Annotated in this window: 67 protein-coding genes and 1 riboswitch (2 of these 68 running past the window's edge); of the genes, 50 read left to right on the top strand and 17 right to left on the bottom strand. The window is 41.2% G+C overall.

Annotation, left to right across the window (positions count from 1 at the left end):
- Together egtB and egtD are read left to right on the top strand one after the other, a co-directional pair.
- Nucleotides 1-880 carry the 3' portion of an ergothioneine biosynthesis protein EgtB gene (gene egtB, locus HC179_RS18005; protein WP_168865568.1) on the top strand. Its footprint begins 395 nt before the window's first position, so the window shows 880 of its 1,275 coding nt (coding positions 396-1,275); its start codon lies off the left edge, out of view; the stop codon is at nt 878-880.
- Complete coding sequence (gene egtD / locus HC179_RS18000; RefSeq protein ID WP_168865567.1) at nt 877-1,839, top strand: L-histidine N(alpha)-methyltransferase; 963 nt, start codon at nt 877-879, stop codon at nt 1,837-1,839. Before egtB ends, egtD begins: the two co-directional genes overlap by 4 nt.
- 45 nt (nt 1,840-1,884) lie before the next feature.
- Here egtD and HC179_RS17995 read toward each other — a convergent pair whose 3' ends face one another.
- The gene (locus HC179_RS17995; protein ID WP_168865566.1) at nt 1,885-3,741 is read right to left on the bottom strand and encodes a M4 family metallopeptidase; all 1,857 of its coding nucleotides are present in this window, start codon (nt 3,739-3,741) and stop codon (nt 1,885-1,887) included.
- A 359-nt stretch (nt 3,742-4,100) separates the two neighbouring features.
- On the opposite strand from HC179_RS17995, the gene HC179_RS17990 reads away from it, so the two are divergent.
- The gene (locus tag HC179_RS17990; protein ID WP_168865565.1) at nt 4,101-4,643 is read left to right on the top strand and encodes a GNAT family N-acetyltransferase; all 543 of its coding nucleotides are present in this window, start codon (nt 4,101-4,103) and stop codon (nt 4,641-4,643) included.
- Between the two features lie 224 nt (nt 4,644-4,867).
- Here HC179_RS17990 and HC179_RS17985 read toward each other — a convergent pair whose 3' ends face one another.
- Complete coding sequence (locus tag HC179_RS17985) at nt 4,868-5,632, bottom strand: DeoR/GlpR family DNA-binding transcription regulator (protein ID WP_168865642.1); 765 nt, start codon at nt 5,630-5,632, stop codon at nt 4,868-4,870.
- Nucleotides 5,633-5,757: 125 nt separating this feature from the next.
- Between HC179_RS17985 and HC179_RS17980 the strand changes: the two genes are divergently transcribed.
- The 9 genes from HC179_RS17980 to HC179_RS17940 all read left to right on the top strand — a co-directional run bounded on the left by HC179_RS17980 (nt 5,758) and on the right by HC179_RS17940 (nt 12,147).
- Complete coding sequence (locus HC179_RS17980; protein ID WP_168865564.1) at nt 5,758-7,083, top strand: GNAT family N-acetyltransferase; 1,326 nt, start codon at nt 5,758-5,760, stop codon at nt 7,081-7,083.
- Nucleotides 7,080-7,625, top strand: coding sequence for a short-chain dehydrogenase (locus HC179_RS17975; RefSeq protein WP_168865563.1), 546 nt, complete (start codon nt 7,080-7,082; stop codon nt 7,623-7,625). The genes HC179_RS17980 and HC179_RS17975 overlap by 4 nt, the downstream gene beginning before the upstream one ends.
- A gap of 12 nt (nt 7,626-7,637) precedes the next feature.
- Nucleotides 7,638-7,997: a YybH family protein gene (locus HC179_RS17970; protein ID WP_168865562.1), complete on the top strand. Its 360-nt coding sequence runs from the start codon at nt 7,638-7,640 to the stop codon at nt 7,995-7,997.
- Nucleotides 7,998-8,034: 37 nt separating this feature from the next.
- Nucleotides 8,035-8,595 (top strand): GNAT family N-acetyltransferase, encoded by a 561-nt coding sequence (locus HC179_RS17965; protein ID WP_168865561.1) that lies wholly within the window; start codon nt 8,035-8,037, stop codon nt 8,593-8,595.
- An 82-nt stretch (nt 8,596-8,677) separates the two neighbouring features.
- Nucleotides 8,678-9,256, top strand: a complete 579-nt coding sequence (locus HC179_RS17960; RefSeq protein ID WP_168865560.1) for a hypothetical protein — start codon at nt 8,678-8,680, stop codon at nt 9,254-9,256.
- A 23-nt stretch (nt 9,257-9,279) separates the two neighbouring features.
- Nucleotides 9,280-9,858 carry a GNAT family N-acetyltransferase gene (locus tag HC179_RS17955; protein WP_168865559.1) on the top strand — a complete coding sequence of 193 codons (579 nt, stop codon included), beginning with the start codon at nt 9,280-9,282 and terminating at the stop codon, nt 9,856-9,858.
- Nucleotides 9,833-10,189: a VOC family protein gene (locus HC179_RS17950; RefSeq protein WP_168865558.1), complete on the top strand. Its 357-nt coding sequence runs from the start codon at nt 9,833-9,835 to the stop codon at nt 10,187-10,189. Before HC179_RS17955 ends, HC179_RS17950 begins: the two co-directional genes overlap by 26 nt.
- A 39-nt stretch (nt 10,190-10,228) precedes the next feature.
- Entirely contained in the window at nt 10,229-11,770 is a 1,542-nt protein-coding gene (locus tag HC179_RS17945) for a M3 family metallopeptidase (protein ID WP_168865557.1), read from the top strand.
- A complete protein-coding gene (locus HC179_RS17940) occupies nt 11,767-12,147 on the top strand; it encodes a VOC family protein (protein ID WP_168865556.1) in 381 nt (126 codons plus the stop codon). The genes HC179_RS17945 and HC179_RS17940 overlap by 4 nt, the downstream gene beginning before the upstream one ends.
- Nucleotides 12,148-12,448: 301 nt before the next feature.
- Here the strand turns inward: HC179_RS17940 and HC179_RS17935 are convergent, their stop codons facing one another.
- Nucleotides 12,449-12,955, bottom strand: coding sequence for a hypothetical protein (locus HC179_RS17935; protein WP_168865555.1), 507 nt, complete (start codon nt 12,953-12,955; stop codon nt 12,449-12,451).
- 149 nt (nt 12,956-13,104) lie between these two features.
- On the opposite strand from HC179_RS17935, the gene HC179_RS17930 reads away from it, so the two are divergent.
- The gene (locus HC179_RS17930) at nt 13,105-14,148 is read left to right on the top strand and encodes a flavin-containing monooxygenase (RefSeq protein WP_168865554.1); all 1,044 of its coding nucleotides are present in this window, start codon (nt 13,105-13,107) and stop codon (nt 14,146-14,148) included.
- 41 nt (nt 14,149-14,189) lie between these two features.
- Here the strand turns inward: HC179_RS17930 and HC179_RS17925 are convergent, their stop codons facing one another.
- Nucleotides 14,190-15,494 (bottom strand): uracil/xanthine transporter, encoded by a 1,305-nt coding sequence (locus tag HC179_RS17925; RefSeq protein WP_168865553.1) that lies wholly within the window; start codon nt 15,492-15,494, stop codon nt 14,190-14,192.
- A complete protein-coding gene (locus HC179_RS17920; protein ID WP_168865552.1) occupies nt 15,491-15,649 on the bottom strand; it encodes a hypothetical protein in 159 nt (52 codons plus the stop codon). The genes HC179_RS17925 and HC179_RS17920 overlap by 4 nt, the downstream gene beginning before the upstream one ends.
- A gap of 109 nt (nt 15,650-15,758) precedes the next feature.
- Here HC179_RS17920 and HC179_RS17915 point away from each other — a divergent pair, with 109 nt between their 5' ends.
- The 4 genes from HC179_RS17915 (at nt 15,759) to HC179_RS17900 (ending at nt 19,002) form a co-directional block, all read left to right on the top strand.
- Nucleotides 15,759-16,643 (top strand): LysR family transcriptional regulator, encoded by an 885-nt coding sequence (locus HC179_RS17915; protein WP_168865551.1) that lies wholly within the window; start codon nt 15,759-15,761, stop codon nt 16,641-16,643.
- 52 nt (nt 16,644-16,695) lie between these two features.
- Nucleotides 16,696-17,415 carry a YebC/PmpR family DNA-binding transcriptional regulator gene (locus HC179_RS17910; RefSeq protein WP_148988957.1) on the top strand — a complete coding sequence of 240 codons (720 nt, stop codon included), beginning with the start codon at nt 16,696-16,698 and terminating at the stop codon, nt 17,413-17,415.
- A gap of 432 nt (nt 17,416-17,847) precedes the next feature.
- Entirely contained in the window at nt 17,848-18,447 is a 600-nt protein-coding gene (locus HC179_RS17905; RefSeq protein ID WP_168865550.1) for a GNAT family N-acetyltransferase, read from the top strand.
- 21 nt (nt 18,448-18,468) lie between these two features.
- A complete protein-coding gene (locus HC179_RS17900; RefSeq protein WP_168865549.1) occupies nt 18,469-19,002 on the top strand; it encodes a GNAT family N-acetyltransferase in 534 nt (177 codons plus the stop codon).
- A 7-nt stretch (nt 19,003-19,009) separates the two neighbouring features.
- Here HC179_RS17900 and HC179_RS17895 read toward each other — a convergent pair whose 3' ends face one another.
- Both HC179_RS17895 and HC179_RS17890 read right to left on the bottom strand, forming a co-directional pair.
- A complete protein-coding gene (locus tag HC179_RS17895) occupies nt 19,010-19,459 on the bottom strand; it encodes a hypothetical protein (RefSeq protein ID WP_168865548.1) in 450 nt (149 codons plus the stop codon).
- Between the two features lie 71 nt (nt 19,460-19,530).
- The gene (locus HC179_RS17890) at nt 19,531-19,716 is read right to left on the bottom strand and encodes a hypothetical protein (RefSeq protein WP_168865547.1); all 186 of its coding nucleotides are present in this window, start codon (nt 19,714-19,716) and stop codon (nt 19,531-19,533) included.
- 128 nt (nt 19,717-19,844) lie between these two features.
- Between HC179_RS17890 and HC179_RS17885 the strand changes: the two genes are divergently transcribed.
- From HC179_RS17885 to HC179_RS17845, 9 genes are all read left to right on the top strand, one after another.
- Nucleotides 19,845-20,369, top strand: coding sequence for a DinB family protein (locus HC179_RS17885; protein WP_168865546.1), 525 nt, complete (start codon nt 19,845-19,847; stop codon nt 20,367-20,369).
- Between the two features lie 56 nt (nt 20,370-20,425).
- Nucleotides 20,426-21,136: a GNAT family N-acetyltransferase gene (locus HC179_RS17880; protein WP_168865545.1), complete on the top strand. Its 711-nt coding sequence runs from the start codon at nt 20,426-20,428 to the stop codon at nt 21,134-21,136.
- A gap of 139 nt (nt 21,137-21,275) precedes the next feature.
- Entirely contained in the window at nt 21,276-21,920 is a 645-nt protein-coding gene (locus HC179_RS17875; RefSeq protein ID WP_168865544.1) for a peroxiredoxin-like family protein, read from the top strand.
- Between the two features lie 158 nt (nt 21,921-22,078).
- Nucleotides 22,079-22,153: riboswitch (cyclic di-GMP riboswitch) on the top strand.
- Between the two features lie 63 nt (nt 22,154-22,216).
- Nucleotides 22,217-23,449, top strand: coding sequence for a DUF5667 domain-containing protein (locus tag HC179_RS17870; RefSeq protein ID WP_168865543.1), 1,233 nt, complete (start codon nt 22,217-22,219; stop codon nt 23,447-23,449).
- Nucleotides 23,450-23,649: 200 nt separating this feature from the next.
- Entirely contained in the window at nt 23,650-25,638 is a 1,989-nt protein-coding gene (locus HC179_RS17865) for a phospholipase D-like domain-containing protein (protein ID WP_168865542.1), read from the top strand.
- Between the two features lie 123 nt (nt 25,639-25,761).
- Nucleotides 25,762-26,166: a hypothetical protein gene (locus tag HC179_RS17860; RefSeq protein WP_240948573.1), complete on the top strand. Its 405-nt coding sequence runs from the start codon at nt 25,762-25,764 to the stop codon at nt 26,164-26,166.
- 767 nt (nt 26,167-26,933) lie between these two features.
- Nucleotides 26,934-27,344: a GNAT family N-acetyltransferase gene (locus HC179_RS17855; RefSeq protein ID WP_168865541.1), complete on the top strand. Its 411-nt coding sequence runs from the start codon at nt 26,934-26,936 to the stop codon at nt 27,342-27,344.
- A gap of 98 nt (nt 27,345-27,442) precedes the next feature.
- Nucleotides 27,443-27,958: a DUF4269 domain-containing protein gene (locus tag HC179_RS17850; RefSeq protein ID WP_168865640.1), complete on the top strand. Its 516-nt coding sequence runs from the start codon at nt 27,443-27,445 to the stop codon at nt 27,956-27,958.
- Nucleotides 27,959-28,012: 54 nt separating this feature from the next.
- Nucleotides 28,013-28,228, top strand: a complete 216-nt coding sequence (locus tag HC179_RS17845; protein ID WP_168865540.1) for a hypothetical protein — start codon at nt 28,013-28,015, stop codon at nt 28,226-28,228.
- Nucleotides 28,229-28,374: 146 nt separating this feature from the next.
- Here the strand turns inward: HC179_RS17845 and HC179_RS17840 are convergent, their stop codons facing one another.
- Nucleotides 28,375-29,289 carry a hypothetical protein gene (locus tag HC179_RS17840; RefSeq protein WP_168865639.1) on the bottom strand — a complete coding sequence of 305 codons (915 nt, stop codon included), beginning with the start codon at nt 29,287-29,289 and terminating at the stop codon, nt 28,375-28,377.
- 564 nt (nt 29,290-29,853) lie between these two features.
- Between HC179_RS17840 and HC179_RS17835 the strand changes: the two genes are divergently transcribed.
- From HC179_RS17835 to HC179_RS17790, 10 genes are all read left to right on the top strand, one after another.
- A complete protein-coding gene (locus HC179_RS17835) occupies nt 29,854-31,071 on the top strand; it encodes a glycosyltransferase (RefSeq protein WP_168865539.1) in 1,218 nt (405 codons plus the stop codon).
- Between the two features lie 17 nt (nt 31,072-31,088).
- Nucleotides 31,089-32,456 carry a sugar phosphate nucleotidyltransferase gene (locus HC179_RS17830; protein WP_168865538.1) on the top strand — a complete coding sequence of 456 codons (1,368 nt, stop codon included), beginning with the start codon at nt 31,089-31,091 and terminating at the stop codon, nt 32,454-32,456.
- A gap of 512 nt (nt 32,457-32,968) precedes the next feature.
- Complete coding sequence (locus HC179_RS17825; protein WP_168865537.1) at nt 32,969-33,520, top strand: P-loop nucleotide/nucleoside kinase family protein; 552 nt, start codon at nt 32,969-32,971, stop codon at nt 33,518-33,520.
- A 226-nt stretch (nt 33,521-33,746) separates the two neighbouring features.
- Complete coding sequence (locus HC179_RS17820) at nt 33,747-34,508, top strand: SDR family oxidoreductase (protein ID WP_168865536.1); 762 nt, start codon at nt 33,747-33,749, stop codon at nt 34,506-34,508.
- 4 nt (nt 34,509-34,512) lie between these two features.
- Entirely contained in the window at nt 34,513-35,001 is a 489-nt protein-coding gene (locus HC179_RS17815; protein ID WP_168865535.1) for a GNAT family N-acetyltransferase, read from the top strand.
- Nucleotides 35,002-35,199: 198 nt separating this feature from the next.
- On the top strand, nt 35,200-35,439 hold the full coding sequence (locus HC179_RS17810) for a hypothetical protein (protein ID WP_168865534.1): 240 nt from the start codon (nt 35,200-35,202) through the stop codon (nt 35,437-35,439).
- 54 nt (nt 35,440-35,493) lie between these two features.
- The gene (locus HC179_RS17805) at nt 35,494-35,853 is read left to right on the top strand and encodes a hypothetical protein (RefSeq protein WP_168865533.1); all 360 of its coding nucleotides are present in this window, start codon (nt 35,494-35,496) and stop codon (nt 35,851-35,853) included.
- Nucleotides 35,854-35,981: 128 nt separating this feature from the next.
- Complete coding sequence (locus tag HC179_RS17800) at nt 35,982-36,281, top strand: hypothetical protein (RefSeq protein ID WP_168865532.1); 300 nt, start codon at nt 35,982-35,984, stop codon at nt 36,279-36,281.
- A gap of 336 nt (nt 36,282-36,617) precedes the next feature.
- Nucleotides 36,618-36,986, top strand: coding sequence for a hypothetical protein (locus HC179_RS17795; RefSeq protein ID WP_168865531.1), 369 nt, complete (start codon nt 36,618-36,620; stop codon nt 36,984-36,986).
- 157 nt (nt 36,987-37,143) lie between these two features.
- A complete protein-coding gene (locus HC179_RS17790; RefSeq protein WP_168865530.1) occupies nt 37,144-37,449 on the top strand; it encodes a DUF4190 domain-containing protein in 306 nt (101 codons plus the stop codon).
- Between the two features lie 381 nt (nt 37,450-37,830).
- Here HC179_RS17790 and HC179_RS17785 read toward each other — a convergent pair whose 3' ends face one another.
- Nucleotides 37,831-38,106, bottom strand: a complete 276-nt coding sequence (locus HC179_RS17785) for a hypothetical protein (RefSeq protein WP_168865529.1) — start codon at nt 38,104-38,106, stop codon at nt 37,831-37,833.
- Between the two features lie 90 nt (nt 38,107-38,196).
- Nucleotides 38,197-38,547, bottom strand: a complete 351-nt coding sequence (locus tag HC179_RS17780; RefSeq protein ID WP_168865528.1) for a DUF2200 domain-containing protein — start codon at nt 38,545-38,547, stop codon at nt 38,197-38,199.
- Between the two features lie 115 nt (nt 38,548-38,662).
- On the opposite strand from HC179_RS17780, the gene HC179_RS17775 reads away from it, so the two are divergent.
- Nucleotides 38,663-39,487, top strand: a complete 825-nt coding sequence (locus HC179_RS17775) for a manganese catalase (RefSeq protein WP_168865527.1) — start codon at nt 38,663-38,665, stop codon at nt 39,485-39,487.
- A gap of 49 nt (nt 39,488-39,536) precedes the next feature.
- Here HC179_RS17775 and ptsG read toward each other — a convergent pair whose 3' ends face one another.
- Entirely contained in the window at nt 39,537-41,594 is a 2,058-nt protein-coding gene (ptsG, locus tag HC179_RS17770; protein ID WP_168865526.1) for a glucose-specific PTS transporter subunit IIBC, read from the bottom strand.
- 351 nt (nt 41,595-41,945) lie between these two features.
- Between ptsG and HC179_RS17765 the strand changes: the two genes are divergently transcribed.
- The 7 genes from HC179_RS17765 (at nt 41,946) to HC179_RS17735 (ending at nt 46,098) form a co-directional block, all read left to right on the top strand.
- Nucleotides 41,946-42,440 (top strand): DinB family protein, encoded by a 495-nt coding sequence (locus tag HC179_RS17765; protein ID WP_168865525.1) that lies wholly within the window; start codon nt 41,946-41,948, stop codon nt 42,438-42,440.
- A complete protein-coding gene (locus HC179_RS17760; protein ID WP_168865524.1) occupies nt 42,428-43,240 on the top strand; it encodes a GNAT family N-acetyltransferase in 813 nt (270 codons plus the stop codon). The genes HC179_RS17765 and HC179_RS17760 overlap by 13 nt, the downstream gene beginning before the upstream one ends.
- A gap of 19 nt (nt 43,241-43,259) precedes the next feature.
- Nucleotides 43,260-43,586 carry a hypothetical protein gene (locus HC179_RS17755; RefSeq protein ID WP_168865523.1) on the top strand — a complete coding sequence of 109 codons (327 nt, stop codon included), beginning with the start codon at nt 43,260-43,262 and terminating at the stop codon, nt 43,584-43,586.
- 37 nt (nt 43,587-43,623) lie between these two features.
- On the top strand, nt 43,624-44,025 hold the full coding sequence (locus HC179_RS17750; protein ID WP_168865522.1) for a hypothetical protein: 402 nt from the start codon (nt 43,624-43,626) through the stop codon (nt 44,023-44,025).
- A 168-nt stretch (nt 44,026-44,193) separates the two neighbouring features.
- Entirely contained in the window at nt 44,194-45,303 is a 1,110-nt protein-coding gene (locus HC179_RS17745) for an NADH:flavin oxidoreductase (RefSeq protein ID WP_240948572.1), read from the top strand.
- 264 nt (nt 45,304-45,567) lie between these two features.
- Complete coding sequence (locus tag HC179_RS17740) at nt 45,568-45,843, top strand: hypothetical protein (protein ID WP_168865520.1); 276 nt, start codon at nt 45,568-45,570, stop codon at nt 45,841-45,843.
- 45 nt (nt 45,844-45,888) lie between these two features.
- Nucleotides 45,889-46,098 carry an ATPase gene (locus HC179_RS17735; protein WP_168865519.1) on the top strand — a complete coding sequence of 70 codons (210 nt, stop codon included), beginning with the start codon at nt 45,889-45,891 and terminating at the stop codon, nt 46,096-46,098.
- A gap of 156 nt (nt 46,099-46,254) precedes the next feature.
- On the opposite strand, the gene HC179_RS17730 is transcribed toward HC179_RS17735, so the two are convergent.
- Both HC179_RS17730 and gvpU read right to left on the bottom strand, forming a co-directional pair.
- On the bottom strand, nt 46,255-47,439 hold the full coding sequence (locus tag HC179_RS17730) for an MFS transporter (protein WP_168865638.1): 1,185 nt from the start codon (nt 47,437-47,439) through the stop codon (nt 46,255-46,257).
- A 93-nt stretch (nt 47,440-47,532) separates the two neighbouring features.
- Entirely contained in the window at nt 47,533-47,946 is a 414-nt protein-coding gene (gene gvpU, locus HC179_RS17725; RefSeq protein ID WP_168865518.1) for a gas vesicle accessory protein GvpU, read from the bottom strand.
- Nucleotides 47,947-48,146: 200 nt separating this feature from the next.
- Here gvpU and HC179_RS17720 point away from each other — a divergent pair, with 200 nt between their 5' ends.
- Both HC179_RS17720 and HC179_RS17715 read left to right on the top strand, forming a co-directional pair.
- Nucleotides 48,147-49,001: a dimethylarginine dimethylaminohydrolase family protein gene (locus tag HC179_RS17720; RefSeq protein WP_205825378.1), complete on the top strand. Its 855-nt coding sequence runs from the start codon at nt 48,147-48,149 to the stop codon at nt 48,999-49,001.
- 151 nt (nt 49,002-49,152) lie between these two features.
- Nucleotides 49,153-49,779: a hypothetical protein gene (locus HC179_RS17715; RefSeq protein ID WP_168865517.1), complete on the top strand. Its 627-nt coding sequence runs from the start codon at nt 49,153-49,155 to the stop codon at nt 49,777-49,779.
- 129 nt (nt 49,780-49,908) lie between these two features.
- On the opposite strand, the gene HC179_RS17710 is transcribed toward HC179_RS17715, so the two are convergent.
- Entirely contained in the window at nt 49,909-50,466 is a 558-nt protein-coding gene (locus HC179_RS17710; protein WP_168865516.1) for a nitroreductase family protein, read from the bottom strand.
- Between the two features lie 315 nt (nt 50,467-50,781).
- Here HC179_RS17710 and HC179_RS17705 point away from each other — a divergent pair, with 315 nt between their 5' ends.
- The 4 genes from HC179_RS17705 to HC179_RS17690 all read left to right on the top strand — a co-directional run bounded on the left by HC179_RS17705 (nt 50,782) and on the right by HC179_RS17690 (nt 54,386).
- Nucleotides 50,782-52,674 (top strand): alkaline phosphatase D family protein, encoded by a 1,893-nt coding sequence (locus tag HC179_RS17705; RefSeq protein WP_168865515.1) that lies wholly within the window; start codon nt 50,782-50,784, stop codon nt 52,672-52,674.
- A gap of 16 nt (nt 52,675-52,690) precedes the next feature.
- On the top strand, nt 52,691-52,891 hold the full coding sequence (tatA, locus tag HC179_RS17700; protein WP_168865514.1) for a twin-arginine translocase TatA/TatE family subunit: 201 nt from the start codon (nt 52,691-52,693) through the stop codon (nt 52,889-52,891).
- 69 nt (nt 52,892-52,960) lie between these two features.
- A complete protein-coding gene (tatC, locus tag HC179_RS17695) occupies nt 52,961-53,692 on the top strand; it encodes a twin-arginine translocase subunit TatC (RefSeq protein ID WP_346775158.1) in 732 nt (243 codons plus the stop codon).
- Between the two features lie 142 nt (nt 53,693-53,834).
- Complete coding sequence (locus HC179_RS17690; RefSeq protein WP_168865513.1) at nt 53,835-54,386, top strand: histidine phosphatase family protein; 552 nt, start codon at nt 53,835-53,837, stop codon at nt 54,384-54,386.
- Between the two features lie 172 nt (nt 54,387-54,558).
- On the opposite strand, the gene HC179_RS17685 is transcribed toward HC179_RS17690, so the two are convergent.
- The 3 genes from HC179_RS17685 to nagE form a co-directional block, all read right to left on the bottom strand.
- Nucleotides 54,559-54,801 (bottom strand): hypothetical protein, encoded by a 243-nt coding sequence (locus HC179_RS17685; RefSeq protein ID WP_168865512.1) that lies wholly within the window; start codon nt 54,799-54,801, stop codon nt 54,559-54,561.
- 65 nt (nt 54,802-54,866) lie between these two features.
- Entirely contained in the window at nt 54,867-55,499 is a 633-nt protein-coding gene (locus HC179_RS17680) for an HNH endonuclease family protein (protein ID WP_168865511.1), read from the bottom strand.
- Between the two features lie 349 nt (nt 55,500-55,848).
- Nucleotides 55,849-56,255: the final stretch of an N-acetylglucosamine-specific PTS transporter subunit IIBC gene (nagE, locus tag HC179_RS17675; RefSeq protein ID WP_168865510.1), read on the bottom strand. It continues 949 nt past the right edge of the window; the window shows 407 of its 1,356 coding nt (coding positions 950-1,356); its start codon lies off the right edge, out of view; its stop codon occupies nt 55,849-55,851.

Below are 56,255 nucleotides of genomic sequence, written 5' to 3'. Positions count from 1 at the left end.
TGACAAAATCCATAGCCTCATAGAAATTGGCATGCAGCATGAACAGCAGCACCAAGAGCTTATCTTAATGGATGTAAAATACAACTTTTTTGTTAACCCGTTACACCCAGTCTATAAGGAATCCCAATCGACTACACCATTCAAAAAAAGAGAATCAACTTTTCACACTTATGATGGCGGTCTCGTTGAAATCGGGCATAACGGTGATGGTTTTGCTTTTGACAATGAAAGCCCGAATCATAAAGTTTGGCTGGAGCCATTTAAGCTCGCAGATCATCCTGTCACGAACGGTGAGTACCTGGAGTTTATTGAAGCAGGCGGTTATCAGAAGCCTTATTACTGGCTCTCCGACGGCTGGAATACGGTGAAAAAGAACGACTGGCAGGCTCCACTTTATTGGAGCAAGGACGATGAGGGCGAATGGTCCATTTTTACGCTCGCAGGCAAGAAGAAACTCAATCCCCATGAGCCTGTTGTCCATGTCAGCTTCTATGAAGCGGATGCCTTCAGCAGGTGGAAGGGGAAGCGTCTTCCTACAGAATCGGAATGGGAGCATGCAGCAAGGGATCTTGAGATAAAGGGGAATACGATGGACACAGGCAACTATCATCCGGCACCCTTCAATCAAGCAGTCAGTTCCAAAATGTTTGGCGATGTATGGGAGTGGACGGCAAGCGCCTACTCGCCATATCCGGGCAGCAAGCCGCTTGAAGGGGCACTTGGGGAATACAATGCCAAATTCATGTGCAACCAGATGGTGCTGCGCGGGGGATCCTGTGCCACACCGCAGGACCATATCCGAAACACCTACCGCAACTTCTTTCCAGCGGACAAACGCTGGCAGTTCAGCGGATTCCGATTGGCGGAGGATGCACTATGAGATTATTAGAAAATAATATTCAAAGCTACGATTTTTATATAGAAAAAGAAAACATGCGCGAGGAAATCGTAAAGGGGCTCTCTGCTACAGTCAAAACCATTTCCTCTAAATACTTATATGATCATCGGGGTTCAGAGTTATTTGAGATGATAACGGAGCTTGAGGAGTATTATCCGACGCGGACGGAAATGAAGATTTTCAACGAAAAGATACAAGAAATTACAATGGCTGTTGGTGATGTTCACACATTGATTGAGTATGGCAGTGGAAGTAGCAACAAAATTAAGGCGCTGCTACACAATTTCGCGAGTCTTAAAGAATATGTGCCTATTGATATCTCTCGGGACTTTCTTTTCCAATCAAGCCTAGAACTCGCGATGCAATTCCCTCATATCACGATAAAGGCGGTTTGTGGGGACTATACAGGTCCACTTACCCTGCCATTAGAACCGAAAGGCAAAAAGGTGATCTTTTTCCCTGGGTCTACCATCGGAAACTTCGAGCCGGTGGAGGTGCAGAATTTTCTGATGAAGTCCGCGAAGCTTTTAGATGAAGGGGACGGCTTCCTTATTGGTGTTGATATAAAAAAGGACATTGACACATTGGAAAAAGCCTATGATGATGGGAAAGGCATTACGGCTGCATTCAACCTTAACCTTCTGACTAGAATGAATAGGGAGCTTGGGGCAAATTTTAACGAGGAACAATTCGAACACCTTGCCTACTATAACGAGAAAAAAGGCAGGATTGAAATGCACCTAGAAAGTCAATGCGATCAGCAGGTGCTCATTGGAAACTATGAATTCTCCTTCCGAGAAGGTGAAACCATTCACACGGAAAACTCCTACAAATATTCCATTGACCAGTTCCAGACGCTGGCATTGGAGTGCGGTTTTAAGCCAAGCAAGGTGTGGACGGATGATGCGGAGAAGTTCAGTGTTCATTATTTAGAAAAATAAACAAAAAACAGTGCCAAATGTTGTATCGGCACTGTTTTTTTAGAATTAATTTTGTGGTGCTCTCGGATTGTCATTCACAGACCAGCCTTCATAAAGACCGATATCGTCAAATGCTCCCAAGAACGCGTTATACTCGTCACTGCCCTCGCCATAAAGGTCAATCGCAGATTGTAAAATTGCTTCGCGGAACTCTGCAAAGGAAGCGTCATAGTGGAGGTAATCATACGCGCGGTACCAAGTGTCCGCAACCACTGTTCTGCCCATGCCGTACTCTTCCGCTACAAGGTAGGAGGAGTGCTGAAGGATCGTACAGTTGATGTGCACGCCACCATTATCCAAGTTTGCAGGCAGGTAGTAATACTCATCCATGTGAGCCGGGTAGCGACCTTCGCCGTCAATACTGTAAGGCCAGTAAACAACACCTGTCGGGAACTTACCTGGGTCTTCGTTGCTTCGAAGGGCCGTTCTTCCGTTTGCTAACCATTCTTCACCCATGATATCTTCGCCGATATCCCAGTTGCTATCGTCCACTAGTGCTGCAAAAGTATCAGAGTAAGCTTCATTAATGGCACCAGTTTCAAAGCGGTAGCGAAGTCCTCCATTGTAATGCGTGATACCGTGAACCATTTCGTGCGCTGTTACATCAAGAGCAGCAAGCGGAACGAATTGTTTTCCATCGCCATCTCCGTAAGTCATCATTGCAATTCCGTTACTCCAGAAGGCATTGTTGTATTCTTTCCAAAAGTGAACGCGGGAGTTGATTGCCATACCGTTCCCATCTAGAGAGTTGCGACCATGCTCATTTAAGAAGTAATCGTACACGATACGGGAGTTGGAGTGAGCGTCCACTGCAGGACCTTGTCCTACTGTTTCCCATGTGCTGCTGTCTCCACTGTACTCTACATCTTTCCAAGAAGCATTCTTGTTAGAGTATAACCACATTTGATTGGACGTATTTTTCATATTATAAGTGAAGATTCTATCCATATCTGGAGTAGTGTAATCCGCAAGGTAGAATTGCGTTCCCTGGCCGCTGCCAGGAACATTTCCATGTGCAAGATTCAACAGCTTGGTCAATCCAGTCGTACCTAAGCCAGAACCACGCGCCGGCTTTAATTTTCCAGCATTCTCAACGGCTTTCGGATTTGGTCCCTGCTCTACTTTTAAAGCAGAAGATCCTTCTACATTGTTGGTTCCAATGATGTCTTCAAAGAAACCAAATCCAGTCATGGCGTTATATTGGTCTAGCACTTTTCCAGTGTGGGCATCCACATATACAAACCAGTTACCAGCTTCGCCTTCAAAAAATTCAATATTTACTCGGTAAGCAAGATGGTATTCGTCTTCAAGTGGGTAGATTACTAGCTCAGAAGATTCAACCGGGACTTCAGCAGGAGCATCAACTGCTGCTTTTGCCTCTATTACCGCTTTGTCGGCTTGGATGGAAGGTGTGGTGTTGATTTCTAAGGAGTCTAAATTCGTATCGAAGTTTCCATTTACGGTCGTAATTTCATTATCTTTGTTAAAATGCACATTTAATTCATTTCGATCAACCGGAACGCCATTTTTCGTTTGTTGCAGGCGAACGTGTGTCATTCCCAGGTCATCGGTTGTTGCTCTAACTTCCTTGAGGTCCTTCTCAGGATTGTTCATGTGGAAAAAGTCTTTGTGTTTACCAAGGAACTTCTTCGCGTTTTTCGCATCTGCTTTTGGTTGCTTTTCAGAAAGGATTCCAGCTACAAAGGAAGGTGGCCCTTGTTTGCCTTGCGTGTCTACAATTCTTACTTTTCCCTTACTTTTGAATTCTTGTAACGAGCTCGCCGCGTTTGACGATGGTCCGCCGGAGAAAAGACCAGCGAAGATAAGGAATACTACTGCAGCTAAAATAAAGATTTTCTTCAAATAAACCCATCCCTTCTAGATATTTAGTGTTACGAAAATATCGGATTCCGACATTTCGACAAGTTTATCTTAATGGAATGGTGAGATTTGGTAAACAGACTATTCAGACTATTTTTGAGGTCAGTGGAACTTGAATGAGGATAAATCGATAGGATGTGACAGGATTTGCTATGACTTAAGATGCGGTAACGTGTTAAAGTATCTGGGATATTTCCCCTATTTTTTAGAGTGGGGAGTTTTGAGTGATTAGTAAAAAATTGGTTAAATGATAGTTTAGGAGTATGGACAGCGGCAGAAATATGTATATAATAGGAAAATATTACTTGGGATTTCTATTTTAAGAGGGGGGGTTAATAGAGATGGAAAAATGTTTAGAAACAGCTAGGCTATTTTTACGTCGACTGGAGTTGGGGGATGCCGACCGTGTTGAGGAGCTGGCAAGTGACTATGAACTTGCAAAAACCACGCTCAACGTGCCTCATCCATATCCTGAGGGTTCTGCTGCGGACTTCATTCGTAGCATGTGGGCAGCAGAGGAGAAAGAGTTAGTGGCATTTGCGGTAGTGGAAAAAGAGAGTGAAAGTCTAATAGGAATCATTAATATTAAACAGACGATTGCTTATAAACGAGGCGAGCTCGGATATTGGATAGGCCGTCCGTACTGGGGGAAAGGTTATGGGACAGAGGCGGCACGAGCGATGGTTGCATATGGATTTGTAACGCTGGGATTAAACAAGGTGTTTGCCGGTGCATTCGCTGATAACCCGGGTTCTTGGCGCATCATGGAAAAAGTAGGCATGAAGCACGAAGGGACCTGGCGCCAACATGCAATGCGGGACGGGAGGTTTGTGGACCTCGCTTATTATGGGCTGCTGCGGGAGGAGTATGAGAGGGAAGAGTAGTCTATCTACCTGGTAATTAAAGGTGGATTCGGCATAATATATAATTCGGCACGAACTTGGGTGGTTTTGGCACGAACTCTGTGGATTACCGCACGAACTCGGGCCGTTTTGGCACGAAATTTGTGAATTAATGCATCAACTCAGCGAATCGTCGCTCAACATTTATACATTCCATTTAAAAAAGCGACAGTCCCCACCCTGACTGTCGCTTTCTCCCTATAAATCTATACTCCAGCCACCAAAACCTCCACCCCAACAGCCTTGAGCTCATCCACTTTCTCCTTATCTGTCTCCTCATCCGTAATTACCACATCCAACTTTCCAATAGGGTACATGCCGGCAAACATCTCCTGACCTACCTTCGTATGCTCAAACATGGCGACCAGTTTTTTCGAATTATCATAAACCGTCTTATAAAATATTGCCACTTCCGGCGTTGCGGTGCTCAATCCTTTTCTAGAAAGGGCCCCAGCCGTTGCAAAACATAGATCAACTGTAAACTGTCGCACAAATTCATTGGCCAAAGCATCTGTAATATTGCCGGAACTTTTTACATTCCCGCCAATTAAAAATGTCGAGATGTTATCAGACCCGCGCAAAGCGTACGCGACTTCAAGTGAGTTGGTCAGCACGGTGAATGGAATATCCTTTGGTAGATACTTAAGCAGCACATAGTGAATCGAAGCTCCACCGATAAAAACTGTTTGATTTGCTTTTACATAGCCTGCAGCCATTTTTGCAATGGCATTCTGGTGTACCGTGCCGTCCCCATAACGCTCGGCTGGAGGGCGTGGAATAGTCCGAACGGATGCTACCGGGATTGCACCACCGTGTGTGCGTTTCAATAATCCCTGTTCTTCCATAATGGATAGGTCTCGGCGGATGGAATCAATGGACATATTGAATTGATCAGCTAAATCCTTGGCAAGCACTCTTCCGTCCTGTTCTAAAACCTTCAATATTTCTCCCCGTCTTTCATCTGTAAACAAAATCATCACCCCAATGTTTAGTTTCAACTTCTTTCCTATTATTTCATGTTTATTCCATTTTTGTCAATAATAAATTTCGTGTTTATGCATTTTTATTCTGTTTTTTGATTGTAAAAGGATAAAACATGCAAAGAGTCGAAAAGTATAGAAGGAAGATTTTGAAAGAAAAGGTGATAGAAATGTACAAGATTCCGGAAAGCGTACAAAAGGTTTTAGACCTTTATATAGATAAGTGCAATAAAGAGTTACCAGGATTGTTAGATGGATTGTACCTTCATGGATCTATTGCTATAGATGCTTACCTAGAAGGGCAAAGTGACATTGATTTTGTTGCGGTGACTAGCCGGAAGCTGACAAATGACGATGCAGCTATTTTAAAAGAGATCCATTGGAATCTTGCAGAAACATGCAAAAAGCCGCAGCTGGACGGCATTTACGTGCAATTGTCGAACCAAGTTGAAGAAAGCTATTTTTACAACGAAGGAACGTTTGGAAAAGCCGTGCACGATAGCCCTGTTACCTGGTGGCTCCTCAAAAACAATGGGATAACGATTTTGGGACCCAAAGCCAAAGACCTCCCCATTCACGTAACAACAGAAGATCTCACAGACTATGTACGGAAAAACATGAACGAATACTGGGTGACAAGAGTAAAGAGCATGGAAAAGATAAAAGAACAGTTAATGACTTACCCGGTTGAACACATTGAAACCGAAATGGAATGGACAGTGCTTGGGCTGCTGCGCCAATATTACACATTGAGCGAGCGTAGTATCATCTCTAAGTTAGCTGCAGGGGAATATGGACTGAGTCAACTTGAACCGAAATGGCATGACCTCATACGAGAGGCGATTAATATTAGGAAAGGCAATTCAGAAAGAATCTTTGCTACAAATGAAGAAAGAGTGAATGCCACCATCCATTTTGCTAAAGAGCTGATTAGCTCATGTAAGGAAAAAAGAGTGGTTATCCTAGAAGGTTATCGACCAAAACATTTAGAAGAACTATTAAAATATGAGCTTACTGAAAGTCAGTTAACATTCACTTCACATCCCAAAGTGGCTTTATTAACTTGTGAAACAGATAAGGGAAGGCATCCTGTAGTTATTTTAGAAAAAGTGAAGACTGCAGGTTTTTTCGTTCTTTATCAAGGGGAGGAACTTCCAAGCTATACGGACAATCCTAATGCCATTCTATTACGGGCTTACTCGGTTGCTGTTCCTTTTCAAGGAAGGGGTATTGCAGGTAAATCACTAGAGCTGCTACCTGAATATGTGGAACGAAATTTCCCTCGTGTGGATGAGGTGGTTTTGGCAGTAAACGTACGAAATGAAGCGGCACAACGGGTGTATTTGAGAGCGGGATTCAAAGACAGTGGAAGAAGAGTAATGGGGCGAATGGGAGAGCAGTATGTGTATCGAATAAGAGTAAGAGAAGAGGTAATGCAATGAAGCATGCGCTTGTAGTTGGTGGAACAGGGATGCTTTCCGAGGTTTGCATGTGGTTAGGCTCTCAAAACTATCACGTTTCTGTCATTGGAAGAAATACGGAGAAAATGAGCCGCCTTATAGAGCAAGTAGATAAGGGTAAAATAACCTCTCTGCTTGTAGATTATAACCAAGCGAATCTATTAGACATTCATCTAAAACAGACAATTCATGAAAATGGTCCAATTACACTTGTGGTTGCATGGGTTCATACCGGTGGAGAACAAGGGTTAGCGAAAATTATAGAAACTGTTGCGCAGCCAAGTGAATCATGGGAGTTGTACCACGTTCTTGGAAGTAGGGCAAAGCTGTCACAGGTGAAAAGGGATCTCTACATTCCAGGGAATTGCAATTATCTTCAAGTCCAACTGGGCTTCAAGCTAGAAGAGGACCGAGGAAGATGGCTAAACAACCATGAAATTGCTGATGGAGTTATTAAAGCCATTCAACGTAAGGCCCCAACCTCTCTAGTTGGAGTGTTGGAACCAGCGAATTTGCGACCATGAAGGAGAATGCATATGACTTATCAAGAAGCATTAACCCAATACATTCAAGCAACAAATACCCACAATTTCGATAATGTAGAAAAAATACTCCACTCCCATGTGGTCTATTGGTTCACCAATAAAACCTGCACATCCATGGAAGAAATCCGTGCCTTTTTCGAAAACGCTTGGGACACCATCAAAGAGGAAGTTTACTCGGCAAAGGATGTGCATTGGATTGCGGTGGATGAGCACACTGCCACTTGCCTCTATACCTTTCATTACGAAGGGATCTTAAATGGGGAGTTCATTTCGGGCAGCGGACGTGCGACCAATGTTTTTGTTAAAGAAAAGGAAGAATGGAAGTTGATTCACGAGCATTTGAGCCGATAAATAAAAAAACATACAAATCCTTTAGGAGGAAACCAACATGTTCATACATAAAATTGACAAAGAACTATCTTTGAAACTAGCAGAGGAGAAAGATGCGGAGCGACTATTTGAGCTAACTGACAACTCCAGGGAGTATCTGCGCGAGTGGCTGCCATGGCTCGATTTTACAAAAAAAGTGGAGGACTCTAGGAATTTTATAAAAGGAACGAGACAAGGCTATGCGGAAAATAAATCGATGACCACGATGATTCTTTATAAAGGGGAGATTGTTGGTGCGGCAAGCTACAACACCCTTGACTGGACGAACAAAGTGGCATATATCGGGTACTGGCTGGACAAGGATTATCAAGGGAATGGCATTATGACGAGGGTTGCGGGAGCGTTGACGGACTATGCCATCACAGAACTTGGAATGAACCGGGTCGATATCCGTGCGGCGGTGGAAAATATGAAAAGCAGGTCTATTCCAGAAAGACTCGGATTTACGCTGGAAGGGAAGATCCGTCAAGCGGAATGGCTCTATGACCATCAAGTCGACCATGCGGTGTACGGAATGCTAGCGGAAGATTGGAAAAAACGAAAAGCTGGAGGAATGTAAGCTGAAGCGGAAATATTTGTGGTGGGGGTCAGGGGGGATCATTTTGGTCCTGCTCCTGTCTTTTGTTTTTTTGGGGTCGCCTTTGGGGCTTTGGACGAACAAACAGGCATTTGAAGTCTATCTGGAAGAAAAGTATGGGAAGGATTTTGTGATTGAGGAGATCTCGTTTGATTTTTTCAATACGAGAAAATATAACGCTTATGCCTATGCAAAAGACGAACCAGATCTTTTGTTTTATGTGGGGCAGAATCGGTATACAGGGGAGACGGAAGATGGGTACACTTCTGAAATTTGGGGTGCTGCGGCAAAAGAAGAAATAGGTCCATTGATCGAAAAGGCTTTTCCCGATAACTTCAATTACGGAGTGGATATCCTTCCTCATGAAAATTACAAGGAAGTGTACCCAATTCCTGACTACAAAGAATACACAACGGTTCAAGTGGGCATATCCTTAGATCAGATAAGAGTGGACACTTCGAACAACGAGAAGGAAATCGAACGCGCCTTTTTTCTTTTACAAGCACTAAAAGAAAAAGGAGTTCCCCTCCATCATTTTGGCATCAGCTATAAGAACCGGACTCTTCAACTGCAGGAGGAGGATATCCCAAAGATCAATAGCTTGGAGGATTTGGAAGAGTATTTAGTGTTATATCGACGATAAAAGTGTAATGGGGGAAAAGAAATATGTCTTTTCATATATGGGAAGGTGCAGCGGTACACTTGCGACCGATTCAGCCTACTGATTGGGAGAAATTCCACCAAGACGGAATGGATTCTGAGATTGCCAGATTAAATGATGCCATCTATGGGCCAAGAACGCAAGATGGCACCAAGAAATGGACGGAGCGAGAATCAGAAAAAGGTTGGGATGGCCATAACTTTAGGCTTGCGATTCAGAATTCAGACGGTGAGCTTGTTGGTAGTATCAGCACAAATAATTGCGACCCTCAAAATGGCACGTTTAACTACGGCGTCAGTATTTTTCGTGAACACTGGAAGAAAGGGTATGCGAGTGATGCCATTAGGATTGTTCTTCGCTACTTTTTTGGCGAACTAAGGTATCAGAAGGTAAATGCCCACGTATATGCTTTTAACGAGGGTTCCATTAAGCTGCATGAACGTCTTGGATTCGTGGAGGAGGGACGACTGCGGAATATGGTGTACACGGACGGAAAATACCATGATGTGTTGTTGTTCGGTCTGATTTACGAAGAATTTATGGGGAGGAGCGGTTTCCATGAGTGGACTTTTCAAAAGAATTGATACCGTATTTCTAGAGGTTACTGACATGCCTAGGTCCATCAATTGGTACACTGAGGTACTCGGCTTTTCTGTTAGGTGGCATGACGAAGAAAACGGATATGCGGCTATAGAGATAGGGGAGACACCTATGACACTTGTGGGAGCGGGAAGTGTGACACCAGCCTCCCATTGTTTATTGAACTTCTATTCTTCTGATATTAATGCTGCACATCAGAAACTGAGGGAGAACGGTGCTTTGGTAGAGGATGTTATAGATTACGGGGCGGTTCTGTCGTTTGAATTTAAGGATCCGGACGGGCATATTTTAGGGGTATGTTATTTTGAGGAATAAAACAGCTGGTTTTTTTGAGAATGAAGGCGGTGGGAAGTAATGTACTTTGGACTAGACACCTTACGGGATATAACAGACATAGAAGAGTGGAAACAAGCATATACAGCAGCGATAGAGCAGTTGGACCTGTTGTATCAGGAAGAAGGTCGCCTGTATTATTCAACGTATGCGGAAGGAATTCAAAGTGAGAGACTGCGAGAAATAATTAGTATTAAGCATAGTCTCATGGCAAATGTATCAATCGCAATGGAACTGGCCCGCAAGACAAAAACTTTTGAAAAAGATCCAATCTGGAAACGACGATTGGAAGTCTTTTTGTTCAAAATGAGGCAGGAGTCATTGGATAGTCAGGGTGAATTGGTAGCCTTGCAACAGAAGCTTCAATCTGAACTTCTAGAAAGCTCATTTACTGTGGAAGGAAAAGAATATAACCTTGGTTCCGTTCATTCCACTATCATGGAGAATCCGGATCGTGAGCTTCGTAAAAGACTTTTTGAGGAAGCGAAGAAAGTTGGTGCGAGAAACGAAGCCCTGTTTAGAGAGCTTGTTCAAACCCGAAACAAACTAGCAATGGAACTTGGATACCAGAACTATTATCATTTCCGGTGCAGCCTTCAAGAAATGGACATGGATGGCTATATGGTTGAAATGCGAGAGCTATTAAAGAATGCTCGACATCGTTCAGAATACTGGGATAAACGGATTAGAGAAAAATTCGGTTATAAGGATTTACACCATTATGATCAGTATTTTGCGGCATTTAATTATCAGGAAAGCTCAAAGGCAGGTTTGTTTAAAGCAGAACGAATCAAGGAAGTGTTTACTGGGGCCTTGAATAGTTTTGGATTGTCAGTGGATGATTTACCTTTAAGGGTGGAATGTTTGGAGATCCCATATGGTGGCTTCTGTATCAACATTCACCCAACTGATATCAAGCTAGTGATAAATAAGCGTGATGCCTATTCGGTTTATGTATCTGGCCTTCATGAATTAGGACATGCGATTGACGGGGTGTATAGCTCTTATCAGTACCCGGAGCTTTACCGTTTTTATTCTTCCATCGCAGCAGAGGGTGTTGCAGAGTTGTTTCAAACCATTGCGACGGATAAAAAATTTTTGTTAGAACATTTTAAACTGGACGAAACCACGGTGAATCAGTTATTGGAACAAAAAGAACTAATGGATATAAAAATGGTGAAAATGAATTTCTTTTATAGTTTAGTAGAGTACGAACTTTATACTAATCCTGAACGCGATATGCAAGTAATTGCAGACGAGTGTTATAAAGATGTATTTGGTGCAGAGGGAGAGGCATTCCATCCTGCGAGTGAAATGTTTTACATGGAGAACCCGGCATTTTTCCAGGATTATAATTTTGCACTTGCAATCAGGGAGATGATCTTACATACATTCAAGATAAACAGCCCTTATGGGAAGAGAGAGGTTTTCCGGGAGCTTGTGGAAAAATATATGGAACCAAACCAGTTATATACATGGCAGGAGCGGGTGAGTCGACTTTGTGGCGAGGAGTTCACGTTTCGTTATTTGAAGAGAGCTCTTGGAAAGGGGGAAATGAAATGAGCAAGCTGTTTAATAGAATAGATACGGTATTCCTTGAGGTAACTGATATGGAGAAATCGATTGGATGGTACACAGATGTACTCGGTTTTTCGGTCAGGTGGCATGATGTGGAGAACGGCTATGCAGCAATCGAGATGGGGGAGACACCACTGACACTTGTGGGGGCGGAGGAAGTGACACCAGGATCCCATTGTTTATTGAACTTTTATTCTGCGGACATTAATGCTGCACATCAGAAACTGGTGGAGAGTGGTGTTCAGGTAGAAGATGTGATGGATTACGGGACAGTTCTGTCGTTCGAATTTAAGGATCCGGACGGGCATATTCTCGGAGTTTGCTATTTTGAGGAGGAGCCGGTGACGAGGGAGGATAATTAAGTAGTAGAGGATCCTTTCGTCGTGGTCATAGTGGGGACATGAAATCATAAAAATGGATATATTATTTTTACAATGGATATATAGGCCTTTACGATGGATATTGTCTTTTTACAATTGATATATTGGTTTTACAATGGATAAAACGAATTTACAATGGATATTCACTTTTTCACGATTCAATCAGTTGGAGCGGGTCCTGAAAAATAATCTGTTACCTTAAAATCAAACCTAGTTACCCAAAACCACTTCCAAAAAAGACATCAAGATAGAAGCCTTTCCACTTACCTGAAAGGCTTCTTGCTCATTTTACTCTCTTAATCAGAAACTCGACTCTCTCCTCATACCCTTCATCAAGCGAGGACAACTTGGGAATCGCGATCCCGTTCAGTAACTGCTTTCCTCTGTTAAAGATGTAGTAATCCTTGGTTTCTATCATTTTCGAACGGTTGTCAAAGTGGAATTTTGCATCACCTGCAAGGAAGAAATCATCCCCCTCCTGGTACTGCACAACCATCTCCTCATCCCAAATGGGCCTCCTAACTAAAATGACTCCCGCAAAAAAAGTGATGACCTTTATTAAAAGGAACGCAATCACCAACGGAACAAGAAATGCCATAACGGCGGACATGACAAATATTTCAGTAGGTACCTCACCGTACATCTTAAGCAAATCAAGAAAGGAATAAATGCTAAAAATTAAAGCCCCTACATAAAAAAGGATTCTCCCGAAGCGCCAAGGTTTATAATGATTAACCAGTGCAGATAAAGCGTGTCTTGTGACTTCGTATTTGAATTGTATGTGGCGCATGGTATGCTCCTCCGTTTTCGTCATGATTATTATCTTACCACTGTAAAGCTGGAGGGAAACATTTTTTCATAACCCATTTACATTTGTTTCCTATATAATATAATTATATTCAAATGAACATTTGAATGTTTTTGAGGGAGGATGGCAGAATGGAGTCATATGAGGTTGTTATTATTGGGGCAGGTCAAGCGGGACTATCAATGGGTTATTACTTAAAAAAAGAAGGGCTTCCATTTGTTATCCTGGACGGCAGTGAAAAGGTAGGAGATTCTTGGCGAAAAAGGTATCAATCCCTGGTTTTATTCACGCCGCGCAGATACAACTCTCTTCCTGGATTGCCACTGTCAGGGGAGCCAGAGGGATTTCCCGCAAAAGATGAAATAGCCGAATATTTCCTGCAGTATGCAAGTCATTTTAAGCTTCCTGTAAAAAGTAACGTACAAGTTCAATCGCTAACTAAAAAGAATGAAACATTTCATATGATCACCAATCAAGGAGAATTCACTGCAGGAACGGTGATTGTGGCTACAGGCTCCTTTCAAAAACCATACATACCTCAAGTTGTCGAATCACCAGATAATCAGCCTTTTCAGCTTCACTCCTCACGATACAATTCACCACAGGATATTATGGGAGATTCCGTCCTGGTGGTGGGTGGGGGCAATTCAGGTGCTCAAATTGCAGTGGAATTAGCGGGAGAGAAACAGGTCACGATTGCTGTCAGTCATCGTTTTAAATTTTTGCCTCTCAGGATTTTGGGCAGAAGCATTTTTAATTGGCTGGAGACTTTGGGGCTGTTATTTGCAGGGGTAGATACTTCTAAAGGTAAGTGGTTTCGAAAACAACCGGATCCCATTTTTGGAAAAGAGCTAAAAGCATACCTGAACAGAGGAAAAGTAAAACTGAAACCGCGTGTCATCAAGGTTTTTGGAAGCACAGTTACCTTTTCTGATGATACCCACCAGGACTTTGATAGTATCATATGGTCCACAGGATTCATTCCCGCCTATGACTGGATCAATATAGAAGGAGTCCTTGGTGCAGATGGCAAGCCGAATCATAAAAGGGGAATCACGAAAGTCAGAGGGTTGTACTTTTTAGGCCTGCCATGGCAATACACAAGGGGTTCTGGGTTGCTTTATGGAGTGGGAAGAGATGCAGAATATTTGATGGAGAATCTGTCAAAAAAATAGTTTTATAACATTAAAAAAAGCATAGCCAATCCACACTAGGATCAGCTATGCTCCACCACCTTATCCTCAAACTGTCCCCAATTCGTCACCTTCTCCAATACAATCGAAAGCAACACACCCATGATTAATCCATTCGCTAAGAACGGTTGCAAGAGCACTGGCAACGGACCGAACACAGCCGGCGAAGTATTCATCAAGCACACTCCCAATAATACAGGCGCGGCCAAACGGAAAATGGTATCCGAATTAAAAACAGCGCCTCGCAAACTGCCATACGCGGTCCCGAACAACTGGAGGTAAGCCACAAACAGCACCGCATTCCCGACAGTCATTGGCATCGTCACTAAGAACGATGTCAACGGTGGCACCAGCCCGATGGCGGCAAGCATGAGGCCCCCTATGAAAAACGGTTTCCTGTCTAATATCCTCGTACTCTGTAAGAATCCAATCGTCGAGGTAAAAGGCGTATATGGGACGAGCCCGAACAAGGACGCAATCACAGAAAACAATCCGGTAAAAAAGAAAGAATTCCTGAATTGACCAGGCTTGGGGGTCTCTCCATACAGGTCTGCTGCAGCCTGGACGGAGGCAATCGTGTTACTCATATTCAGCACCCCGGCGAAAAATGCAACCGCAATAATACCGTATTCAAGGTTCGGGGCACCAAGGGGGAACAGATCAAATGCAAAAGCCGCAGCTGGCGCCTCCTGCCCACCACCCGGGAACAGCAGGACATACATAATCCATCCAACAACAATCCCAATGAGAATTGCGAAATTCCCGATTACCCTTGGTGCCTTAATTTTCAACATACTTACGAAAATAACAAGAACAACTGAAAGGATGCTGACAGGCACATTCATCACGCCATCCTCTGTCACACCAAGCATCCCTTGGAAAAATACCATCATCAATTGGAAGGTTAATAGGAAAAGGTACACCGTCATGACCATCGGTGTGAAAATCCTAGGCAGTACAGATGTCCATCCAAAGACTGCAAGTAACATTGTAAAGCCACCAGCAAGCAGCAGTCCTGTCGCAACTCCCCCACCAATTTCCGTAAAACTCATCCCTAACGAAGAAGCAGTGAGTCCGAGATTCAGCATCACGCCCCACAATAAACCAGAGTGGCCCTCCAATAGCGGGTAGCGGTGACCCATCCATCCTTGGAAGATGCATGCCAGCCCAGTGAAGAGGAGGGAGGCACTCAGCATCATCCGGCTCGCTTCCGGTGACACATCAAAAGCGGACCCGACCGATAGCGGAACCACAACCGTATTGGCGAAAATGAAAAAGAGCCATTGTATGGAAGAAAACATCGTAAACGATGAGAGTAATTTATTCATAGAAGTTCCTTTCTTAGTTGCATTTGTTGTTCAGCGTGTGCATAAAAATGTTGATTCACATGGACCCTAGTTCCTTCAGAAGTTGATGTTGCATCTATAAGTAAAGCAATTATCACTATTAAGTTAAGTATAATCAGAATCAGAATCGCTCTCATTCTATTCTCCTGCCTCTCTCCAAATATATGGTATCATATGTAAAACCATATGGATGATATTTGTTTTGTTGTGAAATCATATGAAAAACATATAGGAGATGAAATCTGGATGGATATTCGGCAATTGCGCTATTTTACCGTCATTGCAGAAGAGAAGAATATTTCACAAGCTGCTCGGAAATTACATATGTCCCAGCCCCCATTAAGCCAACAGTTAAAGCTGATGGAGGAGGAATTAGGAGTAGGATTAGTTCACCGTGAAGGAAAGAAGCTCCGGCTGACAGAAGCGGGAGAAAAGCTCTATCACCATGCTGTACAAATCACCAAATTGATGGAAGAGGGCATGGAGGAAGTGAAGGAAGTAGGAGTAGGGTTAAAGGGCTCTTTAAAAATAGGGGTGAACACTCTTTCAGAAATGTCGCTATCCAATTTGCTATTCGCATTTAAAGAAAAGTATCCTATGGTAACCTATGAAATCCATCAAAATGAGTCAGGACATCTATTTGAGCTCCTGCGTGAGCGAGCCATAGACTTGGCGGTCATTCGTTTTCCCGTTCAGTCAGATGAATTTGCCCATTTTATGCTTAAGAGGGAACCGTTCTATTTTGTCAGCCGAGAAGCTTGGAGTGAATCATTGACATTAGAAAAGATTGCTGGCCAATCGCTGGTTCTGCCAAGCACCAAGGGGCAAGGGTTGTATGATTATACGCTTCAGTCTTTTGCACAAAGAGGGTATGAACCAAATATTGTGTGTGCAAGTTCAGATTTAACCCTGCTCGCTCGTCTCGTCCAACAAGGTTTTGGAGCAACCTTGATTCCAGAAAGTGCGATGCCCATTTTTTCTGGTGCAAAAGTTCACTCGTATCTGGTGGAGGATGAGGATCTGTCCTCCCAATATGGGGTTGCCTGGATGAAAAAATACTATTTATCGAAGGTGGCAACCAGATTTCTGGAGATGTATAAGGAAATCACTCGAAACCCTCTGGGAAGTTGATGTATAATAGAACAAGTTACATCTTTTAATTTCTGAAAGAGAGTGAATATATATGGGTCGTAAATGGAACAACATTAAGGAAAAAAAGGCGGCAAAGGATCAGAATACGAGTAGAGTCTATTCTAAATTTGCCCTTGAAATTTATGTAGCAGCAAAGCAGGGCGAGCCAGATCCAGAATCCAACATGGCGTTAAAATTCGTGCTTGAACGTGCGAAAACATATAACGTACCACGTAACATCATCGACCGCGCAATCGACAAAGCAAAAGGTGGCGGGGAAGAAAGCTATAACGAGCTTCGTTACGAAGGGTTCGGACCAAACGGATCGATGGTAATTGTGGACACGTTGACAAACAACGTAAACCGTACAGCTTCCGAGGTACGTGCAGCATTCGGAAAAAATGGCGGAAATATGGGTGTAAGTGGATCTGTTGCTTACATGTTCGACGCAACAGCAGTCTTTGCATTCGAAGGGAAAACGTCCGACGAAGTGCTTGAAGTATTGATGGAAGCAGACCTTGACGTACGCGACATCATGGAAGAAGAGGAAACAGTGATTGTCTACGCAGAGCCAGATCAATTCCATGCCGTGCAAACAGCGCTGAAGGGTGCAGGAGTAGAAGAATTCTCCGTGGCCGAGTTGACGATGCTAGCACAAAACGAAGTAGAGCTTCCAGGAGATGCGCAAGAGCAGTTCGAAAAGCTGATCGATGCATTGGAAGACTGCGACGACGTGCAACGTGTGTACCATAATGTAGATTTAGGTGAATAAGTTAATTTTGGGGGCAGGCTTCTATCTTTAGGGATGGGGGCCTGTTTTTGTAAAATAGCATTCTCAAAAGTTAATTTGAGATTTTTGCGTGGAACCGTTGAGGCGCAAGAGGTTAGTTTTTTCTTGAACAAACGATTGTTTAAAAATTGCTATGCTAGTATAAGAGGGCCATTCTCTTGCTAGGAGGTGGTATTTTTATGAAATTGTGCAGCGCTGTATGCTTGAATGGGAATTAGTCGAAAAACGAGGGGAATTAGTCAAAAAAATGATCGAATTAGTCAAAAAACCTTCTCAAATAATCGAAAAAACAGTTCAATTTATCAAGAATCCATCTATTACCACAACAAAACCCATATCACACAAAAAAATGAAACTAAAACCCTATCAAAAACGTAAATTACTTAATTACCTAACGCAAAGGAGCCTTTACTTATGACAACTTCTACCCCAACCACCATCCAAGGAACCAAAATCCAACTGAAAAAGCTTATTATTTCAGATTTGCCGCTACTTTACCACCTGATGTACGGCGACCCCAACCCAGAATATAAAAAGTGGGACGCCCCATACTTCCCACTCGAAATGATCGACGAGGAAACATACATCTCCAAAATGACCCAACAACTAAACGAAGGCCGAGACTCTATTTTTCTGATTCAAACCAATACAGGTGAGCCCCAAACCATCGGCAGTGTCACATACTACTGGGAGCACGAACCGTCCAATTGGCTTGAAATGGGTATCATCATCTACCTTCCCGAATTTTGGAACGGCGGCTACGGAACCGAGGCCATCAAACTATGGACTGACTACCTTTTCCAAACAAAACCGCAAATCCCGAGAGTCGGATACACAACGTGGTCCGGCAACCATCGCATGGTGAAAGTTGGCACCAAACTAAACTTCACGCAGGAAGCCCGCATCCGTAACGTTCGTACCTATCAAGGTAAACTGTACGATTCCATCCGCATGGGGATGTTGCGCGAGGAGTGGGAGCAATCCAAACAAAGGTCCAAACCCCAAAATACCTAAAACGGAGGAAACTAACCAACCATGCAAACATACATCGAACTTACCAAAGAAACCGAACATCACCTTGTACAATTGCTAACAACAGAAACCTGGCCTTATCATGGAACTGAAAATCCAGCAGAGGAAGCCATCCAAGCTTCCATTCAACAAGGCAACTACACAAATGAAGGCACAAAGACCTTCCTCATTCAAGCCGAAAACCAAACCGTCATTGGCATGTTCCGACTTTTTGACCTGGAGGACCCAACCTGCCTTTTCGACCTAAGACTTAAACAACATGCCAGAGGTCAAAAGCGGGGCGCACATGCAGTAAAATGGCTCACTACATTTGCATTCACGAACTACCCGCACCTCGTCCGAATAGAAGGCCACACCCGGCATGATAACCTGGCGATGCGCAAAACCTTCCACAATAGTGGGTACGTCAAAGAAGCCTACCACCGAAGTGCCTGGCCTCAGAACGATAAGCTATTTGATTCCGTTGGCTATGCTATCATCCGCACAGATTGGGAGGAGAATATAACAACGCCAATTGAAGACCAAATTCCGTTCTAACAATACTTTAATCTTTTAGACAACGAGGCGTGTTCTCTTCCGACAGCAACCGAATGGCATATCCAATATTGGAAACATCCAAATAAATATTACTGTCCTCGCCGAGGTAAACAGCCCGAACCTGCATCTTGCACCATAGCATGCCGAAGATAGCGTTGATCTGCCCAGGCACACCAGAAATACTATCAAGAAGTTGAATCACCTGATTTTCCCTGTAACGAACACCAACCCGCTTCATTACTTTTCGAACCGCGCGAATGTCTCGTTCGCGCTCTTCGACAGATGTACCGACAACCATTCGAATAAAATTGAATTTCTTCCCCGCAAGCGTCTGGAAATAGCCGTTAACATTCACACTTTCCTCAGCTAGTCCATTTAGAATACGGCTCAGATCCGGATCACTCACGGTAAAGGTGAATTGTGTCCTAATATTGAAATTTAGACATGCGTTTTCCATCCCGATTCACTCCCATAAAAGAATCATTCCTATAGGATATGAAAATTGGCTTGGCATGCTTGGACTTTTCCCTATGCAGCCTTTCTGTCTTTCCACCATTTAAACAAAGAGAAGACAAGGACAATGATAATTGTAGAAACAATGACAATGAACTTATTAGGCTGCGCTGTTCCCCCCGATACACTCTGGGCATACGCAAATGGAGGTAAAACTAGTAATGAAACCCCTAATATAAAAAGACTGATCGCTTTTTTCATAGCATAAATCTCCCCTTTTTTATTATATCGAGTTCCTTGTCCACTCTTTTAGCAGATGTTGTAAAATTAATGAATAAGATATTTTTTTGCTTAATAGATTATATGAAAAACAAATGGAGGTATGTACCATGAAATTTTATATGAAGGAAGCAATGGAGATACTTGAACGAACACCCAAAACACTAGAGCATTTATTAGTGGGTCTTTCACCAAGCTGGTTGACCTGCAACGAGGGGGAAGGGACCTGGAATGCTAAAGAAGTCATCGACCATTTGATTGAAGGGGAAAAAGTAAACTGGATTCCGCGTCTCCGGTTTATTTTGCAAGAGGGCGAAAGCAAGCCATTTCCGGAGTTTGATAGGTTCGCACATTTACATGCATATGCGGTTGGGACAGTAGAGCAGAAACTGCAAGAATTTAAAAAGCTTCGGAAAGAAAACCTACAAACACTAACACAACTTTTTGACCCGACTAAACATATGGAGCTAAAAGGTATCCACCCAGCCCTCGGGGAAGTGAAAGTGCGAGAATTGATTTCCACATGGGTAGTTCATGATCTTACTCATATTACCCAGCTAACCCGTGTCATCGCGAAAAGATATAAAGAGGATGTAGGGCCGTGGAAGGAATATTTAGGGATAATACGAAACTAACAAACGGAAGGCGTCACTGTTAAGTGGATGCTTCCGTTAAGCAATGGGGGATCAAATTGAACATTTTTAACATCATCAAAAACAAACAGGAATATTGGCTTGTAGATCAAATTAAAAGAGAAGATGTACCAACAGAATCGTACATAAGGGAATTAGTAGATATCTTAGAAGAATGGAAACGTCTAGAGATTGGTTTTTTGTCGCTACTAATGGATGAACAATTTGAAAGCTGGCTGCTTGAGAAAAAGTTCAGCAAGATCTCAAGTATCGTGGAGTACACAAGGAAACTGGAGGGTTTGACTGTAACGAACGACCAAATAACCTGGCATTCCCTTGCAGAAGATTTAATCGATGACCTTCAATATGCGGAACTATATGAGCTTTGCCGTTCGGGAAGTGCTAACAAGAATACAAAGCAACCAATAGCCCAGGTAATGCGTTCATTAAAGAGTGAATTGGGACCTGAATGGCACAAGCATTGTTATTATTTTATAAAAGATGGAGCTTTTGCTGGAATAAGTATCTCTCATATTGAAATGGGAACGGAAGATGAAGGAAGATTATTTTATTTCGGAGTAGTGCCAGCCTTAAGAGGTCAGGGAATTGGACAGCGTATTCACCAAATCAGTATGGAGTTACTCAAAAAATTCCACGCCACTTATTATGTCGGCAGCACCGATGTGAACAATACCAACATGATAAAGATTTTTGAGAAAAATGGTTGCGAGCTTCGTGATAGGAAAGGTATCTATAAGTTAGTCAGGTGAATTATATCATATGAGAGTATATGAAATGTGCAAATCTAAGCGGTATGAACGTGATTTCTGCCTTCAAGCAAATTAGAGGTAAAGAAAACATTTTTTTGTTAAGGTTATTTTGAAAAGATTATAAGGAGGTAAGATAAGGATGTCTACATTGCTCGAAGAAATTAAAGCTTATAAAGAGGTATTTAAACAAAAGGCTCCCGAGGAAAAGCAGCGTTTAATGGCGCAAGCAACAAAAGAATTAGAGGAGTCCGGAGTGGCACAGGGGCTAAAAGAGGGAGAGAGAGTACCGGATTTTACCCTTCCTGACGCAACTGGCAAATTGGTGTCCTTTAAGGAAGAGCTGAAAAAAGGACCAGTTATCCTAACATTCTATCGTGGCGGATGGTGCCCATACTGCAATCTTGAATTAAAAGCCTATCAGCGAGAATTAGACTCTATCAAAAACGCTGGAGCAACTTTAATCGCAATCAGTCCTCAGACACCGGATGCTTCCCTGTCTACAAAGGAAAAGAATGAACTTGAATTCTTGGTTCTTAGTGATGAAGGCAATCAAGTAGCTAAACAATTTAACTTGGTTTTTAAAATGCCGGATTATTTAGTAGAGATATATAAAGGTTCAGGCCTAATCGTTCCGGACCATAATGGAAATGATGATTGGGAACTACCAAAACCAGCTACATTTGTTATTGATCAGTCAGGTAACATTGTATTTGCAGATGTGGATTCTGACTATACAAAACGTGTAGAACCAGGTAAAGTTATTGATATCTTAAAGAATATCTAAAAAATAATACGCAATAATGGCTTGAGTGACTATACTCAGGCCATTTTTTTATGAAATATTATGGACCAAGCAGCCTTTTACTAGCATATACGAATAACGTTTGAAGAAAGCCCCTTAATAAAAATATTCTAACACCGATATAAAAGGCGTGGAATCAAACTCGATAAAGGCAAACCTGTAGTAATATAGGGACGCAAAGCTATAGGGACTCAAGGAGTCAGCCAGCTGCCGAAAATGAATAATTTGTCATTCTATTTTCTATCGTCTGATTCTAAAAAAATTTAGGAGGAACTTTCATGAAAAGAAGAGTGATTATTCCAGTTTTATTTTCAAGTTTTCTAGCATTCGGAACTACTGCTTCAGCAGCAACGGAGGATGTGGAGGGAGGTATTACCCCAGATCACGTCTTGTATTCGGTAGATCAAATCCTGGAGGAGCTGCAGCTGTTCATTACAGTGAAAGATACAAAGGAATTAGAGCTATTGTTGAACTTTGCTAAAGAACGTATGGCAGAAGCAAAGGAAATGAATGCAGAAGAGAAAGAAGAGTTCATAAATGAAACAGTGAAGGACTACATAGATAAACTTGAGTTAGCGGAAGAGATTCTATCAGAACTGTTCTTGAATGAAGAGATGGAAGAGGAAGAGTTGAATGAGCTTCACCATGAAATGGAAGAAGCTACAGAAGTTGATGAGGAATTAGAAGAAAAATTGGAAGACGAAACAAAGGAAGAATTAAAAGAAAGAACAGCAATCATTAAACAGCTGCCGACTATTGTAAAAGGCCTATCCGAAGAGAAAGTTACCGAACTAAGGGAACAGGGACTAGGCTTCGGTCAAATTGCACAAGTGTTTCTCCTCGCTGAAAAATCAGGAAAAACAGTAGAGGAAGTGGCGGCTTTATTTGCTGACGAAAATAAAGGCTTTGGGGAAATAGCAAAAGAATTGGGCTTCGACCCTTCGGAATTGAAAAAAGAAATAAAGAAAAAAGAGAAAGATTCAGAAGAAGATAGCGAAGATCATTCTCCAAAAGAAGATAGCGAAGAGAACGAAGAAACAGAAAATGAAGATATAGAAGAGGACAGTCAAACAGAAAATAAAGATGCGGAAGAGGACAGTGAAGAAAAAGCAACTGTTCCTAGCGTAAAAGAAAATAACAAAGCTGTAGACAAGAAAAAAGATAAAGAAGAGAATCGCAAGCGTGAGAAAGCGGAAGAGAAAGAAGAAGAGCGCAAGCGTGAGAAGGCAGAGGAAGAAAAAGAGCGCAAGCGTGAGATAGCAGAGGAAGAAGAAGAGCGTAAGCGTGAGAAGGCAGAGCAAGAAGAAGAACACAAGCGTGAGAGAGCGGAAGAGGAAGAAGAGCGCAAACGTGAGGAAGCGGAAGAGAAAGAAAAGCGCAAGCGTGAGAAATCTAAGGAAGATGACGAAGACGAAGACGAAAACGAAGATGAAGATGATGAAGACGACGACGACGACGACGATGACGATGATGAAGATGAAGACGATGACGATGACGATGACGAAGACTAAAGAAAAAGCTATAGAAGAATAGATTAAGGTAATCGTAATACTTCGTATCTATTTGTTGAGGCATTGATAGATGATCAATGCCTCTTGTCTTTTATTCTAGAATATTTACAGATAAATAATACTATCTTAACAAATATACGGTAAATCTCCTCTATACTAGTATAGTATTTATTTTAAATTTAAAAAAGGAGTTGTTAAGAATGAAAAGGTCTTTAAACCTATCATTGGTTTTTGCCCTCATATTCTCGTTTTTTGTCCCTATTTTTGAAAAGGAAGAGAACGTATATGCTACAACCACTAACAGCGTAGTGATAAATGAAATTGCTTGGATGGGAACGTCCTACAGTTACACCGATGAATGGATGGAATTACATAACAACACAAATGAGCCTATTGACTTAACAGGCTGGTCTTTAAATGCACAAGATGGGTCTCCTTCTATTAACTTAACGGGACAAATCCCTGCAAACGGATTCTTTTTGTTGGAAAAGACAGATGATGATTCTGTAGTAGGGGTAGCGGCTGACCTATTATTCAGCGGTTCACTTGGAAATAGCAATGAGATACTAGAGTTACGAGATGCTAATGGTGTTTTAGTAGATTCTGTCGATGCTTGGTATGGGGGGGATAACACATCCAAGGCTACGATGGAAAGAATAGACCCGAATGGTTCAGGAACGGTTGCTGGAAGTTGGGGAACGGCCACAGCAGTGTATGATGGGGGATATGGAACCCCTTCTAACAGCTCGACAGTAACTAGTGGTGGATCTAACGGGGGGACAACTGGTGGTAATATTTGCGGAGATACAACCGAGCATTTAAACAACGTATCAAGTGAACTATTTGCCATTAATGTCTACTTCAATAAATGTGCAATGACTGATTATGCCACAACAGGCAATGCTGCTAACTATAACGTAAACCTTGAAGATCGTTTAATTGAAAGGTTAAACCAAGCGACAACCAGTATTGATTTTGCTACTTATGAAATCAATTTACCGCGAGTGGTGGATACATTAATCAATAAAGCAGCACAAGGGGTAGAGGTACGCGTGCTTGCGGATGCGAAGGATGCTACAGACCCTCACTATGCGGAACGTTTTACTACCATGAGATTATATATAGAGGAAATGGTTAGGGGAAAAGATAATATCGTTGGTACAAATGACGATATTCACGTTTTCTCTGACTCTGCCATGTTAGCAGTAGAAGATACAACATTGAGAGAGAATCACGGATTACCTCCTGTTCCAAACGATTTCGCCTATGGCACGTACACCATTGGAAGCACAAGTCAAACTGGCTACTTATTTGTTGACGCTGAACAAAAGACAGATGGCACTTATTACTCCCCAAGTGTCCAAATGCACAATAAATTTGCTGTAGTAGATGATAAATGGGTATTTACAGGCAGTTGGAATTTCACGATCACTGGATTATATGGTTCGGAAGAGAATATGGCAAACGGTGTGTTGGGTGGAAATCAACAGCACGTAGTTGAACTTCATGCCCCTGAAGTTGCCAATGCCTATGAAACAGAGTTTAACGAAATGTGGGGAAGCAATACATTGACTCCTGATCCTATGGTCTCTAATTTTGGAACAGGAAAAACAGACAATACTCAACACTTGTTTAATGTCGGCGGAAAAACGGTAGAAGTTTATTTTTCTACCGGAGATGATGCACTTGGCCGTATGAGAGAATTAGTCAAAAATGAAGCAGACATCAACACCTATTTCACTATTTTCGCTTGGAGTGACCAAGGACTTGTAGACGAACTGAAAAATAAATATGAAGGTTCTTACAATGACTTAGAAGGAACGTTAACTGGATTCGATGTGAAAGGATTATTCGATTCTAGCTTCTGGAATCAATGGTGGAGTGCTAGTGTAGATATGACAGGCCGTACTGCTAGTCAAACAAGTGTGGATAATCCGAACACTCGTTGGGCTAATCCAGCACCAGTATATCAAGGTAATGAAGACCGAAAGCTTCACAGCAAAACGATGCTAATCGATGCAGATACAACAAGTGATCCAACGGTAGTAGTCGGTTCCACCAACTGGAGTAACAACGGAAATGATGTCAATGATGAAAACATGCTAATCATTCATGATACTGCAATAGTTAATCAATTTGTCCAAGAATTTAATGCACGTTACCTGAATGCGGGTGGAAGTTTAAACTAATAAATATTTTTCTAGAGCACGACCATGAAACGATGGTTGTGCTTTTTTATGTGCGCATCGTGAAACTTTTTTGCTAAACCTCCGTATAATTACTAAACATCCCCAGCAAATTACAGGAGGTTAATGATGAGAAAATTTTTATGGTATTTTGTCTGGACTGTGGTTATCGGGTTTATATACTATGCAGGCTCTAGGTATGAGCTATATTTACTGAATAAAGCGCAAATGAACTATAATTTTTGGCCGCAAGTGATATTTGCAACGTTATTCCCAATCTTGATCGGAATACTCCTGCGCTTGCCCAAATTATTAAAAGAGATAAAACAGGAAAAAACATGGTCAGTGAATTGGATGAAACTACTTGCGGTTGGAATTCCTACTCTTTATGTATCTTTTATTCCTGTTCTTTTACTATCTAACCTAATTATGTACATTCCGTTTGTGATGGACATCATACATTTAGATCTTTCCACCTTAGCTGGGTTGGTTTTTGGATACGTGTTGTTGGATAGTTTGAAAGAGGATTAATTAGATTTTTATATTTATGAAGACCTCACAAACTGGAAAAACGGATGGATGAAGTCTTCATCGGTGTTATGAAGACTTCACAGGAAAGAAAAACGGGTGGGTGAGGTCTTCATCGGTGTTATGAAGACTTCACAGGCAAGAAAAACAGCGAGGCTAGGTCTTCATCAGTGTTATGAAGACTTCACAGGCAAGAAAAACAGCGAGGCCAGGTCTTCATCGGTGTTATGAAGACTTCACAGGCAAGAAAAACGGGTGGGAGAGGTCTTCATCGGTGTTATGAAGACTTCACAGGCAAGAAAAACGGGTGGGTGAGGTCTTCATCGGTGTTATGAAGACTTCACAGGCAAGAAAAACGGGTGGGCCAGCTCTTCATCAGTGTTATGAAGACCTCTCAGGCAAGAAAAACAGCGAGGCCAGGTCTTCATCGGTGTTATGAAGACTTCACAGGCAAGAAAAACAGATGGGTGAAGTCTTCATCGGTGTTATGAAGACCTCACAGGCAAGAAAAACAGCGAGGCCAGGTCTTCATCAGTGTTATGAAGACCTCTCAGGCAAGAAAAACGGAGTGGAGAGGTCTTCATCGGTCCTCTAGCAGGAAAAAATGAAGAGGAAATGTCTTCATCAGGATTTTAGAAATTTAAGAAGGTGTTTGCTGCATAAAGTTGAATGAACAATGTATACGGTTAAAGCAAGCATTGGAGGTTTATGATATTGGTTAAGAGGTGGAAGAACTCTTCAAAAAAATAATTTTGAGGAGGAAAAACGGAATGGAAATTAAGTTTAGAATAGATAAAAATATTAATCTTGTACAATTAGAGAAGCTATATAACAATGTAGGGTGGTATGCATATACCAAGGATTTAGAGGTCCTTCAACAAGCAATCTATCAGTCATTGGAAGTTATTTCTGCATGGAATGGGAACGAATTAGTGGGATTGATTCGTGTAGTTGGGGACGGGTTAACCATTATCTATATTCAAGACATTCTGGTATTGAATACTTATCATAATCAAGGAATTGCTACTCAATTAGTGCAAGAGATTCTAGAGAAATACAAACATGTTCGGCAAAAAGTTCTATTAACAGATGAAGCCCCTGATGTAAGGCATTTTTATGAGAAAAACGGCTTCGAATCATGTGACAAGGGAACCTTAGTGGCGTTTGCCAAGTTTCATTAAATATTTACAAAATCTTTCTGGCGCTATTCAAGAAATATGGATAGCGCTAGATTTTTATGATTCAGGAGAGTGGTTACTTGAATAATCTTTTCGAGCAAATGAAGACAGGTAATATACAGCAAATGAAGGCATATGCAGCTATTAATGAATTAAAGATCTTAGAAGATTTGAACAATTATAACCCAGTCCTATGTGGAACCTTCCCTATTAATATTGATATCAAGGGATCTGATTTAGACATTATCATGGAAGTAACGGAATTAGATTCTTTTGCAAGCAAATTACATGCTCTTTACGCTGATAAAGAAAATTTCTCTTTGATAAGAAAAACAATCCGTGGGAAAGAAGTCGTGAAAGCAAACTTTACTTTTCATGATTTCGAGTTTGAATTGTTCGGTCAAGCTCAGCCTGTCCATAAGCAGTTTGCATACCTGCATATGAAAATTGAATATGAATTGTTGCGAAGAAATCCAGAGTTAAGAGAAAAAGTGATTAGCCTAAAAAAGCTAGGATATAAAACGGAACCGGTATTTTGTAAGCTCTTGGACATCAGTGGAGATCCCTATGAAGGCCTTATCTTGTACGGTGTGGAAGAAGGAATTGTGCAGGTATAGGGATGTAAGTGTTTTTAGAAGAAATCTGCCAAACTTAATGGAAAAGGTGAAAACATGTTAGATAAAATCAAAACAGTACCGGAGAAAAAGTCATTCTTTATAGGATTAACCTTAGTGCTAATCACTCCATTATTATTTCTATTATCAGATTCATTTCCTGAAATACCCAATTGGATAGTGATTTCTATAGGAGCTTTCATCAGCTTTTTTTCTATTGCATTTATTTTGAATGCAGCGGATAAAAGACATTCACGTTTGGGTAAGAGGTAATCAGGAGTAACAAGGAGGGAGCTTATTTGGCAGAGTAAAAGATTATTCTATTGAACCCTATGCAATCCCAAAGAAGAAATAACAAAATCGGTTCAATATGCCTTAGAGAAAATGGAGAACCGCCACTCTGCATCCGTTTATTCTACTTAAAGATTAACTTTATTCCGCTGCCCATTATTAATAATTCTGTTGTTAGGTACAGAGGGAATATGGAGGGTGGTATCCATACTGTTGGCGGTTAGTTCAATCACAGGGCGGTTCTGCGGGATAGATGACACATCCCAAATCATTCCATTAAAATAGTTGAATTGACCGCTAACCTTCAAAACTTTTGTTGTAATGGATGTAGGCTGAATTTGGAGATCTTTAAATTGATTCCCACTAATTTCATTTGGAACTGTTGAGCTGCTGGACATGGTGATCATTTCAATACAATCATCAAGTGACACGCTAAGAAATCGGTTCGCATTGATCCAGGCAAACCCAGAAGATGGACGGCTGGCAACCAATTTTATACCAATTCTCATTCCGGCAATTTTGATATTTTCAAAATTAACAAAAGAAATTTCATGTCCTGCACCGCCGGAAAATAGTGATAAGCCGATACCTTTGTGACTACTGTGCCAGTTGACAATATTTATATCTCTTATTTGTGTTCGATGCCATGTATTGTAATATTTATATTTACCATTTAAATAAATAACCTCTGAATTAAAAGCCGGGTCATCTATTGCAATATAAGCCCCTTCCAGAGAGGCGTTTTTTTGTATTTCCAATACCCTGAAATTCCCCTTTACAATAAATCGCGTTCCATAATCAAACAGTAATTTGACGCCTTGCATAATAATGATGGGTTTTGTAATTAAATAATCTTTATTCCCCAACTTAACAGTCTTTCCTTTTTTGGTTCTCGCATAGTCAATGGCAGCTTGAATTTTTATGGAGTCATTCGCACCACTGAAATTTTCTACATAGATGTCTTCATTCATCATTTGTCCCTCTTTCCCTTTGTATAGCATCACACCAAGAAGATACAAAGCAATTAAAACACTAAGTGTAATGCTTGTACTATCTTATTCTTGAAAACTACAAAGAGTGAAAAAAATAGATATATGCTGATACTCATTTTTAAACGGCATTGTTCCTGTATATTCTGCCTCGAGCATAATTTTATTGGATTCACTTGAATCCCTAGTCATGACTTTTTTGAGGTTGTATTTTAAATAGTAGATAACATTTAAATGTCGGCTTGAGAAAAAAAGTTTTGTAAAACTATTTCTAATGAACAGGAAATCTGTTACTATACTTGTAAGTTGTTGTTCTTAATAATGAACTATAAATGGTGGGTTTTATACAGTTTGTTATAGGTAAAAGTAGATGATTTAAAGGAGCTGGGGAAGATTCCATGAAAAAACACTTGTTCATTATAGAAAACGAAACTTTGTCATCTTCTTCATACCTCATGGTTAAGAGGTTATGTGAAACGGTTTGTCGTACTATCAAGCCTGGATTGACTAGTTGAACTCCCAAAGAATAGGGGTTTCTTCCTCGATAATAAAATCCTTTTTGTAATTTTTAAAGTCGTAATAACATGTGAATGCCAGGTAATATTAGGAGGGATATAAATGGACGTGATGTATATTACTGCGAGACCACCGTACCCGCCACATAAAGGGGACCAGTTAATTGCTTGGGAGCAAATCAAACAATTGAAAGCAAATGGTTGCCATGTTCACCTGCTTACCTTCGTAAAGTCAAAGAAAGAAGGGGAGTTCATTAGGGAAAAACTTGCTCCTCACTGTAAAGAAGTCATCTTATTTACTGTCCATCCACTACAAAATCTGCTCCGATCATTAAAAACAATTTTTAACTTTAAACCAATTCAAGTCAACCTATATTTTCACCCCAAAATAAAAGAAAGCATGATGGATATTTATAAAAGGATTAACCCAGCAATTATTCACATGCAGACTGCTAGGATTGCCGAATATTTTATCCATACCAATGCCCCGAAATGTATCGATATGATTGATGCTTTGTCACTCAATATGGAACGTCGTGCTAAAAATGAGAGTGCTTGGCTAAAGCCATTATTTCTGCTGGAGTCACGACTGATGAAACGATATGAGAAAGTGATATTAGAAAAATTTGAACAGGCAATGATTGTATCTGAAAGTGATAAAAAAACCTTAAATAACAACAAAATTATCGTAAATCCAAATGGAACTTTCATCACAAAACAGCATCTGTCCCACTATCCTACCATCACAAAGGAAAAAATCATCCTCTTTCACGGAAACATGCAATACTATCCAAATGTCGAAGCTGTGGTTGATTTTGTTAAAGATGTTTGGCCACACATTCATCGTGCCTACCCGGAGTACAAATTTTATATTGTAGGAAAGGATCCAGTTAAGAAAGTGACAGCTTTGCATGGTAAAGAAAATGTAGTTGTTACTGGGTTTGTTGAAGATATATGCAGTCAGTTACTACAGGCGCAGATAGGTATTTATCCAATGAAATCAGGTACAGGAATGCAAAATAAAATTTTGGAGGCGATGGCGTGCGGACTTCCGACCATCGCTTCCCCAATAGCTTTGCAAGGGATTGCTGGAAGGCGGGGAGATGAGCTGATTTGTACAGGAAATGTTAAAGAAATGCTTGCAGCTGTTAAAGACCTCATTGAAAGCCCCGAATTACAAAAACACTATGCTAGTAAAGGCCAAGCTTTTGTCCATAACCATTACTCGTGGGAAGAGAACTGTTTAAGACTAATGAGAACCTGGAAGGGTACCGTTGTTCAAGGAAACCCTGAAATATCGGAAAAAGTGCTCGTTCAATAGGGAAAGAGGGTGTTTACATGCGTGTAGTATTGTTATCAGGAGGATCAGGGAAGCGGCTTTGGCCGCTTTCCAACGATGCAAGGTCCAAACAATTTCTTAAAGTCCTTAAAAATGAAAATGGAATTATGGAATCAATGGTCCAACGTGTCTGGCGGCAACTTAGAAAATTTAATCTGACTGATAAAGCGATTGTCGCAACGAGCAGTTCACAAGTGGAAATGCTCTATAACCAGCTTGGTTCTAATATTCCTGTGGTGGTCGAACCAGAGCGGAAGGATACGTTTCCTGCAATCGCATTAACAGCCGTATATCTTTATTCGGTGGAAGGATGCGATTTAGATGAAGTCATAGGAGTGCTGCCTGTTGATCCATTTGTCGAAGATTACTTTTTTGAAAACATACAGGAGCTCGAAAGTGGTCTGCAAAAGAGTGGGGCAGATCTAGCCCTTCTAGGTGTAACGCCAACCTACCCGTCTGAAAAGTATGGGTATATTGTTCCTGGAAGTAAAACTCATGGAGATTTTATTAAGGTAAGCAAGTTTTGTGAAAAACCGAATGAGACAACAGCAAAGAAGCTGATTCATCAACAGGCACTTTGGAATTGTGGAGTATTTAGTTTTCGACTGGAATATATTATTCAACTGCTCAAACGTAAAAATATCCCTACCCAGTACGATGCCCTTCAAAAGTATTATAGTCAGCTCCAACCCAACAGCTTTGATTATGAAGTAGTCGAGAAGGCGAGCAACATCATAGCAATTCCGTATTCAGGCTACTGGAAAGATCTTGGTACATGGAATACCTTGACTGATGAAATGGAAACCCCGGTAATTGGAAGTGGAGTCATTAGTAACGAGGTAAAGAACTCTTGTATCGTAAATGAATTGGAAATCCCAATCATATTGATTGGAGTGGAGGATATTGTGGTAGCTGCAAGCCCGGATGGGATGCTTGTGACGGATAAAAAGAGCAGTCACAAAATCAAGGAGTATGTTTCCCATTTTCAGGAGGGTCCAATGTATGAAGAATATTGGTGGGGATGGAGCAGAGTACTTGAGTATAGCAAAAAGGAAGAAGGGGCAGAAACCCTTACGGAAAAAATCCATTTGTCCGCTGGAGGGAATCTGTATGATCAGGGGAAAGGGAACCAGGAAGTGTGGACGGTAACCGAAGGCGAAGGAACACTGGTCCTGAATGATGAATTCACGAAAGTAAGCATTGGAAGCAGCGTAACGATTCCAGCTGGAATAAACTATTCCTGGAAGGCGAGCAGTGATATGAAATTCATTGTCATTAGGAGCGGAGAACATCTAATGAAGCACCGAGGGAAAAAACGCAGGTTGGACGCGCCTTTGAAAAGATTAATGTATTCAAAGTATTCATAGACAGGGAAAAGATTTGAAAAAGTAGAATTTATTGTGACCACCGTACTCCCTGTGGCAAAAGTGGCGTTATCAATGGAATTATTTTGGAAAGAGGACTTCAATGTATGGCAACATCAAGTGGTAGATTACGTCTTTAATCGAAATAACGAATGTAAGCCCCCCCTTAAAAAGTCTGGAACCTCTAAGCGAGTAAATCGTATATCATATAAAGGGGTGGTCGCCATGATGAGGAAGTACCTCAATCCATTGAAAATTAGAAATGCGATTGTATGGATGTTGTTTGTTGCGGTTTTTTTCGGTTTTATAGGTGAATTTTTAGAAAGCGTTTGGTTGCTTTCTTTAACTATTATTCTTCTTTTAATATTTATTGTCGTATCTTTCATTTTCTGGAGATGCCCGAATTGTAAGAGGCGGCTTCCGCTAAGGTATGAGAAAGAAATCGAGCTATCCTATGCTTATGTATGTCCAAGGTGCGAGAAACGCTTTTTTGATGACGGGACGATGGAGTAGACATGATGAGGAACGTATATGTCATTTCTGGACCGTGCGGTGTTGGAAAATCGACCATTACAAAGGGACTTGCAAGGAAGCTATCGAAGACGGTACTGGTTGAGGGTGACTTGATTAGTGCTATGTTTGTGGGAGAAGTACAGCCGCCTTGGGATGAAAAGTTATCCATCGTCTGGCAGAACTTGAGCAACCTGACGAAGACCTATCTGCAGAATGGCTATGATGTAGTGATTGATTATGTGGTAGAGGAAGAATTGGAATGGTTTTGCCAGGAACTGGGCCAGACAGGATTGGAATTTACGCTTCATTATTATGTTCTGCGTGCTGACCCTGACGTGCTGGTAAAGAGGATAACCAAACGCGGAGACACCGAACTGATACCTCGCTCCTTGGAACTTCTTCAACAACTGGAAAATAAAAAAGAAAACGCTCCTCACCTCTATGACACTACTTATAAGGCTCCTAACGTTATCATAGATGAAATCCTTGACAGATCCTTTTCAAATTCTTACCATAAAGGAAAGAGATGTACGGAAGGGGAATCAAAAGCCTAACAATGTGGAATAACCTTTAATGAAAACGGAGCAATTGGATAGGGTCAGCAGTTCCGACTAAGGAATTAGTCTGTCCGTCCATCATTTCATTAAAGGGATACACATGTTGTGGAGATCGATTGCCCCACTAGAAACAGGTGCCTTTGGTGCACCTGTTTTTTTTATGGGAGAAAACATCTCTTTCGACCACACCTGAATATCCCCTAACACTAGGAGGGTGAATTTTATGAATAGAATCGCAGTCGTTACTGGCGCAAGCCGTTTACAAGGAATTGGAGCAGCGGTGTGCAGGGAGTTGGCAAGAGCGGGGCATCCTGTGTTTTTTACGTATTGGACACCTTATGATAAAGAAATGCCATGGGGCTCTGAAGCTGGTGAACCACAACTTTTAAAAGAAGAGTTGGAAGGATTCGGTGTTCCAGTGGGCTTGATGGAGCTTGACCTTACAAGTGTGGAAGCTGCTGATGTGTTGTTTCAACAAGTGAGAGAGGACCTTGGTGAGCCTAGTATTCTGGTAAATAACGCAGCCTACTCAACCAACGATGACTATAGCACGATAACAGCAGAAGCTCTGGATAGGCATTATCTCGTTAACATTCGGGCTACCACTCTATTAAGCAGCAGGTTTGCTCAGCGGTTCACCTTTGGGAGCGGCGGGCGGATTGTTAATCTCACATCGGGTCAATCCCGAGGACCGATGCCAGGCGAGCTTTCTTATGCAACGACTAAAGGGGCAATTGATGCTATGACCATTACGTTAGCGGCCGAGGTTGGCAAGCTTGGAATCACGGTCAATGCCATTAATCCAGGACCGACCGATACGGGGTGGATGACAGAGGAATTAAAGTCAGGTCTTTCTGGTATGTTCCCTTCCGGACGGGTAGGGTTGCCAAGTGACGTGGCGCGGACCATAAAGTTTCTTGTCAGTGAAGAAGCAGAATGGGTGACAGGACAGATTATTCACTCAGAAGGTGGGTTTAGGAGGTAAAGTTATGGGAGAGATGAGTGTTCGACTAGAGTTGGTGGGAAGTTCGGATCGATTGAGATTTCTGCCTTATTTGGTAATGGCGGATGAGAGCGAGAGCGTGGTGAAAGAGTATATTACAAATGGTCAAATGTTCGCGATTGTTGGTGGCGGTGGTTCGGTGGTAGGGGTAGCCTTGTTTGTGGAAGAGTCCGAGGATGTAATGGAGCTGAAAAATATAGCGTTAGATCCTGAGTTTCGCGGGCTTGGGCTAGGGAAACAGGTTATTAATCAAGCCTTTGAGATTTTTAAAAAGCAAGGTTTCCGCAAAATGATTGTTGGGACCTCCAACTCCAGTATCGCCAATCTTGCATTCTACCAGAAAGCAGGATTTAGGATGTCAGAAATAAGGAAGGGTTTCTTTTTGAAATATCCGGAACCAATCTTTGAGAATGGCATTCAGGCGGTGGATATGGTGATGTTTGAGCGGGTGTTGGATGAGAGTGTGGCTAAGTAAATTCTATATGCCTGTATTATATGGATGACAGTCAATGAGATTGGCACGTAAAATGCTCCAGACATCTGGAGCATTTTTTGTAAGTAAAAATGACAAATATCATACTTTAACATAATTTTCAAAAAATAATTGAGTATTTCTACCTATTTTGAAATAATTGGAGATAGAATGCTGTAGTAGCAAAAAGGAGGTAGGCTGATGTCCTGGAAGAGCTTTTTCATCATCACCATAATTCTCTACATCGTTTTATCCTTACCTAGTATTTTCAGCTTTGGATATGTAATCGATTGGGTACCAGAAGCAACTACTTTTCAAATGGTAAAGGGCTATGTGGTAGAAGGTTTGACTACGAATTTTCTTTTTAAGCTGCTTATCGCTGTCTTAGTGGGGGTGGTCGCAAGCTTGTATAGAAACAAAAGAAGCTTGGTTAAATCATAATATAGATGAAACCATTCAGGCAAACCGTCCGTCTAATCCGTGGAGGTGATATTGGTGAAAAAAGCTTTATTAATAACTATCCTTTCCTTGATCTTAGCCGGTTGTACTTCAACAGAGGACTCGGTCATCACAGAAACCACCGAAGAAGCATCCTGGGCATATGAATTTGTAAAAGTGAAGGAATCTTCCTATTTGATAACACGAGAAGAAGCGGATGAAAGCGCTAAGGGGGACTTGATTGGAGAAGTCCAACGAAATATTGTTGATTTGGATACAGCACAAAATTTAGAAGAACGTCATCTTGATAGCAATTCCCTCCCTCCTGGAACAGCCCTCTACAAACACACCAAGAACACCAACATTATCCTATATGAGTTAAGCGGTAAATATTTTATCGCGGAGAGAAGAGATTGAATGCAGGGAGTGTTCCAGCTGGCTGATTGGGTCTTTGCGGCCTTCTCGAGTATGTATGTTACTTTGCCGTCAATATACTAGACAAGGGATGGGGAAGGAACTTTAGTCATTTAGGGATGTGACAAAAAATGAAGAAAATTATTAAATACCATAGGTTGGTGCTTTTGTTAATTACTTTTACTTTGGTTGCAATTCTAAGTAACCCTAGCGAACGAGAGTACCTGGAGATGACAGGGGAGTCATTTTATGAAACCCTACCTGACGGGTTGGAAGTGGAAATCGAGCGCGTGAACTTTTTTCTCTTTTCCACCTACACGCCGATTGTCGGAAATGAGTACGGCATCACCCATCTCGGGGTCTACGGAAGTTTCTTTCAAATATCAGACGGACAATTTGACTATCCTGGGTGGCTGGAGTTGTTTAATTGAGACTTGGTACCAAGGTAGCACTCTTGGCGAGAGGGGGTAGTTTGTTAGGTTCTTTATTAATTGAGATAAGTACCAATAAAGAGGGGGGATGAACATTAAGAAATTCATTCTGTTGCTGGTTCTGGTGCTATTGATAACTTTGGGCAGGACTTATAGTGAGCCCTTCTCTACGCCCGAAACGAACATGCCAGAAGAAAAACGGTAATAGACAACCACCCCCTAAAAACCCCTTAGTATCGAACACCTCCAATAAAAGGATCAGCATGGAACTTTTTCCTAATCTGTTTCGTTTTATTACTGGAGGGATAACTCATGAATAGTACGGAGGTGTGAGGCTTGTATACCTATTCATCTTTTGAAATAGCTGGCTCGTTTGCGCTGTTAAGGCCAATTTTATATACGATATTAGCTGTATCCATCTTTTTGTTTATATTCATTGTAGTCCCAAAATTTAAAGCTACGATACAATCAACTTTTCTGGTGATGATAGTTTCCTTATTAAATATCTTAGTTGCCGGCTTGGTTATGTTCTTTAGTGCCATAGTGGCTGATGAACTTAACCTAGATGGGGATTCTGTTGGTATGATTCTGTTTATGTCCATTTTTGCGATCAGCGCATTAAATATGTTGCTTTACCTTATGAGAAATAGAAGCAAACAGAAAAAACAGACAACCAGATTCAACGTTTGGATCATGCAAAAATAAATGATGTATTTAGGCATGGAGATATCTGGATTAGGGAAAAGGATACTAAGGTACTAGAAAAGTAGTAGCGTGTTGTAGCTGAGGAGAGCTATAATGCAGAAAGAGTTTAAAAAATTATCTTCTAACATTCACTGAATTAGAATGGTAGGTGTAAAAAATGAATGAATCTGTTCCGCATTCCGAAACGGAAAAAATCAACAGTAATGCAGTGTTATCCTTAATTTTAGGAATTATTTCTATCATAAGTTGTGTCATTAGCTTTTTGAGCATGCTTTTTGCGGTTCCAGGGTTTGTCCTTGGTGTGATAAGTCTTAATGAGATTCACAAAACGGATCAATCAGGACGAGGATATGCCAAGGCGGGCATCGTATGTAGCCTCATTGGAATAATTCTGCCGCTTATCGTTATTCTCATTAGTTTGTTATTTTTTGAATCGACAGACTTCATCATGGAAGTCATATAAGGATAAAAAGGACAGCCCTTGTTTGGTAAGGGGGCTGTCCTTTTATTCATTCTAATATAGTGATTTTTAAACCAACGTTTGATTAAGAAAATATCGAAGCTATGGGGCTGTAGGGAGAAAACAATTTTTATGAAATTAACTTTTGAAAAAGGTGTAGTGATATAATTCATAAATCTGCCATCATTCATTACTAATCGACAAATTTCCCGGGAAACCTTTTTTCTAAAATAGATCTTTTTAAACAAACGTTTGTTAAATAAAATCTGAACCCCTTGAGTAGCAAGAGGTTCAGCGGAAAAATCGAAATTAACTTTTGAAAAAAGTATTCTAGGAAATCTTCATTTTCGTAATTAGGGAAAATGCACATCCATTTGTCGAAATTTATGGTGCTTGAAAACCATATATTGCTACAAAGAGTAATAGTGCCCACCCGCAAACACTAAGTGAATTTGCCGCAATCAGCCAACCCTTTGGCCACCCTTTTACTCTAAATAGAGTGACAAGTAATCCTGCAACACCAAAAGCAATGGGAATAAAGAGCGTTACTCTGTTGAACAAATCAACCATTGCTGAACCCCAAGAAGTAAGAAAGGCAACCAAAGGAATGGCTGACAAAAGAAACAAAAGAGAACCAAATATGGTGGCACGCATTTGCATAAACTCCCCCCTCATTCAATAAATTTATGCTGCTGGTAAAACAAAAACACCATTTTTTCACAGGGAATGGTGGGTCCTGGTACCTATCCCCTAAGCCCGCAATATCTTATCCATCGATTTCCCCTTAGCTAACTCATCAATCAGCTTATCTAAATAGCGGATTTCTCTCATGGTTGGTTCTTCAACTTCCTCTACTCGGACACCGCAAACGACCCCTTTAATCATGCTCCGTGCCGTGTTCATTTGGGGAGCTTCGGCAAAGAAGGTCTCAAAGTCTGTTTTATTTTCGATTAACGCTTCTAATTCCTCTTGGCTGTAGCCTGTTAACCAACGAATGATCTCATCAACTTCTGCTTTCGTCCGTCCTTTTTTCTCTGCCTTCGTAACGTAATGTGGGTAGACACTTGCAAAACTGGTCGTATAGATGCGGTGCTTTTTCATGATATATCCTCCCATAGAAATTCTTTCCTTTATTGTACCATGGAAAATTTAGAATGATGTACAAACCATTGTCAGTATATATTACATGTGATGCATAAAGAAGGGTGGAGATGTTTTGTTTTTTCATATGAAGGAATTACAATATGAAGCCAAGCCTGAAAAGCCAGATCCCATATTTGCGACAAGGCTGCAAGAAATATTGGGTGGGCAGTTCGGAGAGATTTCGGTTGCTGTTCAATATTTATTTCAAGGCTGGGGAACAAGGAGTCATGGGAAGTACAGGGATTTATTGATGGATACAGGAACGGAGGAACTCGCCCATGTTGAGATGCTTGCAACCATGATTGCGAGACTGCTTGATAATGCACCGGTGAAAGCTCAAGAAGAAGCGGCACAGAATCCTGTAATGGCAGCAATCATGGGAGGGATGAACCCGCAATACGCCATTGTTTCAGGTCTTTCAGCAATGCCAGTCAACAGCGTTGGTGTACCATGGAACGCTGGCTACGTAATTGCCAGTGGTAATCTGCTTGCCGATTTTAGGGCAAATTTAAACGCTGAAACACAAGGGCGTTTGCAGGCAGTCAGATTATATGAACAAACGACGGATTCAGGAGTAAGAGACATGCTGTCATTCCTGATTGCCAGGGATAGAATGCATCAAAATCAATGGTTGGCAGCGATTTACGAACTAGAAGCGCAGGAAGGAGTAATCGTACCAAGCACATTCCCTACCTCAAAGGAAAAATCGGAAGTCTCTCATACATTTATTGCATTATCAGAGGGAGAAGAGAGTAGCAAAGGCAATTGGGCGAGTGGCCCTGCCCCAGACGGATTAGCTAATTTTGAATACTTAAGCATGTCAGGGGCGTGGGGAGGAAAACCAAAGCTAAATCCTGCTCCTCCAGCCTTGCATAACACTCCGCCATCTGTAAAATAAAGAAGGAACGTTTCGATAACATGAGTGTGATCGAAACGTTCCTTTCTTTTTAACCTTTAGAAATCTCCACTATTCCCTCTTCCTTCAACCCAACCTCACCATGCTTGTTCAGCTTCACTTTTTCATCATCCTTCAGGTTGGTAAACACAATTGGTGTCATCAAGGAAGGTGCATTTTTACTAATGAAGTCCATATCGAATTTCAAAAGTTCTTGCCCCTTCGTAACAGTATCCCCTTGCGTAACGAGTGCTTCAAACCCTTCCCCTTTAAGATTCACTGTATCAATTCCTACGTGGATCAAAATTTCGTGTCCTACGTTCGATTCAATTCCAATCGCATGTTTGGTCGGGAACAGATTTACAATTTTACCGTCAACAGGGGAGACCACAAGTCCTTCTGAAGGTTCAATGGCAAAGCCGTCACCCATCATTTTTCCAGAGAAGACTTGATCTGGCACGTCATCAAGCGGTTTGATTTCCCCTTTGATAGGAGCGATAAATCCACCTTCTGTTGACTTGGTCTGCATCGCATCTGGATTGATTTCTTCAATTTGCTGCTCAACTTCCTTGTTTGTGTCTGTTTTAGCAGGACGAGGTGATTTACCGTCCATAATATCCTTAATCTGTGATTTTAACGTATCCGATTTAGGTCCGAAAATAGCTTGGATATTGTTGCCGACTTCTAGAACACCAGAGGCACCAAGTTTTTTCAAGCGAGCTTTGTCCACCATGGAAATCTCGTTTACCGATACGCGAAGCCTCGTAATACACGCATCCAAATGCGAGATGTTTTCTTTGCCACCCATCGCCTCTAGTACATCATGAGGAAGGTCGCCGGCAGTTGTCGGAGAGGCTCCATCTTCCTCCTCATCCACTTCCTCACGACCAGGAGTTGCAAGATTAAATTTTGTTATAGCAAAGCGGAATCCGAAATAGTAAATGACTGAAAATACAAGACCTACTGGAATAACTAGCCACCAAGCGGTTCTGTTTGGCACAATTCCGAACAGCAAGTAGTCGATGACCCCACCTGAGAACGTCATCCCAATTTTTACATCTAATATATGCATCACCATGAATGAAAGACCAGCGAATACGGTGTGAATCGCGAATAACACAGGTGCAACAAACAGGAACGAAAACTCAATGGGTTCTGTAATACCCGTTAAAAAAGAGGTAAGCGCAGCAGATGCCATGATTCCACCGACGACCTTCTTCTTTTCAGGTCGCGCCGTATGATATATAGCAAGTGCCGCGGCAGGTAATCCAAACATCATAAACGGGAACTTACCTGTCATAAACGTTCCGGCAGTAGGCTCGACACCATCTCGCAGCTGAGCAAAGAACATCGCCTGGTCCCCGCGGACAATATCACCAGCCTGATTGGTATAGGATCCAAACTCAAACCAAAACGGGGAGTAGAAAATATGATGCAGACCGAACGGAATTAGGGCCCTTTCAATTACACCAAAAATAAAGGCGGACAACGTTAAGTTTGTGTTGATCATACTTTCCGAAAGTGTGTTCAACCCACCTTGAATCGGCGGCCAAACAAAGGACATGACAATACCTAGCACAACGGCAGAGGCAGCTGTAACAATCGGAACGAATCGCTTGCCGGCAAAGAATCCAAGGTAAGAGGGCAACTCGATATTGTAATACTTATTGTACATGAAGGCCCCGAGGATACCGACAATTACCCCACCGAACACACCGCTCTGAAGCGTATTGATTCCCAGTACATTCGCATATGCTGGATCATCAAGCATCCCGTCATCTACGCCAAGCACCACACCCATCGTCGCATTCATGATAAGGTAACCAATAATTGCGGCAAGTGCTGCAACTCCCTCACCACCGGCAAGTCCAACTGCAACTCCAACGGCAAAGAGCACAGGGAGGTTACTAAAAACAATTCCTCCAGCAGCATCCATGACGCTCGCCACTAACTGGATCCAATCTGCTCCAAGGAACGGCATCAACTCCAGCAAATTTTCCTCTTTCAATGCAGCCCCAAGCGCAAGCAAGATCCCAGCCGCCGGTAGGAGTGCAACCGGAAGCATCAACGCTTTCCCGACCTTCTGCAACACACCAAATAATTTTTTCAAGGATAATACCTCCAATATATGTAGATTTCAAAGTGCTTTTAATTTCCCCTAAACAGGGATTTTTAAACAGCGGGTTGATGGGACTAATAGACCACAAACTTGTTTTGGCACGAACTTGGGTGGTTTTGGCACGAACTCGGATGGTTTTGGCACGAACTCGGATGGTTTTGGCACGAACTCCACGATGGCCCACTTCCTATGGTTAAAAATCTGTCATCTTAACGTATCTTCATATAGTTGACAATGCATCTGCTAACACTACTGTAGAAATTATTACCATCTTCCTACCTGTGTGGTACTATACAATTAAAGACGGAATATTCCTTCATTTAAAAGTAGGGAGATGGGAAAATGGAGTTATTTCAAAGTCAGTACGATTGGATTAAACGAACAAGGGAAACATTATTTCAGTATTGTGAAGGCATGGCACATGCCGATTATGTAAAAGAAATAGAGAGCTTCGGCGGGGACTCCATCCGAAGTCTTCACGTACATATTGGCACTTGCTATCATTTTTGGCTCGGTACCCATGGTCTTGGAAAATCAATCGAAAAAACAGAACCGAAAGACATCAAAACTGTTCAAGATATGAGAGCGCTTTTCCGGAAAACGGACGAGATAGTTGAGGAGTTTTTACTGAAGTATCAAGGTAACTGGGATCATACCATCCCATACACCTTTAAAAACGGTGAAACATCTGACTTCAGCACACTCTGGCTTTTTACGCACACCACCACTCATGAATTCCACCATAAAGGACAGATTGTTAAAATTGGTCGCCAGCTGGGATATACTCCGCCAGATACGGATCTCATCGCGCCGGAGGTAAAAGCATGTCAATCTTAACGAAATATCAATTGGAAATTGTGGAACAGTCTGAGATTGATGCCCTAGAAGATAGATTGCTCAGAGTTAGAGGCCAAAACGATAATGCCATGGGCGTGGAGCTGCAGCGGTTTGGGAATGCCGTGGCGTTTTCTGTTAAAAATATCCCGGGTCCATCGTTCAATACGGTGAAGGGAATTAGCGGAGAGAATGTAGAAGGTTTGGATGACATAGTAGAATTTTATTCAAATAGAGGCATTTCTCCTAGGTTTGAAGTGACACCAGGCAATGCTTCTATCGACCTTTTCCGAAAGCTCAATACAATGGGGTTTTTTCAGAGTGGCTTCCACACGGCTCTCTATCGTCCCTTATCTATTGAAGAAATATCGGACATGAGGGTAGACAGTGCTATTCATATTAAGGAAATCAGTCTCGCGAATTTTGATATCTTTGGTGAGTTATATACGAAAGGTTTCGGGATGCCCGCTGCATTCAAGGACTATGTGACCGCCAATAACAAGGTACTTGCAGAGAGCGACAATTGGACTTTTTATTTGGCTAGTGTAGGTGGTGAGCCAGCCGGTATCGCTGTCTTGTTAATTAAAAATGACGTGGCCACATTGGCTGCGTCGGCAACTGTACCTGAATTTAGAAATAAAGGTGTTCAAACAGCACTCATTCAAAAGCGCATGCAACAGGCTGCTGATGCAGGGTGCCGATATTTGGTTGGGCAAGCGGCTTTTGGTAGTGTGAGCCAAAAGAACATGGAACGAGCTGGATTGAAGATTGCCTATACAAATGCGGTTTGGGAGAAATTTTGACGGTAAAAGGGGTAAACGAATGAATACATTTATGTGGGGAATCCCCGTTATCATTACAGCTTGTTATTTAATAATAATGAGTATGGGTATCCGAAGGCTTAATAATGAAAAATACAAAATTGAAAAGAGAGCTTTATTGATTTTTACCTTTACAATTTTTATATCGACAATAATATTCTTTGTGCCAGGATCAGGTGCTCATAAAAATTTTGCTTTGGCTGGTCTTACCGTAGCAGGGTTTTTAGGAATTTTCTTAGCTTGGATAAGAGTAATTAAGTATATCAATCAACGACTATATGAAAAATCAGTAGGAGTATTGGAGAAATTCTTAAAAATAATAATTTGATTAGTTATGCTGCCTACAAATTCGCAGGGGGTCCCATATGAAGTATTCCGAACAAACTTTTATTGACCTACATAATGAGTTTATCCGTTGTTGGGATGAAGCCATGGCCAATGGTAAAACGGAAAAATTGGAAGCCTTTTACGATAAGGATTCTTATCACGTTGTGATATTTACTTCAGATGATGTAAAGCCGATGGAATTTGATTATGATCAATCAATTGCAGGTTTGAAGGAATCTGTAAAAGCTTTAATTGGAACAGAGAAAAGGTTTGATAATCGGGTGGTGCGAATGCAAGACCACGTTCGTGCGAGTGTATTTTACGAAATGGTTGTTATTCAAGGAAACGATGAAGTTACTCGTATTTTTACAATAGAAGGTTGGACACTAATAGACAATCAATGGAATGTTACAAGAGAGGTTAATAAAGTAATTAAGTAGAAGTGGGTTCAGGTTCCTGTCCCCACTCCCCCACTCCCCCACCATACATAATTTTTGTGTTCTAACGTCATCCTATTTTATGAAAAACTTATCATGTGCAAAAATCTTGAATTAAAGATTTTTTTCCATTAGCATGATAGCTAAGTTTAATTAGAAAGGATGATTATTTTGACATATAAGAATTTATTTTCTGAAACTAAAATTACGGGTAAAACATTTCATAATAGATTCATTGTTGCGCCAATGACAAGAATTAGTGCAGAGCAAGATGGTCGTGCCAATGAAACCATGAGCAAATATTATGAACGATACGCAAAAGGTGGATTTAGTGCAATTATCTCAGAAGGGATTTATCTGGACGAGAAATACAGTCAGGGCTATGACGACCAACCCGGACTTGTAAGAGAAGAACATGTACAAGCGTGGAAAAAAATAGTTGATCTTGTTCACAGCCATGATTCATTGATGATTGCTCAACTTATGCACGCCGGTGGTCAAAGTCAAGGTAATGCTTACACAAATGAAACAATAGCACCTTCTGACATTCCTCCTAAGGGTGAACAATTAGGTTTCTATGGTGGATCAGGTCCATTCCAGACACCGAGAGCAATGTCGGTACAAGATATCGAACAAGTAAAAGATGCATTTGTTCAAGGTGCCATGCGAGCGCATGAGGCTGGATTTGACGGAGTGGAGATCCATGGAGCGAATGGGTATTTATTGGATCAATTTTTGACAGATTATATGAATCATCGAGTCGACCAATATGGTGGTTCAAAAGAAAATCGCCTTCGAATTGTATTAGAAATCATTGAAGATATTCGAAAAGCAGTAGGCTCTGAGTTTATGGTTGGAATTCGTATCTCTCAAATCAAGGTAGCCGATCCAAATCATAAATGGGCTGAAGGAGAATACGAGGCAGAATACATTTTCTCTCAATTAGGAGAGAGTTCTTTAGACTATATTCATGTTACCGATGGAGATGCGACAGCACCTGCATTCGGGCAGAATACTAGAACGTTGGCTCAGGCTGCCAAAGAGTTTGGTAAACTTCCTGTTATTGCTAACGGGAAATTAGGTGATCCCGAAAAAGCGGAAAAAATAATAGAAGGACATCAGGCTGATTTAGTTTCCTTAGGGACAAGCGCCTTAGCTAATCCGGACCTTCCTAATAGAGTGAGAAAAGGAAGGGGTCTAAATGAGTTTGAATTCGAAAAAATTCTACTCCCTCAAGCAAAAGTAAAAGATTTAGAACTTCAAATGGAAATCATACAATAATATAGCAGAATGTAAAAAAAAAGGCCGAAGCGAAAAATTGCTTCAGGCCTTTTTACATGTAATAGGTTGTACGCATTCAAAAATTACAAAGAACGCAAAAATATTGCTAGAATTTTCCTCAACCTCCTACCTTCGACAACCTGTGGTGTAATTAAATAAAGTCATAAAAATGAATCATATTTTGTATTAATCCGTATCTTAGTTATAGAAAAAATGTTGAATTAGAAAAAAAGACTGAAAGAGTTCATTGGAGGATGAGTTTAAATGGAGTTCTTGCTATTCTTCGGGATTCATTTCTTTATCATGGGTTCGGCAGTAATGCTATTTAGTGTGATTGTTAGTTTTGTAGCAAAGAAAATACCTTTTTTTGTAACGGTCTTAGGGTGTATGTTATTAGGGGGCTTGTATGCAGTTGTGATCAGTTTTACTGAGATTTTATGGTTTGCGGCCGTGTTTAACGGTGTGCTTTCAGCTATAGCCGTAGGGTTAGTGAAATTAGGTGAGTATTTCGGGAAGGTGGCGGAAAAGATTGATGGCTGATATTGATGAATCCGCTAAACCGATCACTAAAAGGGGAGAGAATAATTGAAAAAGCCATTTTGGATGCCACTTTCAATCGCTTTAGGGTCTATGGTATTACTGTATTTCTGGGGGTTTTTAGCTGATATTAATTTTCTTATATTTAAAGTATCCCCTACATATTTTGAGATAGCACTTCTTCCCATAGGTGTTGGACTGATTTTTGGGGTTATTAGTGAGCGGATCATTAAGCTTAGAACTAAAAGTAAAATATAAGAATATGCGGTGGATTACTCATTCACTAGACGATCAAGACCTCTACCCCCGTAAAAAATGGAAGTAGAGGTCCTTGCTCTAGCAACAAACTGCACGAAGCTACACTTTTCGCACATCCATGCAAAATTGCGTCACCGTGCCTGTCCCCATTAGCCACTACCAAAGCGTGCTTTTCTTTGGTTTTACATTTTGGATGAAAATAAAAACAAGTACGCCTATGATGACTGCCATAGCACTGGATATATAGAGGCTTGTTAGTAGGTGGTGTTTCATGACCACAGACATAATTGGCGGACCTGCAGCAACCCCGATGAATCGAGAGGAACTATAAAGGGAGGAGATTGTCCCCTTTTCTTCCTTCTCAACATTTTCGGTAATTAAAGCATCAAGGGTGGGCAGCATAGCTCCAATGCTAATGCCAATAAAACTGGATATGGATAGCAACAAGAATATCTTTTCATTTTGATAGCCAACAAAAACGATGGATATGGCGATAACGCCAAGTGTGATCATCAGAATCTTTCTCATCAATTCAATATCTCCCTTGATCACTTTTCCAGTAATATAGGAAGAGGCGCACAGGGTGAACAAAGGGACCGCTAAATATAAGCCCTTTTTCACTCCGTGCAGGTCATGCGTTTTTTCCAGTATATCTGATAAATAAAATAATAGGCCAAATAGGATCAGCATGGCGTAAATTCCAATGATGAAAGTAGTATATAGCCATTTTCCTTCTTTTTGAAAAATCCTTTTTGTGTTTCGTATAAAGATGTTTAGTGCGAGTGGTTTATCTTTTTTCCTCGGAACTTTGATGAAAATAAGTACAAGCAGGATGGAAATCAGACTGAAAAAGGAAATAGAAAAGAAGGGAAGATACCATAGAACAGCAGCCAATAGCGATCCTAAAATAGGGCTAAGAACCTTTCCAAATGTATTGGAGGTTTCAATGATTCCCAAACAAGAGCTGGTTTTTTCATCATCGTCCTGATACAAGTCGCCAACTAGCGGCAAAATGATGGGAGTCGCCCCGGCTGCACCAACACCTTGGATAATTCGACCGATGATAATCCATGTGTAGGGATCGTCAATCTTCCAAGAAGCAAATCCCGAAATCAATCCTCCGATAAGTGCCAGCAATAAACTTGGCAAAATGATCATTTTCCTGCCGAACCGGTCAGATAAATAACCTGCAATAGGTATTAAGAAGATCGATGCAACAGAATAGGAAGTGATGATCATACTGGACTGGAAGGAGGAGATATCCAATTCTTTTTCGAGCAATGGCAAAACTGGAATAAGCATAGAATTGCCAAGTGTCATAATAAGAGGGATGGAAGCCATGCTAATTATGCACCAAGCACTGACTTGTCCGATTTTCTTGTTTGTCACCTCTACCCCTCCATCGTCATGTCTACGATTAATAAGTTCAACTGCTTAAAGCTTAAAAGAAAATCCATCAATGGAATCAATTCTTCCACGCCACCAAGTATGACTTTTGAAAGGAGATTGCGCGTTCGCAGAAATATACACAGCATCTTTCAAATGAATAAACGTAGCAATCAAATCCTGCTTTTTCTTTTCCTCTTCTTCTTGTCGCTCACTGATATAGGCTTCTTTAAGATCAGTGAATTTTTTATGTAGAACGCGCGACAGGGTACTATTTTCTACACCATCTGCAGATTGAATGATTCCCTCGTAATAAGTGTGGGGACCAACGAGCGTTCCTGCTACTACTGTTCCATTAATGTTTAACGTGATTCCAATTTCCACACCATCTTTATCTGTTAAATCAAGCAGCATTTGCATCACTGCATCATCGGTGGATACGTTTTCCTCTTTTTTTGCCAAGTTAACCCCTCACTTTTTGTTTCTTTATCCATTTTGTCACGCACACATAGTTAGTATAGGTAAAGAGGAAGAGGTTATTCTGGAAGTTTGTGCAAGTGGAGTTGCTCTTTTCTAAGTAAAATTAAAATCGTTTTTCTTGCCAATTAAAAATCCTTTACTAGGTAACAATAAAAACATTATTTAGTTAAAGGGGGATTAACATGTCTTTCATTTTCAATGAATCGATGCGGCCACATGCAAGCAGTGAGTATGATGTGCTGCGCAAGGTGATTCTGTGCAAACCTGAATATATGACCATCCGAGAGGTTATTAATGAAACACAGGAAAAGTTTAAGAATGAAGGCATTCATATTGAAATTGCCATGACGCAGCATAAGAAATTCGTTGAAACATTGGAGGAGCATGGAGTGGAAATTATCCTCCTGCCTGCAATGAAAATGTTCCCTGAGCAGGTTTTCACCCGAGATATTGGCTTCACGCTTGGTAATATCCTATTTGTTGCGGAAATGGCTAATAAAATAAGACAAGGGGAAGAAGATGTCTTAAAAAGCATGTTGGAGCAACAAGAAATTTCTTATTTAAATTTAAAGGGGGACATGATTGAAGGCGGAGATGTCATCATCAATGGCGAAACGGTGTATGTTGGTTTGAGCAACCGAACGAACGAGGAAGCAATTGAACATCTTCAAAGCATCCTGCCGCATTATGATGTAGTAAAGATGCCTTTTAAAGAAAAATACTTACACCTGGATTGTGTGTTCAACATCATTTCACCGACAGAAGCACTTTACTATCCAGAAGCTTTTACACAGCAAGAGATAGACATGCTCTCTTCTCGGTTTGAATTAATCGAAGTAACAGAAGAGGAACAGTTCACCCTTGGCACAAACGTACTCAACATTGGCAATAAGAAAATTTTTAGTCTGCCAGTTAACCCAAAAGTGAACAAAGAGCTCAAAAAGCGAGGATTTGAAGTGATTGAAGTTGATATTATGGAAATCATTAAATCAGGCGGATCCTTTCGTTGTTGCACGCTGCCCATACTTCGTGGGTAGAGGGGAGCTGGTGTTGCAGGGACAGGCACCTTGACCCACTTTTAATAGTAGCTCTCTGCGATACCCGCATCCAAAAATGGAAAATGAATTCTTCGTATAGTACGTGATAGTTATTCTCCTATCCACTATAATGAAAAGAGGAGGTGATAACATGGAAAAACAAATTCTTGAGCTGCTTATCGGCCTGGATACAGAAGTTAAAGGTATGAGAGGAGATGTAAATGATTTAAAATCGGAAACAACCAGCTTAAGGTCAGAGATGACAGGCATGAAGACCGAAATGAGAAGTATTAAAACTGAAATGGGTAACATGAAATCTGAAATAGGAAGCATGAAGACTGAAATGGGTAACATGAAATCTGAAATAGGAAATATGAAGACCGAAATGGGAGGCATGAAATCAGAAATAGGAAGCATGAAGACCGAAATGGGAGGCATGAAATTAGAAATAAGAAATATGAAGACCGAAATGGGAGGCATGAAATCAGAAATAGGAAGCATGAAGACCGAAATGGGAAGCATAAAGACTGAAGTAGGAAGCATAAAGACTGAAGTAGGAAGCATGAAAATTGGAATAGGAAGCATAAAGTTTGAAATAGTTAACATGAAGACAGAAATGCACGAACGTTTCAATACTGTTGAAGCAAAACTCGACGGTATTGGTGGACAGTTTGAATTAACAAATGAACTAAGAATGAACGATTTCGACTTCATTGACAACAAGGTAAATAGACTTGAAAAAGAAATCTTCATCATGAAAAGTAAAAGTAAAAGGTAGGGTGGCTCCTGCATAACCCCTATAAATTCCTCTAAGTGTTTACTTCCACCTTGAATACCTCACGAAAAAAACAATACTCAAAGTGAAAAGACGCTTCCCTCTCAGAAGGTAAGCGTCTTTTCCATTACCCTATTCATTCTTAAACGCTGTCAATTTGCTCTCAGCGGACTTTCGTTCCCGTTTTGGTGGCACTTGTTCGAAATACCCCAAATGCAAGAATCCTGCCACTTTTTCTCCAGGCTCTACACCCAAGATTCTATGAACTTTTGGATCGTATATATGAGGATTAGTTTTCCAGACAACGCCAAGCTTTTTCTCCCAGGCAAGCAGCTGGAAGTTCTGAATTAGTGAGCTGACCGCCCCGAAGTTCTCCTCCCATTGCTTTTGTCTCGGGTCTTCTTCCATTACAATGATTAGGAAGGCAGAGGGTTGACTGAAATAATTCCTTCTGTTTTCCTGCATCTCGGGCGGGAATGTTTTTACCAGCTTCTCTACAAATCCCTGCTTTTCACTTGAGGACACAAAAATAAACCTCCATGGCTCCCGTAGTCCATGGTTAGGTGCCCAGACAGCATCGTCCAGTAATTCTAGAACGGTTTCCTGAGTTACTTCTTTGTCTGTATATCCAGCTTTTATAGAACGTCGCTCGCGAATGGTTTGAGCTAAAGTTGATTTGTTCGTTTCCATGAGATTCATCCCCTCTTGAAGTTAATATATGAGTGTGATTATCATTCTCAATTACAGTATAGTCTATATCCTCTATTTATTCTATAACTATGACGTGGAAAGAAAAGATGTGTAGGTAAAAACTAAGATCCCTTTCTTCCTGAGTAACAAGGAAATAATTAACACTTTCACGTATAAACGAATCATGGTGCCTGTCCCTCTAACCCACCCCACCTTGTAATATTCTTTTAATTCTCCTGTAACAGATAATTCAAACCAGGTTTACTTTTACCCTTTACTCTGTTAACGAACACAACTTAGAAGGAGGAAACAGCATTGAAGAATGGCAGAAGGGAATTTGAAGCATACGATTCGTCTAAGAGAACTTTTTTGAAGTATTTTTTAGCAGGTTCAGCAGTGGTGGCATTGGAAACGACAGGGATTAGCAAATTGACTTCTTTTGTCTCCAATAAGGCGCTAGCAGCAGAAGGTGTGACGCCGTATAAAGGACTTCAAACTGTCGGGGAAGGATTTCCTCAATCCGTTGCTTCAGGTGACCCAACATCTAGTGGAATGATGTTGTGGACAAGAGTGGATCCTTCCTTAGAGGATGGGCTTTCAACAGAAGAAATTACCAGCAATATCATCTACTATTTAGAAAATACAACTGCCAACAATGATGAGTCTCTGGCAGAGGCAATTGAACAAGGGAAATTTGTCATGTTTGAGGTAAGTACAACAAAGGATTTTTCTAGTGTAGTGCTTAAAGGCTTCTCTCCTATCTGGAAGGATCACGATAATGTGGTTCGGATAGATTTGGATGGGCAACTTAAACCGGATCAAACATACTACTACCGTTTTATTACGAAAAAAGGCTATGTAAGTAAGACAGGGGCATGTAGGACCCTTCCTTTAGATAATAGTCAGGTTGCTTCTGCAAAGATAGGCTATGTTTCTTGCCAGGATTACACGAATGGATATTTTAATGCACTTGGTCATATGGCAGAAGAGGAAATGTTGTTCTTTTTGCATCTTGGAGATTACATCTATGAATCTGTTGGAGATGCGGCCTACCAAGGAAATTTGAAAGATAGACAAATTAAGCTTCCAAGTGGACAAGCGAAAGCTTTTACCAAAGAGGATTACCGCAAGCTTTATCAAACGTATCGTGGAGATAAAGACCTGCAAAAATTGCATGAGCGTCATGGCATGGTGGCTACTTGGGATGATCATGAGTTTGCCAATGACACGTATTATCCGGCAGTAGCACCGGACGATAATCCCGAGTCCGACCCGGCTAGGAGACTTATTGCCAATCAAGTCTGGTTTGAATACATGCCGGCACGTGTTCCTTATGACGGAACGAAGTCTTTTGAAGAGTCCATTAAAATATATCGAACTGTTACAATTGGTAACCTTGCAACGATTCTCTTAACAGATGAGCGTCTTTATCGAGATGCACACCCGTGCGGACAAGGTACATTAGATCGCTACATTTCAGGAGGATGTGAAGGCATTAACAATTCTGACCGATCCATGCTCGGAAGCACCCAGCGCGAATGGTTCTTGAATGAATTAAAGAATGCAGGCGGAACCTGGAAAATTTGGGGGAATGAAGTGCAAATCACCCAGTTGAAATTACTAAATCGCTACATGAATTTAGATGCATGGGATGGGTTTGCTTATGAAAGAGATGTTATTGCACAAACGGTCATGAACAATAAAATTGATAACTTTATAGCGCTCACAGGGGACTTCCATACTTTTGAAGCCTCTTACCTTCAATATAAATATGACAAAACGAGTGAAAAATACGGCGTAGAGTTAATGGTAGGTTCTGTAACGTCAAGCAACTTAAGAGAAACGCTCCGTAATGCATTAAACCAAGCACCAGACACGTCGGGACCAATTCCAATCGACGCTGCCTCAGAACTTATCGACATTGTAAAAGGCCGATTAAGCGGAGCAGCAACGATTACAGCTGAACTTTTATTTAAAGAAATTCAACAAATCGTCAAATTAGAGAATCCTTGGATTGAACTGTTTGACAGTACAACACACGGTTATGCATTGCTGGAATTGACTAACACCAAAGCTACTTGGACTGCTTATTCTGTGGACAACATTGAAACACCTAATGCTTCTAAATCACTTTTATGGCAATGTGAAGTACCAAACGGAGAAGCGAAAATCAATGTGACACAAGGACAAGGTTTAATCCAAAACTAATAAGGAGGACGAGCACATGCTACAAAACATTGGTATTCCTGGACTTATCATTATACTCGTAATTACCTTGCTTATTTTCGGACCGACCAAGCTTCCTGAGATCGGGCGCTCATTCGGCGTCACCCTGCGTGAATTTAAAAAGGGGACAAAAGATTTAATGAAGGATGACAACGAATCAGTAGATGCAGACAAAAAGGTAGAAGAGAAGACGTTGTAAATAAATGAGTGGGCTATCTCTTTCTATGGATAGCCCCTCTTTTTTAAAACAGACAAAGGAGGATGTTTTGTGGAACAGACTTTTTTTCTCACTCATATGGCAGAATTAAGAAAAAGGCTGCTTATGATCCTTTTTATATACGTTTCTATCTTTCTGGTCAGCTTTTTCCAAGTGGGAAAAGTTTACAAGTGGATTATGAAGGGTGTGGAAGTAGAATTAACGGTGCTCGGTCCATCCGAAATAATTTGGGTTTATTTTATGCTTGCCAGTATTTGCGCATTAGCAGCGGTCATTCCATTTGCGGCATATCAATTATGGGTTTTCATCAAGCCGGCTCTTAAGCATGACGAACGAAAGTCAACTGCCCTCTTTATACCTGTATTATTTCTCTTGTTTGTGGCAGGCTTATCATTTGGCTATTTTGTTGTGTTCCCAAAGGTCTTCGGTTTCGTAGTCGCTCTATCAGAAGGTATGTTCCAAACCATGTTCACCGCGGAAAAATACTTTCGCTTTTTGTTCCAGATTACCCTTCCCTTAGGACTAATATTTGAAATGCCGGCCATTGTCTGGTTTTTAACAAAGCTCGGCATCTTGACGCCGATGATGATGACAAAATATCGTAAATACGTGTACCTGGCAATGGTCATTATCTCCGCAATGATAACACCGCCAGACTTACTATCCCAAGTGTTTGTTCTTATTCCTTTAGTACTTTTATATGAATCTAGTATATTGTTATGTGGTTGGGTGTATAAATCAAAGGGAAGGGTACATCGACCCGAAAAAACAACAATCAGTTAGTATGCTGTGGCGTGAAAAATAAGAGGGACGATTCGTTTACTTCTTTGACAAGGGAGCAAAAGGATCGTCTTTTTTTATGAAAAATGAAACAAATTTCCATTCTGTTCGTAATGATAAATAGCAAAAGAAAGGGGACCCATTCATGTCAAAAAACATCTACATAATCAGGCATTGCGAAGCCAAAGGGCAACCTCCAGAATCACCCCTTACAGAAAAGGGAGGGAAGCAAGCGCAAGAGTTAGCAAGGTATTTCTCCAACACATCAATAGACCGCATCATCTCTAGCCCTTTTTTACGCGCTATCCAAACAATAGAACCGCTTGCTAAAGACAGGGAAATAAAAATAGAAAAAGAGGATCGCTTAGCAGAACGCACACTTAGTTCCGTAGATTTACCAGACTGGCTTGAAAAGTTGAAAGCAACCTATGAAGATTTAGACCTGAAATTCGAAGGCGGCGAATCAAGTAGAGAGGCAATGGATAGAATTGGCCAAGTTGTAGAAGAAGCTTATGAAACGGACGAGGAAAATATCGTTATCGTGACACATGGCAATATCATGTCCCTGCTAATTAGGCATTATCAACCTAGATTTGGATTTGAAGACTGGAAGAACCTTAGGAATCCGGATGTGTATAGGCTGAGCTGGGTTGAGGGGACAGGTACGGTGACCCGATGCGTCAATCCTTTTCTGTAGAAAGGTTGATGTAAATTGGATGTTTTGTTGGGTTTCACTCCACCTCTCCATTTATTCAATAAACGCTTCCAATTAGTCAATAAAATGCTTGAAGTATACGAAAAACCACTAAAAGTATTTAATTGAAAGGTAGAAGGGATATTGGTGGTGGGGTGGCCACCTGCCTTTCTTCTTATCCCCGCTCCAACACCTTCACAAGCATCCCATGAACCACTTCATGGTCCCGCAAATCATGCAGGCGATAGCCTTCACCAGGCAACGTGTACCACTCTTCGGCACCTACATAAGTAATCGCAAGCGACAGAACTCCATCTTCATCACAAGTAGTTCGCAGTTCAAGTTCGCCGCTGATGACACCAACTTCTGTAGTCATGACGCCGTGTGATGCAGTAAAAATAGAAGATAGCTTTTCCATAGGTAGGACTCCTCTCTTATATATAGAGGCTGCAAAGCACATAACCTGCAGCCTCGATAGATTTTTTAGTAGGAACAGCTGTTAAGCATCGTTTGCAATGCTGATTTTTCTGATGATTGAAGACTCAAGTCCCAGCGGTATTTCGTATTAATCCACCACTTTGCATATGCGCAGCGGGCTCCGGTACGAGGTGGTTGCCATGTAGATGGATCCTGGTCCCCTTTGGAGCGATTAACGCTTGCTGTTACGGCAATTAGCTGTGGTCCATTTAGGTCATTGGCAAAAGCACGTCGCTGGTCGGTTGTCCAGCTATTAGCGCCGGAACGCCAAGCCTCTGCCAACGGAACAACGTGATCAATGTCGATTTCAGATGGTGAGTATACTATAACGCCATCAAAATAACTATACCATTTTCCAGAGGAGACAGGACAGTTACCGCTGTAATAGTCGGCATCTCGTTGAAGGACAATTTGGCGAGTATCGCAGCCATTACCTTGGCTGCTCCAATGCGGGAAATGATCCCTTGAGTATCCTGTCATGGAGCCTTCCGATTTTACAGTCAACGAGTTTAATTGCGTTTGAGCTTGAGACTTGGACGGTGTTCCAGGGGGAAGTGCCGATACAGATTGCGGATCAAGCTGTAAAGCAGAGAACGACAAAATAAAGGCAAAAACAACCAACATGGACTTCTTCAGCATAGAAATGCCTCCTACTATAAAATTTTTATATTAAATACTCGTGGATGGACGAGAATCTAATAGACTATGTATCTACCAGAAATAATAATAATATAAAAAAGTGTCCTAATAAGTTAAAATATTGTAAATGTTAAGAAAAGGTACTGTTCTCCTGCTCCCTATGAACCATGAAGGGGGGATAAGCGACGAGGGGACAGGTCCGTTGACCCGGAATGAGGGGGGATTGGTCGGCTGAAACCATTTTGCTCTCAAATAGTAGAGTTGTAAATGTCGCCAAAGGCTGGTACATCTTTTTTCTAAACATCATTTCAAATCTTAATAGAAAAAAACCAGCCATATTAGACTGGTTCTATTCTTTCATCTTATCCCCGACAAATTGGACATCGGTTCCAACAATTATTTGCAGATTTGTTTGATTTACTTTTATGACCCCTTTGGCACCATGTTGCTTTAATGAATTTTCCTGCACTTTACTCATATCCCTGATTGTCAATCTGAGTCTGGTCGTGCAGTAGTCAACAGCAGCAATATTTTCCCTACCACCTATATCATCAATAAATTTACGAGCCATTACAGAATATTTATCTTCACCTGTTCCTTTTTCTTCTATAATATCCTCTTCATCTTCCCGACCTGGTGTTTTTAAATTAAAGGTCCTAATAAGAAAATAGAAAACAAAGAAATATACTGCGCCATAAGCTAAACCGATGATTAAAAGTAAAAACGGCTGCTGTGCTATCCCCCAATTTAGGAAAA

It is taken from the genome of Bacillus sp. RO1 (assembly GCF_012524115.1).
Taxonomy (GTDB): Bacteria; Bacillota; Bacilli; order Bacillales; family Bacillaceae_I; genus Sutcliffiella_A.
Note: the sequence above shows the minus strand (reverse complement) of the source record. Positions and strands in the feature narration are given on the sequence as shown.

Excerpts from the sequence above, each read along its gene's own strand:
- HC179_RS17850 (WP_168865640.1), top strand. The coding sequence starts at position 27,443 with ATGAAGACAGGTAATATACAGCAAATGAAGGCATATGCAGCTATTAAT.
- HC179_RS17860 (WP_240948573.1), top strand. The coding sequence starts at position 25,762 with ATGATGAGAAAATTTTTATGGTATTTTGTCTGGACTGTGGTTATCGGG.
- HC179_RS17895 (WP_168865548.1), bottom strand. The coding sequence starts at position 19,459 with ATGGAAAACGCATGTCTAAATTTCAATATTAGGACACAATTCACCTTT.
- HC179_RS17935 (WP_168865555.1), bottom strand. The coding sequence starts at position 12,955 with ATGCGCCACATACAATTCAAATACGAAGTCACAAGACACGCTTTATCT.
- HC179_RS17875 (WP_168865544.1), top strand. The coding sequence starts at position 21,276 with ATGTCTACATTGCTCGAAGAAATTAAAGCTTATAAAGAGGTATTTAAA.
- HC179_RS17965 (WP_168865561.1), top strand. The coding sequence starts at position 8,035 with ATGTTCATACATAAAATTGACAAAGAACTATCTTTGAAACTAGCAGAG.
- HC179_RS17785 (WP_168865529.1), bottom strand. The coding sequence starts at position 38,106 with ATGCAAATGCGTGCCACCATATTTGGTTCTCTTTTGTTTCTTTTGTCA.
- HC179_RS17765 (WP_168865525.1), top strand. The coding sequence starts at position 41,946 with ATGGAGTTATTTCAAAGTCAGTACGATTGGATTAAACGAACAAGGGAA.
- HC179_RS17870 (WP_168865543.1), top strand. The coding sequence starts at position 22,217 with ATGAAAAGAAGAGTGATTATTCCAGTTTTATTTTCAAGTTTTCTAGCA.
- HC179_RS17750 (WP_168865522.1), top strand. The coding sequence starts at position 43,624 with ATGAAGTATTCCGAACAAACTTTTATTGACCTACATAATGAGTTTATC.
- HC179_RS17760 (WP_168865524.1), top strand. The coding sequence starts at position 42,428 with ATGTCAATCTTAACGAAATATCAATTGGAAATTGTGGAACAGTCTGAG.
- HC179_RS17810 (WP_168865534.1), top strand. The coding sequence starts at position 35,200 with ATGTCCTGGAAGAGCTTTTTCATCATCACCATAATTCTCTACATCGTT.
- HC179_RS17920 (WP_168865552.1), bottom strand. The coding sequence starts at position 15,649 with ATGAGAGCGATTCTGATTCTGATTATACTTAACTTAATAGTGATAATT.
- HC179_RS17730 (WP_168865638.1), bottom strand. The coding sequence starts at position 47,439 with ATGGCTTCCATCCCTCTTATTATGACACTTGGCAATTCTATGCTTATT.
- tatA (WP_168865514.1), top strand. The coding sequence starts at position 52,691 with ATGCTACAAAACATTGGTATTCCTGGACTTATCATTATACTCGTAATT.
- HC179_RS17945 (WP_168865557.1), top strand. The coding sequence starts at position 10,229 with ATGTACTTTGGACTAGACACCTTACGGGATATAACAGACATAGAAGAG.
- HC179_RS17755 (WP_168865523.1), top strand. The coding sequence starts at position 43,260 with ATGAATACATTTATGTGGGGAATCCCCGTTATCATTACAGCTTGTTAT.
- HC179_RS17845 (WP_168865540.1), top strand. The coding sequence starts at position 28,013 with ATGTTAGATAAAATCAAAACAGTACCGGAGAAAAAGTCATTCTTTATA.
- HC179_RS17930 (WP_168865554.1), top strand. The coding sequence starts at position 13,105 with ATGGAGTCATATGAGGTTGTTATTATTGGGGCAGGTCAAGCGGGACTA.
- HC179_RS17835 (WP_168865539.1), top strand. The coding sequence starts at position 29,854 with ATGGACGTGATGTATATTACTGCGAGACCACCGTACCCGCCACATAAA.
- HC179_RS17900 (WP_168865549.1), top strand. The coding sequence starts at position 18,469 with ATGCAAACATACATCGAACTTACCAAAGAAACCGAACATCACCTTGTA.
- HC179_RS17780 (WP_168865528.1), bottom strand. The coding sequence starts at position 38,547 with ATGAAAAAGCACCGCATCTATACGACCAGTTTTGCAAGTGTCTACCCA.
- HC179_RS17830 (WP_168865538.1), top strand. The coding sequence starts at position 31,089 with ATGCGTGTAGTATTGTTATCAGGAGGATCAGGGAAGCGGCTTTGGCCG.
- HC179_RS17990 (WP_168865565.1), top strand. The coding sequence starts at position 4,101 with ATGGAAAAATGTTTAGAAACAGCTAGGCTATTTTTACGTCGACTGGAG.
- HC179_RS17680 (WP_168865511.1), bottom strand. The coding sequence starts at position 55,499 with ATGCTGAAGAAGTCCATGTTGGTTGTTTTTGCCTTTATTTTGTCGTTC.
- HC179_RS17975 (WP_168865563.1), top strand. The coding sequence starts at position 7,080 with ATGAAGCATGCGCTTGTAGTTGGTGGAACAGGGATGCTTTCCGAGGTT.
- HC179_RS17890 (WP_168865547.1), bottom strand. The coding sequence starts at position 19,716 with ATGAAAAAAGCGATCAGTCTTTTTATATTAGGGGTTTCATTACTAGTT.
- HC179_RS17925 (WP_168865553.1), bottom strand. The coding sequence starts at position 15,494 with ATGAATAAATTACTCTCATCGTTTACGATGTTTTCTTCCATACAATGG.
- HC179_RS17855 (WP_168865541.1), top strand. The coding sequence starts at position 26,934 with ATGGAAATTAAGTTTAGAATAGATAAAAATATTAATCTTGTACAATTA.
- HC179_RS17790 (WP_168865530.1), top strand. The coding sequence starts at position 37,144 with ATGAATGAATCTGTTCCGCATTCCGAAACGGAAAAAATCAACAGTAAT.
- HC179_RS17910 (WP_148988957.1), top strand. The coding sequence starts at position 16,696 with ATGGGTCGTAAATGGAACAACATTAAGGAAAAAAAGGCGGCAAAGGAT.
- HC179_RS17905 (WP_168865550.1), top strand. The coding sequence starts at position 17,848 with ATGACAACTTCTACCCCAACCACCATCCAAGGAACCAAAATCCAACTG.
- HC179_RS17955 (WP_168865559.1), top strand. The coding sequence starts at position 9,280 with ATGTCTTTTCATATATGGGAAGGTGCAGCGGTACACTTGCGACCGATT.
- HC179_RS17915 (WP_168865551.1), top strand. The coding sequence starts at position 15,759 with ATGGATATTCGGCAATTGCGCTATTTTACCGTCATTGCAGAAGAGAAG.
- HC179_RS17715 (WP_168865517.1), top strand. The coding sequence starts at position 49,153 with ATGGAAAAACAAATTCTTGAGCTGCTTATCGGCCTGGATACAGAAGTT.
- HC179_RS17690 (WP_168865513.1), top strand. The coding sequence starts at position 53,835 with ATGTCAAAAAACATCTACATAATCAGGCATTGCGAAGCCAAAGGGCAA.
- HC179_RS17865 (WP_168865542.1), top strand. The coding sequence starts at position 23,650 with ATGAAAAGGTCTTTAAACCTATCATTGGTTTTTGCCCTCATATTCTCG.
- HC179_RS17970 (WP_168865562.1), top strand. The coding sequence starts at position 7,638 with ATGACTTATCAAGAAGCATTAACCCAATACATTCAAGCAACAAATACC.
- egtD (WP_168865567.1), top strand. The coding sequence starts at position 877 with ATGAGATTATTAGAAAATAATATTCAAAGCTACGATTTTTATATAGAA.
- HC179_RS17720 (WP_205825378.1), top strand. The coding sequence starts at position 48,147 with ATGTCTTTCATTTTCAATGAATCGATGCGGCCACATGCAAGCAGTGAG.
- HC179_RS17800 (WP_168865532.1), top strand. The coding sequence starts at position 35,982 with ATGAAGAAAATTATTAAATACCATAGGTTGGTGCTTTTGTTAATTACT.
- HC179_RS17940 (WP_168865556.1), top strand. The coding sequence starts at position 11,767 with ATGAGCAAGCTGTTTAATAGAATAGATACGGTATTCCTTGAGGTAACT.
- HC179_RS17740 (WP_168865520.1), top strand. The coding sequence starts at position 45,568 with ATGGAGTTCTTGCTATTCTTCGGGATTCATTTCTTTATCATGGGTTCG.
- HC179_RS17820 (WP_168865536.1), top strand. The coding sequence starts at position 33,747 with ATGAATAGAATCGCAGTCGTTACTGGCGCAAGCCGTTTACAAGGAATT.
- HC179_RS17980 (WP_168865564.1), top strand. The coding sequence starts at position 5,758 with ATGCAAAGAGTCGAAAAGTATAGAAGGAAGATTTTGAAAGAAAAGGTG.
- HC179_RS17885 (WP_168865546.1), top strand. The coding sequence starts at position 19,845 with ATGAAATTTTATATGAAGGAAGCAATGGAGATACTTGAACGAACACCC.
- HC179_RS17685 (WP_168865512.1), bottom strand. The coding sequence starts at position 54,801 with ATGGAAAAGCTATCTTCTATTTTTACTGCATCACACGGCGTCATGACT.
- HC179_RS17815 (WP_168865535.1), top strand. The coding sequence starts at position 34,513 with ATGGGAGAGATGAGTGTTCGACTAGAGTTGGTGGGAAGTTCGGATCGA.
- HC179_RS17825 (WP_168865537.1), top strand. The coding sequence starts at position 32,969 with ATGATGAGGAACGTATATGTCATTTCTGGACCGTGCGGTGTTGGAAAA.
- HC179_RS17950 (WP_168865558.1), top strand. The coding sequence starts at position 9,833 with ATGAGTGGACTTTTCAAAAGAATTGATACCGTATTTCTAGAGGTTACT.
- HC179_RS17710 (WP_168865516.1), bottom strand. The coding sequence starts at position 50,466 with ATGGAAACGAACAAATCAACTTTAGCTCAAACCATTCGCGAGCGACGT.